Genomic DNA, 57671 nt, shown 5'->3' with positions numbered 1-57671 from the left:
GACCGGGGGCAGCCAGCACCATTCCCGCGTCGCCGTGGGCCAGTTCGAGCATCCACACCAGCGTGTCGAGGCAGGAGCCCGCGGAGTAGGCGAAGCGTCCGACACGGAGCGGCTCGCCGAAGCGTCGCGGAGTCGTGCAGCGGCGGATCAGGTCGAAGGCCGCGACACCCTGATGCGGTTTCACCTCGTGCGGGGCCGCGTCGAGTGCCATCGCGTGATCGCGCAGCTCGGCTGCGGTGTCGGCGGCGGCGCCGCGCAGCGCCGAGAGACGTTCGTCGAGTTCGGTCACCGTCCCCCTCCTCCTTCCGGCGGGCCCGGCCGTGCGAGCCACAGATCGGCGGTGAGCACCGACAGGTACAGGCAGCGCGCCGGATGATCGGTGATGTAGCCTTCCGCGCCGAACAGCCGGGTCGCCGCCCAGCCCGCCTCGGTCAGCCGCTCGTGCCGGTCCCAGGCCGCCTCGGCGGAAGGGCTGTCGGGCATGGCCGCGTCCGTCTCCATCTCGGTGACCAGATCGGCCAGCGCGCCGCCGACGAGCTGGTGCTCGATCAGCGGGACTCCGCCGAACCGGCGCGACGACAGGCGCCGCACGGCCGTGTCCAGCATTCGGGAGAGCACACCGACCCGCACCGCGGCCAGGAGGGCGGCGCGCCGGCCGGTCAGTCCGGGCCCGGGGCCCGCGCCGCTCCGGGGGAAGCGGACGAGGGCCAGCCCGTCGAGCGCCGCGAACGGATGGGGGCGGACGTCGGCGTCCGCGCCCACCGCGGACAGGGGCAGCACCGCGGCGTCGCCGGGGGCCTCGGAGGCCGGGTCGAGGCCTTCGAGCACCGCGGTCAGGCCGACGGCCAGGCCGCCTTCGCGTCCGAGGTCCCGGAACCGCTGCCGCTCGTCCCCGCCGATCGCGTTCACGAGGCCGCTCCCGGACGGAGCCCGGCCCGGAACAGCCGGCCGGAGTGCGGATCGTAGTCGGCGACGACGGTGTACCGGTCCGGCGACCAGTGTTCGGCGAGCGCCGCCCACGCACTGGTGCAGAGCCGGTCCGGCGCCCCCATGACCAGGTCGTGGCCGGTGAGCGGCTCCGGACCGAGCAGTTCCGCGAGTGTCCGGCCGACCACGATCCTCGTCCGCGGTTCCTGCCCCGGCTCGTGTCCGTCTCCGAGCAGCAGCGTCAGCGCCGCGCCGGGACCGGCCACCCGCTCGTCCAGGAGGTCGAGTTCCATGGCGGCCCCGGGGTCGTCTCCTTCGGCGTTGTCGGTGCGCAGCAGGACCGCGCTGTCCCTGTGCGGCCTCGTGTGGGCGTCGGGGTCGAAGTAGGGGAGGGTCGACTGGTCGAGCACGAACACGGCTCCTTCGCGCAGGCCGCCCGCGGTGTGCGTGCGGTCCAGGATGCGCAGCGCCGTGAACGGGGCGCCGACGCCCTGCCCCGACACCGAGAACACCTCCGGGTTCCCCGGGTAGTACTCGGCCAGATAGCAGCCCGCCACCTCGACGACGCTCATGTCGGGCAGGTGGTAGGCCAGGAGGACCCGGTCGGCCGCGGCCGGCGGCCGGTCGAGGGAGTCGAGCAGCTCCCGGGTCATGGCGGTGAAGCTGTTGCCGCCGCCGCGCGCGTACTGCCCGTGGTCGGGCTCCTCGCCGAAGGCGGCGAGGAACTGGGTCATGAACCTCAGCTCGACGCCGGTCAGTGAGGCCGGCCGGTCGGGGAAGCTCCGCACGGCCGGCCGGGCGAGCCGCAGTGTCCTGGCGCCGTCCGGCGGCCGCACGGCCGCGCGCGGTGGCGCGTGTGTCGTCAGCCGCATCGGTCAGGACGCCTTCTCTTCCCCGGTCAGGCACGTGTCGATGTACGCGTTGAGGCTGCCGACCGTCTCGAAAACCTCCGGGGTCAGCTCGTCGGGGTCGATCTGCAGCCCGATGGTGTCCTCCAGCTCCATCAGCAGCTCGATCACGCTGGTGGAGTCCAGGGCCAGATCGCTGAACAGCCGCGTGCTGGGGGCCAGCTCCGGCAGTTCCTTGTGCAGAACCTCGGCGAGCGCGTTCCGGAGCGCGTCGGCCGTCGTGGCGTTGTCGGTGTTCACCATGGTCACAGCTCCCTTACGGGGTTCGGATGGGCGGGAATCAGCCGTGGCGGTCGGTTCGGCCCAGCTCGGGGTGGGTCGACTGCCTGCCGAGGATGTCGTCGAGCGTGTCGCGGCGACGGACCAGGTACGTCCGGCCGCGGCGCAGCACGACCTCGGCCGGGTAGCCGTGGCTGAGGAAGTACACGGGGGAGGCGGAGGGGCCGTAGGCGCCGGAGCGCAGTACGCCGATGAGGTCCCCCGGGCGCAGCTCGGGCAGCGCCACGCTCTTGGCGACCGTGTCGTTGGGGGTGCACAGCGGACCGGCGATGTTCCAGGTGCCGTGTTCCTCGGCGGGCTCCGGCGACCGGGAGAGCAGTGCGATCGGGAAGTTGCGCTTGACGAAGGAGCCGATGCCGACCGCGGCCATGTGATGGTGCGTGCCGCCGTCCGCCACGGCGAAGTTCTCGCCCATGGACTGCTTCGTGTAGCGCACCCGCATCAGATAGGTGCCGCCCAGCGCCGTCAGATACCGGCCGGACTCCATGATCAGCCGGGTGCCCGGGTGCGCCGAGGCGAACCGGTCGAGCAGCGGATTGAGGTCCTTCGCCAGCTCGATCGCGTCGAGTTCCCGCTCGCCCTCGAAGTAGGCCGCCCCCAGGCCGCCGCCGATGTCCACCGCCGTCAGCGGGATCCCGGTGGCCTGCGCGATCCGGTCGGCGAGATCCAGGACGTACGCGGTGTTCTTGACGACCACCTCGGTGTCGAGGATGCGAGTGCCCAGGTAGACCTGGATACCGGCCACTTCGGCGTGCCCGAAGCCGGTCAGTGCTCTTCCGGCCGCGAGGACCTGGGCCTCGTCGATGCCGAACTGGCGGGGCTTGCCGCCCATGGTCAGCCGCGAACCGGCGATGGACAGCGCCGGATTGACCCGTAGCAGCACCCGCTGGCGCACGTCGCGGGCCCGCGCCGCCTCGTCGATCCGCTCCAGCTCCTCGAACGACTCGCAGACGACGGCGTAGATCCCCGCGTCGACACAGGCCTCGATCTCCTGCGCGCTCTTGCCCGGCCCGAGGAAGACGATGTCTTCCGGATCGGTCCCCGCGTCGAGGACCAGCCGCAGTTCCGCGAGGGAGGAGACCTCGGCGCGGGCGCCGGCCGCGTGCAGGACGTCGTAGACGCCCCTGTTGGGGTTCGACTTGAGCGAGTAGAAGATCTCCAGCGAAGGGTGCAGCGCCGAGCGGAGGGCGTGCAGGTTGTCGGCGAGCCAGTCGCCGTCGTACACGTACGTCGGGGTGCCGTACGTGTCGGCGATACCGTTCCAGTCGACTTCGTCACTCATGCTCCGGCCACCATTTCGTCGAGCAGGGTCTCGGCCTGTTGCCTTGTCCGCCGTACGTCGTCCTCGTCGTCGCCGACGCAGATCGCGTAGACGCGGCCGTAGGGCTTTCCCTCGGCCTGGAACATGGCGTTCAGGGTGGCGAAGTTGTTGATCAGCACGCCGCGCGCACCGCGGGCCGAGGACGGCGGGCCGTCCAGGAGCAGTTCGCCGAGCGCGGCTCGCACCTCCTCGAAGCCGTGCACGCGGGTGGGCCGGAGGTCGAAGGTCGTGGCCAGCGCGTGCCGGCCGTCGGTGATCAGACGTTCGGCGATCCGGTTTTGATACGTCGCCATGTTGAAACGGGCATTGATCTCCAGGCAGGGGTAGAGCGTGCCGTCCGCGGCGAGCAGCGCGTCGACCCCGACCAGCCCGAAGTAGCCGGCCACCGCCAGCTGCTTGCCGATCACCTCGGCCGCCGCCCGCAGTTCGTCGATCCGGTCCGGCCGCAGCGCGGGCGGGAACAGGTGTCCGCGGTGCACACCGTTCTCCGTGAGCGCGGTCTTCACGGTCTCGAACCGGACCTCGCCGTCGCGGCCGACGACGAACTGGTAGTTGAGGTCGGCCTGTTTGTCGATCCAGCGCTCGACGACGACGGACGCGCGCCGGTCCGCGCCGGCCCGGCGTTCGATCATCCGCAGCAGCCGCTCGCCGCGTTTGCGGTCCTCCACGACGACCATGCCGCGACCCGAAACGCCCAGTGACTCCTTGACCACCATGGTGGAGCCGGCCCGGACCAGATGGACGTCGAGCGCCGCCGCCAGTTCCTCCACCGTCCGGCAGACCGCTCCCGGGACGGCGGGCAGACCGGTGGCGTCCACCAGCTCCCGGCTGAAGATCTTCCCGTTCACCTCTTTGCAGACGGCGGCGCTCGGGCCGGCCAGGGGCAGCCCCGCGGCCTCGGCCAGCCGTTCCTCGTCCGGTGAGATGCCGAGCGGCATCAGGTAGGTGCGACCGTCGGCGAGCGCGCGCAGGGCCGCCAGCAGCCGGGGGGAGTCCAGCGCGTCTTCGGTGACCGACCGGGAGGGCACATTGCGGTCCACCGTCAGGCGGACACCGTCGGCCGCTCCCAGCGCGGTCAGATAGCCGGCGTATCCGGGGTCGACCGCGTCCTTGAGCACCACGACGTCGTGCTCGTCGGCGAGCAGGACGCCGACCTCCTCGATGCGGTTCACGGTGGCCGACGAGAAGGACAGCCCGGCACCGGGCAGGCCGGGCTCGTCACGGCCCCAGACCCGCTCGACCTCGAAGTTGTTCACATAGACGAATCGGGCGGTCGGGTCTCCGACCAGGGCGGATTTCAGCCGTGCCGTGAATCCGCCGGCTGCCGCGGTGCCTTGTGGTGCAGACATGTCACTCCTGTCCGGTCGAGGTTCTGGCCACCGCGGCGGCGAAGGTCCCGCCCTGGCCCGCCGACACCAGCAGCACATGCGTTCCCGGGCGCACCGCGCCCTCGGCCCGTGCCGTCGAGAGGTTCATGAACGGGTCCGCGCAGAAGCAGTGGCCGGTCTTCGAGACGTTCTCCAGGTAGATCCGGTCGAGCGGGAGCCCCAGTTTCCTGGCGGTGGTACTCCACGAGTAGCGGTTCACGTTGTGCGGCAGGACGAGGTCGATGTCGTCGAGTTCGAGATCCGCGCGGCGCACCGCGTCGAGCATCACCGCGGCCAGCTCCGGGGTGTACGCGCGCCGGTATCGGCGCTGTGCCTCCTCGGGCATCTTCATGGCCTGGTGGAATTCGCCGAGGGTGCGGTGGGCCGTGCTCAGCACCGCGTCCCCCGGCCCGTCGAGGCTGACCACGACACCGGCGGTCGCGTCCCCGAGGACCGAGGTCGCCGGCAGGTGCTGCGTCACCGAGGACAGCGCCTTCTCCCCGATGAGCACCAGAGCCGTGCTCCCGGCGGGCTCTGCCGTGAGCAGGCTCTCGGCCACCTTCAGCACCGACAGCCCGACCGCGCAGCCCTGATGGGACACGGCGAACGATGTGGCCCCCTCCACATCGAGCCTGGTGCGCAGCACATCCATCCAGCGCAGGCTCGGTGGGGCGACGTGCTGCACCGTATGGGCGTGGATCAGGAAGCGCACCCGGGAGCGGTCCGTCCCGGTGAGCGCCTCCTGGCCGATGGCCAGCAGCATGTCGAGCGTGGACAGGCCCGCGGCGACGACGATCCGGTCCAGCCCCAGGAACCGGGTCAGCAGCTTGACCTCGGAGCGCGAGATCTCCAGCGACTCGCGCAGCTCCGTGACGGCGGCGGTGTGCTCCGGTATGAAGGACACGGCCCTACGCAGATACAGCACGGCACCACTCCAGGACGGCCATCGCGCTGTAGAGCTTGTTCTCGGCCTGGTCGAAGGCGATGCTCGCGGGGCCGTCGAGCACCCCGGCGGTGACCTCCTCGCCGCGATGGGCCGGCAGGTCGTGCATGAACACTGCCTTGGGTGAGCCCTCCATCAGCCGCTCCGTCACCTGGAAGGGGGCGAAGACGGTACGCCAGTCCGGGTCCGGCTTGCTGGTGCCGGTGGTCTGCCAGCGCGTGGTGTAGGCGACGTCGAAGTCTGCGGGCAGGTCGTCGAGATCGTGCCGTTCCTCCACCGCGGAGCCGTATGCCGCCGCGTGCTGCCGGGCACGGCCGAGCACATCGCCGGTCAGGCCGTAGCCGGGCGGTGTGCGCAGCTCCAGCCGGACCCCGCGGTAGCGGCTCAGCCCCAGCGCGAGGGCGGCGGCGGAGTTGTTGCCCTCGCCGACGTAGACGACGGTCAGCCCGTCCACCGCCCCGAAGTGCCTGGTGAGGGTGGTCAGGTCGGTGAGCGCCTGGGTGGGGTGCTCGTCGGCGCTCATCGCGTTGATCACGGACATCCGCCGCTGCGCGGCCCAGGCGCGCAACTCCCGCGGACTGCCGGCCGTCCGCGCGACCAGGACGTCGAGCATCCGGGACATCACCTGGCCGGTGTCCTCTGTGGTCTCCCCGGTGTTGAGCTGCAGGTCACCGGGACCGAAGGTGACCAGACCCGCCCCGAGCCGCAGCGCGCCGGAGGAGAACGCCGTACGGGTGCGTGTCGAGGTCTTGCGGAAGTAGACGCCGACGACGTCGCGGGCCAGCGCCGTGCCGTTGACGCCTTCCCCCCTCGCCGCCCGGCTCGACAGCTCCGCGCCCCGCTCCACGATTCCCCGTAGCTGGGAGTCGGCGAGGTCGTCGAGGGAGATGAGGTGACCGCTGGTGCGTTTCGTCATGGGGCCGGCCTCCGTTCCGCCGGGTGGGCGCCGGGCGTCACCGTCGTTCGACCTCGGCGAGAAGGTCCGGCACTTCCTGCACCCGGCCGCTGTCCCGGCCGAGGTCCAGCTCGCCGAGGACCGGCTGTGCGACCGTGCCGTCGACGAAGTCCCGGTGCCCGGACTTCTGCACCGCCGGATGGGGGGCAGGTGCCGGCGTCGAGACGATGCTCGACGTCGTCGACGACATCGCGGGAGGCGACGATCGGCTCAGGACCGATGTCACGCAGCGAGACGTCGAGCACAGTCCGGCCGGGCGCGAAGGCGGCGCGCGCGAGAAGGTACGGCCCCCCGGCGGTCGTCGCCGGCACCACGAGGTCGGCGCGGTCCGCCGCCCCGGCCGGACGCTCCTGGGCGGTGCCCCGGTGACCGGGCACTTCGGTGTGCTCGGCCGGCTTCTTCGCGTGGCCCGCGACCGTGTCGTGGAGGGCGACCCCGGTGAAGGACCAGCCGAGCGTGCGGAAGAACTCCAGGACGTTGCGGGCCGGATCGCCGGTAAAGCCGGCGATCCACTTGATGCAGGCCCCACCTTCGGCCCCACCTTCGGCCGCGCCGTCGGTCGCGTCCGCGGGGCCGTCGGGAGATCCGTCCGGGGACAGGGCCGCGGGCAGGGCGATGATCCTCGCGTCGGGCTTGTCCGGGAAGCGCAGGAAGCGGCTGTCGGGGTCGACCGCCGCGCCACGGCGGTGGGCCGGGTGAGTCTCCCTCACCCGCGCGAGGATCTCCGGTCGGGAGGTCTCGATGACGGCACGGACGCTCTTTCCGCCTCTCACCTGGAAGGAGAACATACGATCAGTTCCTCGCCCTCGTCAGCTCGAACAGCAGGTCGTCGGAGTCGTTGAGGCATTCGGGGCCGAAGGTCTCGGCCACCCAGTCGTCGTTGTAGATCGTTTGGACGTAGCGATCACCGAAGTCGGGCGAGACAGCCACCACGCGGGAACCCGGGGGGAGTTCGGGGGCGCGTCGCAGAACCGCCTGCACCACCGAGCCGGTGGACCCGCCGGCGAAGAAGCCGTATCTGCGGGCGAGCCAGCGGCAGGTCCTGACGGTGTCGGTCTCGGCGACCAGCTCCATGTCGTCCACCAGCTCGCTGCGCAGGATCTCCGGGCGCCGGCTGGTGCCGATCCCGGGGATGAAGCGGCGCGCCGCCGCGCCGCCGAAGTTCACCGATCCGACCGCGTCCACCGCGATGATCCGGGTGCCCGGCGACTCGCGGCGGAAGTGGCGGATGCAGCCCATCAGCGTCCCGGAGGTGCCGGTGCCGACGAACAGGTAGTCCAGGTCCGGGATCATGGCGCTGATCGCTGCGGCGGTGCACCGGTCGTGCACGGCGGAGTTGGCCGGATTGACGTACTGGTTCAGCCAGACGAGGTCCGGGTCCCCGGCCAACTGCTCGTGGATGTAGGCGATGCGGGTGCCCAGGTAACCGCCGCCCTCGTCCGGGCGGTTCACGGTGACCACTTCCGCGCCGAGAGCACGCATGGTCTCCACGCTCAGCGCCGAGGTACTGGGATCGGTGACGCACAGGAAGCGGTACCCCTTGGCGGCGGAGACCACGGCCAGGGCGATGCCCAGACTGCCGGAGGAGGACTCGATGAGACGCGAGCCCCGGCTCAGGAAACCCCGGCGCTCGGCGTCCTCCACCATGCTCCGGGCGGTCTTCAGCTTGATCGACCCGGCGGGATTGAGGCCCTCTATCTTCAGATAGAGGTCGATATTCGCGGCCGCGCCGTCGAGATGAAGGAAGACATCGTCCTGAATCATCTCGTACGCGTTTTCATACATCAATTCTCGTCAACCCCGCATCGGAGAATTCAGGGACGATTGTCATGAGCCCAGCGTAGGAGCCGATGCGATCGGTGGACAGGCAAGTGCCCGGCAGTTTCCGGCAGGAAGGGAAGTTGCCGTCCTGATTCCTTGCCCGGTCGTGCGGCCTTGTGCCGTACTTGCTCCATGATGCAGAGCAATTCCACGCCCGCGGTCGGCAGTGAGCTGACTCTTGGTCAGGAAGCTCTCTGGCTGATCCAGAATCTCGACCCGGAATGCGTGGCCTATAACGTGACCGCGGCGCTCAGCCTGCACTTCCCGGTGGACGCCGAGCTCATGGAGTCGGCCGTCCGAGCCGCGGTCCTGGACCACACGCTGCTCGGCTCGCTGTTCGGCTGTGACGACTCCGGACGCGTCCGTCGCCGTCCGGCCGGAGCCACGGCCGCGCTGACGGAGCGGTACGAACCGGACCTCGACGAGGACGAACTGCGGGCGTTCGCACTGGGTCTGACCCGGCGCCCCTTCGACCTCGACCGGGAGCCGCCGATCAGGACCGCACTGCTGCGACGCCGGAACGCGCCGGACGTCCTGCTGATCACGGCCCACCACATCGTGGTGGACAACGTCTCGCAGTTGCTGCTGTGCCGGGAGATCCTCTCCCGGTACGCGGCGCTGCGCGAGGGACGGGCCTACGCCGCCCGGGACACCGGTGCGGCCTTCGACCGGTTCGCACGGCAGCAGTACGCGTATCTGGCCTCGCCGCGGGCCGACCGGGCGCGGCGGCACTGGCAGGAGGAACTGCGGGGCGTGTCACGGCACACCGCCGTGCCCGCCGACCTTCCCAGACCCGACGTCTACCGCGCCGAAGGCGCGGAGGTCGTCCTGGACCTGCCACCGGACCTGGTGGAAGGACTGGACGAGGCGGTCGCCACGCACAACGTGACCACCTTCGCCTACCTCCTGGCCGTCCTCGAACTGCTGTTGCACCGGTCCACCGGGCAGACGGACTTCCTGGTCGGCTACCCGGTGACGCAGCGCCGGGGCGCGGAGCTGCGGGGCGCCATCGGCTACTTCGTCAACACCTTGCCGCTGCGCGTGCGTGTCGACCCCGACGACGGCTTCGACGCCCTGCTGCGGGGGACCACGGCCGGGCTGTGGCGCGGCCTGCCGCACCGCGACTACCCGTTCGCACTGCTGCCCCGCCTGGTCGATCTGCCGCGCGACCCCGGCCGCCCCGGACTCATCACCGTCCTGTTCGTGTTCAACGAACTCGACAAGGACGACCCCATCGCCGCGGCGCTCGAACCCGGCCGCGAGGTGGAGCACGCCGGCCTGCGCACCGCCGAGTACTACCTGCCGCAGCAGCAGGGCCAGTTCGAGCTCACTTTCCAGGTGACCCGGCACGCCCGGACCCTGCGGGCGACGCTGAAGTACAACACCTCCCTGTTCACCGAGCGCGCGGCCCTTCGGCTGACCGAGCAGTACCGGAGTCTGCTGCGTTCCGCGGTGACCGGCACCCTTCCCGCCGCTCTACGCGAGCTGATCCCAAGAAGTGAGAGTGAATCGATGGACACTACACGAACCGACGCCGACCCGGCGGCCCGCCTCACGCGGATCCGCGACGTCGCCGCCGCGGTCTTCACCGCGGAACCCGGCGCCGTGGAGGCGGCCGAGGACTTCGCGCAGGACCTGGACACCGATTCCTTGCTCGCCGTCGATTTCCTCGTTGAACTGGAGCGGGTGTTCGGAATCTCGCTCGACGTGGACCAGATCCCCAGGCTGATGGCCGGCTTGGACAGCGCCTACGAGACGGTCGCCGAGAGCGCCGGCTGGTAGCCCACCCTTCACCCGCCTTCCCGAGGAGCGTGACCGTTCCGATGACAACGACCCATGCCGACTGGGTGCTGCCCACCGGGGTGCCCGGACTGCTGAGCTTCACCTCGAAGTTCGAGGCGGTCCTGGCCGACCTCCAGCGGGCGCTGACCGCGACGGACCCGTCGGCCTCCACCGGACCGGCCTGGTACGCGCCGGTCGTACCGCGTGCCGACATCGACCGCGCCCAGTACGCCGAGTCCTTTCCGCAACTGCTGGGATCCGTGCACGCGTTGCGGACCGGCGCGAGCCCCGACGCACCGCATCTCGCCGCCGCCCGGTCGGAGACCGACGTGGTGCTCGCCCCCGCCATCTGCTACAGCGTCTATCCGCAGATCGCCGACCGTACGATCGACGAGGCCCGCTTCTTCGACGCGGTCGGCCACTGCTACCGCCACGAGGCGACCAGCGAGTACGGCCGTTTCCGCTCCTTCCGGATGCGCGAGTTCGTGGTGGTCGCCGGGAAGGACGAGGCCTGGCAGTGGCGGGACGACTGGATCTCCCGTACGGAGGCGCTGTTCACCGGGCTCGGCCTGAAGTTCTCCGTCCGGCAGGCGAGCGATCCCTTCTTCGGCCCCGGAGACCGGTTCATGCGCAGCAGCCAGCTCCAGCAGGACCTCAAGTACGAGTTCCACACCGAGGTGTACGAGGGCGATCCGGGGACCGCCATCGCCTCGGCCAACAGCCACAAGGACCACCTCGGCGAGCGGTTCGCGATCGGCTTCGCGGGCCAGGGGCCGGCGCACAGCTCCTGCATGGCCTTCGGACTCGAACGGACCGTCTCCGCCCTCATCCACGCACACGGCGACAACCTCGACGACTGGCCCGACATCGCCTGAGCCCGACAGTCCGGGCCCGGTGGTTCAGCCGCGCGCTGGATCACCGGGCCCCGGCGTCGGGCGGCCCGTGCGCAGCAGCACCTCGGCGACGAAGGGGGCCAGCTGGTAGTGGTAGGGGTGAAGGGGAGCGGGCAGCAGGAGCGAGGTGTCCAGCAGGTCCGAGACGAGCGTGAGCGGATTCGCCGTGGAACCGTGCCCCGGCCGGTCGTACCGCGTGCTGATCTCGTCCAGCGCGAAACGGTGCGTGGGCAGCGCCGCGATGCGTTCGAGCAGCAGCCGGTGGTCGTTGCTGAGCAGGTCCACGCTCCACAGGATGCTGTCGGACACCGACCGCTGATGGCGCAGCAGCGCGTGGTCGTTGGACCAGAGCATCTCCGGCGTGGGTCCGTACGAGATCATCAACCGGATCGGTATGGCGCGCAGGCACTCCGCGGCGAATTCGATGTAGCGGGGCAGGCCGCCCAGCCGCCGGCACAGCTCGGCCACCAGCGGCAGGTCCTTCTCCAGCTCGGCGATGGCCGGGGACTCGCTGCCGACGTGTCTCAGGAAGAGTTCCACGGCGGGTGCGGCGGACAGCGGTTCCCCGGACGGGTGGTCCAGCGTCAGCGGCTGGATCTCCCTGTTGGCGCCCATCCGCTCGGTGAGCCGGCGGCGCGTGGTGATGAGGATGTGCACGGCGGGGAACCCGGCCTGGAGCTCCCGGACGGCCGCCATCACACCGGCCGGTACGTGCTCGGCGTTGTCCAGCACCAGCAGCATGTCGGTGTCGGGACCGGGTTCGCCGCGTCCGGCGCCCGGCTGCTCCGGCGAACGGCCCCGGGACATCTGCCGCCGGACCCGGTTCAGCACCACGGCGGTCTGCTCGCCGTGCCCGGCGCCCTCTGCCTCCAGGTCGCCGAGCTCCACCGCCTCCACACCGTCCCGGAACAGATGGCCGATCCGGGCGGCCACGTCCAGGGCCATCCGGGTCTTGCCGACCCCGCCCGGGCCCAGGAACGTGGTCAGCCGGTGCGTACGGACGGTGTGCGCGAGCTGCTGGTGCGCGGAACCGCTGCCGACCAGCGCCGAGGAGGGCACGTCGAGCCCGCCCCACCGGGCCGACTCCGGCCGCTCCGCGCCCTGCTGCTGCTCGTCGGCCACGCCGAGCGCGTTCACCAGGAGATCCACCGAGGAGCGGCGCGGGTTGCGCACCCGGCCCAGCTCCAGGTTCCTGATGGTGCGTACGCTCAGTCCCGAGTGTTCGGCCAGTTCCTCCTGCGTCCAGCCACGCTGGATGCGCAGCGCCGCGAGCCGCCGGGAGTTCCAGGTGGGCCGGTGCGCACCGAGCAGGGTGAATCCTTCGGTGTAGCCGATGGTCATCGATACCCCTGAGATTGAAGTTCGAACAGCTCGGCGTAGAGGCCGCCTTGCTCCATCAGCTCCCGATGGCTGCCCTGCTCCCTGATCCTCCCGCCGTCCAGGACGACGATCAGATCGGCCGTGCTCACCGTCGAGAAGCGGTGGGAGACCAGAAGCGTGACGGTGTTGCGGCTGCGGCCGGCTCGCCCCGCCGCCGCGAAGCGCTCGAACAGCGCGTTCTCGGTGTGCGCGTCCAGTGCGGCCGTCGGCTCGTCGAACACGGTGATCAGCGGATCGGTGCGCATCAGGCCGCGGGCCAGTGCGAGGCGCTGCCACTGGCCCCCGGACAGCTCCACCCCGTCGTCCCAGCGTGTGCCGAGCCGGGTGTCCAGTCCCCGCGGCAGGCGCTCCACGACGCCCGAGGCATCAGCCCGCTCCAGGGCCGCGCTCACCGCGGCCCGGTCCTCGATCCGCGGCAGGTCGCCGACGCCCACCGTCTCCACGACCGGGAACTCCAGTCGCGCGTGGTCCTGGAACGCCGCGGAACAGCGGGCCCGCCACTGCGCCATGTCGCAGCCGGCCAGGTCGACCCCATCCACCAGGATCGCACCGGAGTCCGGTCGGTAGAAGCCGCACAGCAGCTTGACCAGCGTGCTCTTGCCCGCACCGTTGTCCCCGACCAGGGCGACCACGGCGCCGGGCGGCAGCAGCAGGTTCACCCGGTCGAGTACGGCCCGACCGCCTTCCGCCTCCGGATAGCCGAAGCCGAGATCCCGCAGCTCGATGCCCCGGCTCAGCCTGTCGGGCAGGGCGGCGGAGGTGGTCCGGCCACGCCGCTCGTCGGCCACGTAGTCCTCCAGCCACACCAGGCGCCCGCCCACGCGCAGGACCGCCAGGAAGTAGGTGCCGTAGCGCACCGCCGTCCCCACGGTCATGGTGAGCTGGGCGGCCAGGCCCAGGACCAGGACGACATCGCCGGCCGTGGCCCGGCCGTGCACCGCGAGCACCATGACGAGCGTGACGGCGGCGATGTATCCGAGCGTGGTGATCAGCGCGTCTGCCGCCTGCAGGCCCGCTCCGCGCCAACTCGCGCGGTTGCGCGGCCCGATCACCGTGTCGGAGACCTGCCGATGGCGGGAGCCGAGCAGGTGCGTCAGACCGTAGACCCGCAGTTCACCCGCCGCGTCGGTGGAGGTTCCGAGCTCGAACAGGTGCTGGCGCAGCCGCTCCTGCTCGCTGGTCGCCTCCTGCGCCCGCACCGTCAGATCCCGGCTGACCTTGCCGAGCCAGAAGGACACCACCGCGAGCACGGGCAGGCACAGCAGCAGGGGGGCCACCCCGGCCAGCAGGACGGCGGTGACGATCAGTGTCGCACCGACCCGCAGCACACCCGCGGTCGCGTTGACCATGCCCGAGAGCTGGAACTGCTGCTCGCGGATCCGCTGCACCTGGTCCAGGTACTCGGGGCGTTCGTGGTGCGCCAGTCCCTCGGCGCCGCCGATCAGCCGCATCAGCCGCCGGCTGGCCGCCGCCGTGGCGCGTTCCTGGACGGTGAACAGGCAGTGCACGTAGTAGAAGACCGAAGCCAGGGCGACACCGACGGTGACCGCCAGCATCACCGCGGCGCCCAGGCCGAGTCCGGTGTCCCCGGAGACGGCGGCGTCCACGATCATCTTCGCGCCGAGACCGCCGACGGGCACCGAGACCTCGAAGACGATGCCGGTGAGGAACTGCATCGCCGCGTGCCAGGGGGCGGCCCCCACGCCGATCCGCATCAGCTCCCGATAGCCGCGCAGCGTCTTAAACATGTTTCGCCTCCGCGGCCGCCGTGCGTCCCACGGGCGCGTTCCGGCCCCGCCGCGGCGCCACGAAGCGCGCCGCCTGCAGGTCGAACATCGCCGCGTACCGTCCCCGCCGGGCCAGCAGTTCCTCGTGCGAGCCGTCTTCCACGACCGCACCTCCTTCGAGTACGACTATCCGTTCGGCGCGCCGGACGGTGGAGAAGCGGTGCGAGATCAGGATCGTGGTGAGTCCCGCGGTCAACTCCAGGAACCGGTCGTAGATCTCCGCCTCGGCCCGTACGTCGAGGGCCGCGGTCGGCTCGTCGAGGATCAGGACCCGGGCGCCTGCGTCCACCGCGAACAGCGCCCGCGCCAACGCCACCCGCTGCCACTGTCCGCCGGACAGATCGGTCCCCCCCGTGTACTGCGGTGAGAGCACCGTGTCCCAGCCGTGGGGGAGCCCCTCGATCATGGTCAGCGCGCCGGCCCGGTGCGCCGCCTCGCGCAGCCGGTCACGGTCGGCGGCCCAGCGCGGGGCGCCCATCGAGATGTTCTCGGCCGCGGTCAGTTCGTACCGCGCGAAGTCCTGGAACAGGACGCCGATCTTCTCGCGCCAGGCCGCCGGGTCGAGGTCCGCCAGTTCGTGACCGTCGACGCGGATGCTGCCGCCGGTCGGTCGGTGCAATCCGCAGATCAGCTTCACCAGCGAGCTCTTGCCCGCTCCGTTCTCCCCGACGACGGCGATCGAGCGGCCCGCGGCGATCCGCAGATCGACGCCGGTCAGGGCCTCCCGGCCGGTCCCTGGGTAGCGGAAACGGACCCCGCTGAAGTCGATGCTCCTGGTCGGGAAACCGACGGGCAGCTTGTCGATCCGCTGCTGCTGCGGCGGCGGCGGCACGGACAGCCGCGCGTCCAGGCCCAGGACGCGGGGGACGGCGGCGCCGGCGTAGGAGAGATAGGCGTTGTTGTCGTCGAAGGCCGTGTAGTTGTTGGCCAGGGCCAGCGCCTGTGCGTACACGGCCACGGCGCCGATCCCGATGTCGTGGTGCACGGCGGCCCAGGCGAGCATGCCGTACGACACCAGGTTGACCAGCGCGACCGCCCCGGTGGAGCACAGCACGACCCGGGCACGGGGCCTGCGCTCCCGCCACACCGGCTCGGTCGCCTCCCGCCAGGAGCGGTCGAACCGCTCGATCAGCCAGTCCAGCAGGCCCCAGATCCGCACTTCCTTGGCAGCGGGCCGGGAAAGCACCAGATCGCGCAGGTACTCCGCCCGCCGCAGCGCGGTGCTGCGCCCGCCGCCCACCTGCCCCACCCGGAAGTACTCGCGCTGCATGAAGTGCACGACCACCGGCCAGGCCACCAGCCACAGCAACCCGATCCACCAGTGGAAGACCAGCAGCAGGGCCGCTGCCGCCAGCGCGCGCAACCAGGCCGGCAGGACCACCGCGAGGGCGGTCACTGCGTGACTGGGCCGGTCGGTCTCCGCCATCCCCAGCCCGCGCACCACCCGCAGCGCGTCGAGCACTTCGGGGTCGGTCAGATGCGCTGTCCCCTCCGGGCGCCCCACTGCCGCCATGACCCGCTGCTGGAGGTCCCGATCGACCTCGCGGCCGAGGGTCTCGCCGAACGCGGTCAGCAGCGGCGCCAGGGTCTGCTGCACCAGCACCAGCGCGCCGGCCGTGGCCAGCAGGACGAAGGTGTGCCGGCCGGCGGGTGAGGACAGGCCCGCGTCGAGCGTGGCGTGGATCGAGCCGATGAGCAGACCGGTCACCACCGCGCCGGCCATCGGCAGCACCGCCGCGGTCAGCACGCCGAGCAGGCCCAGTACGGCCTTGCTCCGGTCGACCCGGGGGAGCAGCCGCAGAAGGGCGAGGATTCCGTGGACGGTGGGGGGGATCCTGGGCCTTCGGCTCAGGGGGAAGCGCACAGGGGACATGGGATGGGCACTCTTCCTGTCCGGTCCGGGTGATGCCGCGGTCAGTGGGACGCAGGGGTGCAGGGGGCGGGGCGCGGGCCACCCCAAGGTAGAAAAGCCAGGGTTCGACGACGGTATGGCGGAGGTATGGATCGGCTGTGCTCCGCACCGCCCACGCCCGAGGCGGCCGCCCTGACCGGGTCAGATCAGGACGGCCCCGTCGCCGGGCCGACAGCCGCGGCTGCGGCGGTGGTCCAGGTGGACGAAGACGCGGTGCAGCCAGCGGTCCGCACCGTCGTAGCGGGGTGAGAACGCGACCCGGCCGTGCACCACGACGCGGTTGTCGACGAAGATCATGTCGCCGGGGCGCAGGACGACGTCGGTGCGCACCGCCCACAACGCCTCCCGCAGCTGCGCCAGGGCCTTCTCGGCGTTCTCGTCGAGCCCGCTGGTGGCGTGGAAGTCGACGCAGATGTCGGGATCCTCGGGAGCGCCGTCGAGCACCGGCCTCGGGCCGGACGGACCGGTCGAACGGAAGGACGGCGGCGCCTCGGTGAGGAAGCGCGGTTCGTGCAGGACGGCACGGGTCTCCTCGTCGATCAACGCGAGCGCCCGCCGGATGGAGGCGACCTGGGTGCCGACCAGGTCCTCGTGCGCGGGCCGCAGGCACAGCAGTCCGACGTAGTCGGGGCGGTGCGGGTGGAAGGCGTTCTCGGTGTGGAACTCCAGGCGGACCGAGCCGCCGTTGCTCTGCGAGTCGGCCAGCGCCGGGACCGGGACGACGTTCTGCACCATCGCGCCCTGCTTCTCGTTCCGGTAGGCGACGACCGTCCCGAGCGCGCTGCCCAGCAGCATCGCCAGTGCCGCCGGGGTCGTGGCCACGCGTTCCACCGAGTCCCGCACGGTGGGGGTGGGCGGCAGGGGACCGGGGGAGAGCGGGAGGTTGCTGAAGGTCAGGGTCCCGTCGGGTCCGGCGTCGTGGCTGAAGTCCCGCATCGCCCCGCTCAGCCGCTCGGGCAGGCCGCAGCTCGCCCGGCGGGCGTGGATCCGCCAGCCGGGATCGTCCACCAGTGCCGGTTCGGCGCGGGTCAGCCGCCGGACCAGCGCGGCGAGGTCGGCCCGTTCCTCACCGGTGAGTTCGAGGAGCGCGGTTTCATTTCCGTGGTCGGCGTTCGCGCTCGCCATGGTTGAGGTCACGCTCGTCTCTCCTCTTCCGAATTCCGCGTTATCCCTGGGGCGATTGCATAAATCGCCGTTCTGGCGACCCTCGGCGAGTCTTTACGGCTGCTTGCCGCCGTATCCAGGCAGCGGACCGGCAATTGGCGGAGCGGAACTTGCCTGCCGGATGCCTGTACCGCGATCGCGCGGGAAATGAAGCTTTCCGGGAGGCTCGACACAAGAGACGGAGTAGTGCCGTGCACCCGACCTTGCGGAATGGAATACCGCTCAGCTGCCAGGCAGTGGAGCGCCTGCTGTGCGAGATCTGCAGTGAGCATTTCGGGCACGCGGTCTCGCCGTACGACGACTTGTTCGAGCTGGGCGGTGACTCGTTGTCGATCATCGAGATCGCGACCGCGGCGCGGGCGCTGGGGCTGCCGATCCGCAGTTCGGACGCCCTGCGGCATCCGGTGCCTGCCCGGCTCGCGGAGTACCTGACGCTGCCCCGTGCTCCGGCGCCGGGCCCGCGGCCGGCCGCCCTCGACCCGTACGCCGGTTCGGCGACGGCGGCGGATCCGGCCGGGACGGAAGTCCGGGCGATCCCCATCACCGGCGGCGACGCGGCGGAAGCGCTCCACGTGGTGCACTCGGAAAGCCATGTACGTGCCGAACGGGACGCGGTCGCGGCCTGGGTGGGCGCACGCGCGGCCGTCGGCCACCTGCTGCCGGACACGGGCGCCCCGACCGCTCCCGGTGGGACTCTCGCCGAACTGGCGGACCGTTGTCTGCCCGCCCTGCTCCGCCACCGGCCCGCGAACGGCTACCGGCTGGCAGGATTCGGCCATGGCGCGGTGGTCGCCCTCGAACTGGCCCGCAGCCTGCGCGAGCGCGGCTATCCCGTCGCCCTGCTGGCGCTGATCGCCCCACCGGCCGGACGCACCGCCGAAGAGCCGGCCGCGACCCTGGACGATCTCCTGGCCAGGAGGCTGGCGGCGCTGGCCGGACGGTTCGCGCTCACCGGCGGCGAGAGCCTCGAGGACATCCACCTCAGGCTCCGTGAAGCCGGCTGGTACGAGCACGTGGCACGGCCGCAGGACCTGCCGCGGCTCCAGCTCGCCTGGGCCCGCACCGCCCTCGCCGTCCAGGAATACGACTACCCGGCCTACGCGGGCCGGGCCGTCCTGGTCGCCGACACCTGCTCCGCCCATCCGGCCGAGCGGGCGTGGGACGACAACGCCGAGCGGCTCACGGTCCACCGGCTCGACCTCGGACTCGACTGCTCGCTGCCGGTCATCGGCGACCGGCAGGTGGCCGACCTGATGAGGAAGGTGCTGGACGCATGAACGCCGCCCCCAGGACGGCGGCCGCGGCCGCCCCCCGGACCACGACGACCGCCTCCCGACCGGTCGCCGACCGGTCGATCGCACGGCTGCGGCCCGCCGAGGACCCCGGACTGCGGCTCATCTGCTTCCCCCATGTCGGTGCGGGCGCGACCGCCTTCAGACCCTGGCTCGAGCACCTGCCGCCCGAGGTCGACCTCTGCGCGATCCGGCCCCCCGGCCGGGAGAGCCGGATACGCGAGGCCCTGCTCACCGACGGGCGCTCCCTGCTGGACGAGGTCGAACCGCACCTGGTACCCCTGCTCGACGTGCCGTTCGCCGTGGTCGGGCACTGCTCGGGGAGCATGCTGGCCCACGAGTTCACACGGCGGCTGCACGCCGCCGGCGGTCCCCTGCCGGTCGAGCTGGTGGTCTCCTCCTCCGAGGGGCCGCGCGAGCGCGTCGTCGAGGACCCGCCGCTGCACCGACTGCCCGGCCGTGAGCTGCTCACGAGGGTCGTCTCCTACGGCGGAATGGCGCAACAGGTCTTGGAGGACCCCGACCTGATGGCCATGTTCGAACGCATTCTGCGGGCGGACTACCAGGTCGTCGAGACCCTCGAACACTCCCCGGGGCCCGCGCTGGACCTGCCGGTCACCGTCATCGGCGGGCGCCGCGACGGATTCGTGAGCGCCCGGGCGATGTCGGCGTGGAGCGCCGAGACCACCAAGGAGTTCGCCCTGCACCTGCTGGACGCGGACCACTACATCCTCAACGAGGCGGGAGCACTGATGGGACGGATCGCACGACGGCTGCTGGTACGAGGGGGCGGCGGGTGAGCACCGGAGACTTCCGGCTGCCGAGCGCATGGCGGTGCGCGGCCGCCGACGGGCCGGTCCCGCGCACGGCCGAGGTGGGATACGCGGACCTCGTGCCCGCGCTGGACGCCCTGGCAGCCGCCGCTCGCGTCGACACGCTCGCCGTCGTGGTCGCCGCGCACGCCAAGGTGCTGAACTCCCTGGTCGAGGAGGCGGTCTTCCGTACCGACGTCCTGCCGTCCGGTGACAGCGCGGGTGCGCGCTCCCTGGAGATACGACCGGGCGGCGCGCGCACCTGGCGCGAGCTGGTCGAACAGACCGGAACCGCCTTGCACGCGCTGCAGCCGGTGCCGACGACGGCGCCCGCCGCGGACGACGACCGCTCGCCGCGGGCCGACCGCGTCCTCCTGGCCGCCGACGGCGCCGCGCTCGACACGGTCCCCGGCGACGCCTCCGGCACGGTCCCCGGCAGCGGGCGGTACGGACTGCGGGTCGGCGTGCGCGAGAGCACGCTGATCCTGCGCGCCGCGGGCCACCTCGACGCCGCCGGCCTCGACCGGCTGGCGGTGATGTACCGGCGCGCCCTCGAAGCGATGGCGGCGGCGCCCGAGGCGGACGCGGCGACCGCCGTGCTGCCGGACGGCGAGCGTGACGCCGTGCTGCGGCGATGGGCCGTGGGACGCACCGTCGCCTGGGAGCCCGCCGGGGTGCTCGAACTCTTCAGGCAGCAGGCCGCGCGGACACCCGACGCGCCGGCCGTTCGCGCGAGCGGCCGCACCCTCAGCTACCGCGAACTGGACGAGTGCTCCACCCGGCTCGCGCACCACCTGCTCGCCCGCGGCGCCCGCCCCGAAGCACTCGTCGGAGTCAGCCTGCGCCGCGGCCCGGATCTGCTGCCGGCCCTGCTGGCGGTCTGGAAGACCGGCGCGGCGTATCTGCCGCTCGATGTGGACCTGCCCGTACACCGGCTGCGCCACATGGTCGCCGCCGCGGGCTGCGCCCTCATGGTCACCCGCTCCGAACACCTCGACGCACTCGGTCCGTTCGACCAGGGCGAGTGCGTCCTGCTGGACCGGGAGCGCGCGGCGATCGACGCGGTCGAACCGACCCCCGTCGACGTCCCCGTCGGTCCGGCGCACCTGGCCTATGTCATCTACACCTCCGGATCCACCGGCGAACCCAAGGGCGTCATGGTGCACCACGGAGGCCTGGCGAACTACGTGCTCTGGACCGCCCTGGAGTACGCCGCCCGCGGCACCGGCGGTTCGCCGCACTTCAGCTCGATCGGCTTCGACCTCGGTGTCCCGAGTCTGTTCACCCCGCTGGTGGTCGGCCAGCGCGTGGACCTGCTGCCCGACCCGCTCGACACCGCCGACCTCGGCGTGCACCTGCTCGCAGGCGCGCCGTACAGCTTCATCAAGATGACCCCGGGCCACCTGCACCTGCTGAGCACGGACCTCGAGCCGGAGGAGACGCACGGCCTCGCCGGACTGGTCATCGCCGCCGGAGACGCGTTTCCGGCGGAACTGGCCAGGCGGTGGGGCGAACTGGTCGGCCCCGGCGGCACACCGGTCGCCACGGAGTACGGTCCGACGGAGATCACCGTCGGCAACTCCGGCCAGATGGTCACACAGCTGCCGGCCGACGGGCTCGTCCCGCTCGGCCTGCCCATCCCCAACACCACGATGTACGTCCTCGACGACTGCCTCGAACCGGTCCCCGAGGGCGTCCCCGGCGAGGTGTACGTGGGCGGCGCGGGCGTGGCCCGCGGGTATTTCGGCGCCCCCGCCCTCACCGCGGCACGCTTCATGCCCGACCCCTACGGAGAGCCGGGCGGCCGCCTGTACCGCACGGGTGACCGCGGCCGGTGGCGGCAGGGCCGGTTGGAGTTCCTGGGCCGCACCGACCACCAGGTGAAGATCCGCGGCCATCGTGTCGAGCCGGGTGAGGTCCGGGCCGCGCTGCTGCGCCGCCCGGACGTCGGCGAGGCCGTGGTGACCGCGTGGGTGACGCGGTCCGGCTCGCAGCGGCTGGCCGCGTTCGTCGTCCCCGCCGCCGGGTGCGGCCTCGACCCCTCCCGGATCCGCTCCGAACTGGCCGGTGACCTGCCCGAGTACATGGTCCCCGCGCAGATCCTCGGCGTCGAGGAGATCCCGCTGACCGCCAACGGCAAGGTCGACACCCGGTCGCTGCAGACCCGGCTGTGACGTTCCCACCCACGAGACCGAAGACGACAGAAAGCGGGACCCGGTGAGTGATACGGCCGCGGACAAGACGTACCGAGTAGTCGTCAATCACGAGGAGCAGTACTCGATCTGGGACGCCCACCGCCGGCCGCCGGCGGGCTGGCGGCCCAGCGGGTTCACCGGCGACAGGCAGCAGTGCCTGGACCACATCACGGAGATCTGGACGGACATGCGCCCGCTCAGCATCCGCGGTGAACAGCCTCCCGCGTCGACCGGGACGAGGTAGCCGATGACCCCCCTGCTGCCCGACCTCTTCCTCGACCGGGCCCGCGCGCATCCCGAGGCGCCCGCGGTCGTGCACGGCACCGACGAGGTCTCCTACCGGGAGCTGGCACGCTCGGCCCGCCGTATCGGCGGCGCGCTCACCGGACTCGGCGTCCGGAACGAGTCGGTGGTCGCCGTGATGATGCCGCCGGGCCCCGACCTGGTCGCGACCCTGCTCGGCATCTGGCTGGCCGGCGGCTGCTACCTGCCGCTCGACCCCTTCGCCCCGCCCGCCCGGCTGCGGCAGACGGTGGAGGCCGCCGGCGCCCTCCTGGCCGTGGTGGACGAGCCGTGGCCCGCGCGAGGAGCGGAACTCCCACCGCCGACCGCCGTCCACCAGGTCGATCGGCTCATGGCGGCGGGGGACCCGGACACCCCGGTGCGTGCCTGCGACGCGCGTCAGGCCGCCTACATGATTTTCACCTCCGGCTCCACGGGAGCCCCCAAGGGCGTCGTCATCGAACACGCGGGCATCGCCAACCGGGTGCTGTGGGGGGTGCGGGCCCTGGGCCTGACCCCGGACGACAGGGTGCTGCAGAAGACCCCCCTCACCTTCGACGCGGCCGGCTGGGAGATCTTCGGCCCGCTGGTCTGCGGGGCGCCGGTCGTCTTCGGCCGGCCCGACGCGGGACGCGACCCGGCGGAGCTTCTCGCCTCGGTCCGCGAGCAGGAGGCCACCGTGGTACAGGTCGTCCCCACGATGCTGCGGCTGCTGGCCGCGGCACCCGACCTGGCCTCCTGCAAGACCCTGCGCACGATCTGCTCCGCGGGGGAGCCGCTCAACGCCGAACTGTGCCGCCGGGTGCTCGACCGGGTCGACGTGGAGATCTGGAACACCTACGGCCCCACCGAGTGCTCCATCGACGTGCTGGCGCACCGCTTCGACCCCGCCCAGCTCACCGGCCCCGTGCCGATCGGCCGGCCCGTCGACAACACCCGGGTGACACTGCTGCCCGCCGACGGGCCGACCGGCGACGACGCGCCGTTCGAGCTGTTCCTGTCCGGTCCGGGAGTCGCCCGTGGATACCACGGGGACGCGGCACGCACCGCGGAACGCTTCCTGCCCGACACCGACGGCCCGCCCGGCACCCGGATGTTCCGCACCGGCGACCTCGTACACCGCCGTCCGGACGGGGCTCTGGAGTTCCTCGGCCGGGTCGACGACCAGGTGAAGATCAACGGTGTACGCGTCGAACCCGGCGAGGTCGAGGCGGCGCTCGAGGCCCATCCCGAGGTCGTCGAGGCGGTCGTACGGGCGGTCGACGGGCCCGACGGCCCCGACGGTCCCCGGCGGCTCGCCGCCTGGGTGGTCACCGGACGGCCCGGTGCGGCCGAGCGGCTGACGGGCTATCTGCGCGACCGGCTGCCGCCCGCCCTCGTTCCCGTCGTCGTCGAGATCGACACCCTGCCCAGGACCGCCAGCGGCAAGACCGACCGCACACGGCTGCCGCAACCCGACTGGTCCGGCGTGCCCGGCGGCGCCCGCACGCCGCGGACCGCCGAGGAACGCATCGTGCTCGCGGCCTGGCGGCACCTGCTGGACACCGACGAGATCGGTCCTGACGACGACTTCTTCCGGCTCGGCGGCCACTCACTGCAGCTCACCCGGCTGACCGCCCTGCTCGGCCGGGCCTCGGGGCTCGCCGTCACCCTGCGCGACCTGCACTCCGCGCCGACCGTGCGGCAGCAGGCCGCCCTCCTGGGCAGGGCCTCGAAGGCGCAGCCGATCGCACCGCTGCCGCCCGGGGCACGACTCCCGCTGTCCCACGCGCAGGAGCGGTTCTGGGTGCTCGACCGGATCGATCCGGGCAGCCGCGAATACCTGCTGCCGATCCTCGTCTGGCTCCCCTCCGACATCCCTGCGCCCGTGGTGGAGAACGCGCTGGCGCAGCTGGTGCGACGGCACGAGGTGCTGCGCACCCGCTACGAGATGGACGCCCAGGGTCTGGCTGCGGTGGTCGAACCCCCCGGCGCCGTCTCCGTCGCGCTGCGGACGGTCGACACCACGCCCGAACGGACGGCCGGCGCACTCGCCGAAGACCTGGGCAGGGGCTTCGACCTGGCGTCCGCGCCGATGTTCCGGGCCGCCCTGATCAGGGACGGCGGCCCGGAGCAGCTGCTGCTCCTGGTGTGCCACCACATCATCGGTGACGGCTGGTCGTCCCGGCTGCTCGAACAGGAGTTGCGCGAAAGGGTCATGGCGATCCGGGAGGGCCGCGCACCGGCCGTCCCCGAGGCGGCGCTGCGCTACGTCGACGCCGTCGCCTGGATGAGGGCGCAACTGACCGAGGAACAACTGGCCGAGCAGATGGCCTACTGGCGCGAACAACTGGCCGACCTGCCCGTCCTGGAACTCCCCGCGTGCCGCGAACGCGCTGCCCACCGCAGCATCGACGGCGCCGCCGTCCTGGTGGAGCTGCCCGCCCAGTCGGTCGCGCCGCTGCTCGCCCTGGGCCGCCGCTGCGGGGCGACGCCGTTCGTGGTGCTGCTGACGCTCTGGACGGTCACGCTCGCGCGGGCCGCGGACCAGTGGGACTTCGGGGTCGGCTCCCCGCACGCGGGACGCACCCGCCCCGAACTGCACGACCTGGTCGGACTCTTCCTCAACACCGTCGTCCTGCGGTCCGCGCTCACACCGGAGCTGGCCTTCACCGAAGCGGTGTCCGTCGTGGAACGCACCTGCCGCGAGGCGTTCGCGCGGCACGCCGTGCCCTTCGAGGCCGTCGCCGACGCCGTCGCCCCGGCACGCGGGCTCTCCCGCACGGCGCTGTTCCAGAACCTGTTCGCGCTGACCGGGGACGAGACCGTCGGGCAGGTCCCGCGGGACCGCGATCTCGAACTGCTCGGCCAGGCGTGGAGCGTCTCACGCACCGACCTGGCGCTCACCTTGTGGCCCCACGCCGACGGACGCTACGGCGGAGTGCTGGAGTACGCCTCCGCGCTCTACGGGGAAGAGGTCGCCGCGGGCCTCGCCGGGTCCCTGCGCGCCCTGGCCGAACGCTTCGCGGCCGACCCGGGGACCGCGATCGGCGCGCCGGATCCGCTCGCCGACGTGCGGCAGGGCGTGCCCGGAGCCGTGTCCCCGGAGCCGGACGACGAGGCGGCGCCGCGGCCGGACGACGACACGGCCGCGCACCTCGACAGTGCCCTCGGCCACGTCCGCGACCTTCTCGCCCAGCCGGACGTGGGCCCGGATGACGACTTCATGGCTCGCGGCGGCACCTCGCTGCTCGCCGCACGCCTGCTGTGGAACATCCAGACGGCCTTCGGCGTGGAGGTCTCCATGCGGGTGTTCTTCGACCTGCCGACGGCGAGGGCACTCGCCCGGGAGATCGGCGAACAGCTCCGGCCGAGGCCGGTCGGCCCGGCCCCGCACGATGAATCGACGGAGAGGAACGCCTGATGCCGGCCGCCAGGACACAGCAACCGCGGACGATCGAGTGGGCGGACCGGGCCGGGCCGCTGCCCCTGTCCTCCGGACAGCGGCAGATGTGGCTGCTGCACCAACTGGCCCCGGCCAGCCGCGCCTACCTGATGACCTGGACGCTGCGGGTCACCGGTCCGCTGCATGCGGAAGGGCTGCGTCGGTCCTGGGAGCGGCTGGCCGACCGACACGAGATCTTGCGGACGCGCTATCAGCGGTTCGGCGACACACCCCGTCAGATCATCGACCCACCGGGCCCCTTCGCCCTGCGCTTCGTCGACCTGGCGGAGGAGCCGGCCGCGCGGCGCGAGGAGCGCGCCGGGCAGATCGCCGACTGGGAGCGGAGCCGGCCGTTCGACCTGACCGCGCAGCAACCGCTGCGCGTCACGCTGATCAGAATCGATGCGGAACTGCACCTCATGGTGGTCAACATCCACCACATCGCCTGCGACGAGGACTCCTACCGGATCATCGCCGCCGAACTGGAGGCGCTCTACGCGGCGGAGACGTCGGGAACGCCGTCGGCCCTCGGCGAACCGCAGGTCCAGTACGCCGACTTCGCCGCATGGGAGGCATCCCGCGACGCCGCGCTCGGCCGCCACCTCGACCACTGGCGCAAGGCCCTCAGCGGTGTGCGGGACCTTCCCCTGCCGCTGGACCGGCCCCGTCCGGTGCGCCCCGACCGCAGGGGCGGCCTCGTCGAGATGGCGATCGCCCCCGGGACCGCCGCGGATGTCCTCGGCTTGGCGTCGGCGCACCGCGCGACCCCCTTCATGGTGCTGCTGGCGGCCTATCACGTCATGCTCGCCCGGCTCACCGGCGTCGAGGACGTGACGGTGGGAATCCCCGTCTCGACCCGGACCCCCGACTTCGACGGACTGCTGGGCTACACCGTGAACACCGTCGCCGTCCGTTCGCAGCGCACCGTGGGCCTGACCTTCACCGATGTGGTCGCCCGGGTCAGGGAAGGCGTGTTGGACGCGTTCGACCACCGTTTCGCCCCTTTCGAGCGCGTGGTCGACATGGTCAATCCGGCCCGCGGGCTCGACGGGAACCCCCTGTTCCAGGCGGCCTTCGACATGGAGGACGCAGCCGGGGGCGGCGGCTTCCGGCTCCCGGGCCTGCTGGTCGAGCGGCTCGAGGGGGAGGCCGCACCGGACGCCAAATTCGACCTGACGCTGCACACGGCCGTCGACGCGGACGGGCGGCTCCACGCGCGGCTGGAATACGCCGCTGCGGTGCTCGACGAGAAGACGGTCCGGGTGTGGGCGCAGGAATGGGAGGCGTTGCTGGCCACTTTGGTGAGCCGCCCCGACGAGCCGATCCCGCCAGGCCCGGCCCGGCCCGAGGGCCCCACCCCGGACGGCGCGCCGGCGCGGGTCGCACCGGCCGCACCGACGCCGGCGCTGGTGGAGACGATGCACCGCCTCTGGACCGAGATCCTGGAGGTGGAACACCTCGGCCTCCAGGACAACTTCTTCGACGTCGGAGGCGATTCACTGCGGGCCGTCGCCCTGGCCGGCCGACTGCGCGCGAAGGGCCTGGACGTGTCGGCCACCGACGTCTTCGCGTACCAGACCGTCGAGGAACTGGCCGCCTGGTGCGTGGAGCAGTCGCCGGACGCGTCCGGCGGCGCCGTGCTGCCCGCCGCGGTGGCTCCCTTCGCGCTGCTGAGCCCGCAGGACCGCGCCCTCCTGCCGCCGGACGTGACGGACGCCTATCCGCTGACCGCGACCCAGCTCGGCATGATCGTCGAGTTGCGGGCGCGGCCCGACGTCAACACCTACCAGGACACCACGTCCTACCTGATCCACGACGAACGCCCCCTCGACGCCGCAGCTCTGCAACGCGCGGCCCAACTGGTCGTGGACCGGCACGAGGTCCTGCGCACCAGCTTCGACCTCAACCGCTGTTCCGAACCGCTCCAACTGGTGCACCGCGCCGCGCGCATCGACGTCGGCGTGACCGAGCACGGAGTCCTCGGCGCCGGCGGGTGGCGCCCGCTGCTGGAGGCGTACGCGGCCGACGAGCGCAGCTCCCCGATGGCCATCGCGAGCGCGCCGCTGATCCGCGTCCACGCCCACACCGCCCAGGACTCCCGGGAGTGGTGGATCACCATCACCGAGTGCCACCCGATTCTCGAAGGCTTCAGCTTCCACACGATGCTGATGGAGATCCTCGACGGCTACCGCGTGATGCGTGACGGCGGCACCCCCGCCGAGCCCGAGGCGGTGCCCTTCCGCTACGCGGACCACGTCGCCGCCGAGGCGGCGGCGCGCAGGTCCCAGGAGGACCGGGAGTTCTGGCGCGCCCGGATCGAGGGCCGCATCGGCGCCGCACTGCCCACCGCCTGGCAGGGCGACCGGTCACTCGCCCGCGAGCGCTACCAGCACGCGCTGGACTTTCGGGACATCGAGGACGACCTGCGCAGGCTCGCCTCGGCGACCGGCACGTCGATGAAGGCGGTGCTGCTGGCCGCGCACCTGAAGGTGATGAGCATGGTCGTGGCGACCGAGGACTACTACACGGGCCTGGTGTGCGACGCGCGGCCCGAGGTACCGGGCGCCGACCGCGTGCTCGGCATGTACCTGAACACCCTCCCGTTCGTCATGCCCACCGGGGCGCGGACCTGGGGCGACCTGGTCCGGTCCGTCTACGAGGGCCTGACGGAGATCTGGCCGCACCGCGTCTTCCCGATGCAGACCATCCAGCAGGAGCTCGGGCCGGGAGGCCGACTGCTCGACGTGTTCTTCAACTATCTCGACTTCCGCCAGGTCGACACCTCGCTCGTGGACGAGGACGCGACGTACAACGACAACGACAACGAATTCGCCCTGCACGTCTTCACGATCTCGGGAGTCCTCAAGCTCAATACGACCAGTCACCGGCTCAGCCGGGAGGCCGCGGTGCGCCTCACCGCGCTCTACCGGACCGTGCTGGAAAGCATGGCGCTCGGCCCGGACGGCGACGCCCGCGCCGACTGCCTCCCGGCGGCGGAGCGGGCAGCGCTGATCCGCCTGGACCGCCGCGCGGAGCCGGCCCCCACACCGGTCTCCGTCACCGGAGCCTTCGCCCTGGCCGTGGCGCGGCACCCCGGCGAGATCGCGGTACGCCGCGGCGACGCCGGGGTGACCTACCGGCAGCTCGACGCGCGCACCGGGGAGATCGCGCAGGAGCTGCGGGAACGAGGCGTCGGGCCCGGTGCCCTGGTCGCGTTGGCGTCCGGGGACGCCCTCGACTCGGTCGCCGCGCTGCTCGCCGTCGTACGGACCGGCGCCGCCTTCACCTTCGGGCCGGATCGCGGGGACCCCGTCCCTCCCGCCGGAGCCATTACAGCTGGAGAGGGCGTACGGGCCGCGGGCGCCGTCGACCTCGTCGAACGGCCGGAACCGCTGCCCGTGGACACGGCGTGCGTTCTTCCCGGCGACCCGCGGACCGTGGTGTCGCACGATGAGCTGGCCCGTGCGCTCGCCGATCTGCGCGGTGAGCTGGAGGCGCGCGGCGCCGGCCCGGCCGCGGGATCGGTCTGGCTGTGCCCCGGGCCGTCGGTCACCGCCGCGACCCTGCTCGACGTGCTGACGGCCCTGACCGGCGGCGGTACCGTCGCCATGACCTCCGCGCCGGTGCCCGAGGCCCTCCCCGAGATGGGTCGGCTGATCGCCACCGGGCAGGTGACGCACCTCAGGACGACGCCGCTGGTGGCACAGCGGGTCCTCGGCCGGTCCCCGCGGCCGCTGACGGTCCTCCTCGGCGGCGACGTCGAGGCCGGTCCCGCCCTGTCGGCCGAGCTGCGGGCCCGTGCCCGGACGATCGAGACCGTCATGGCTGACGGCTTGATCGGACCGGTGGCGTACGACGGTGTACCGCCGCGCGGCATGGTGCTGGAAGTGGTGGACCGCCAGGACCGCCCCGTACCGGTCGGTGTGGTCGGCCGGGCACGCGTCGGCGGCACACCTGACACCGGGGCGCCCGGCGGCGGACGGACGCGGGCGACCGGCCTCACGGCCCGGATCGGCCGCTCCGGCAGACTGGAGCCCATGGCACCGGCCGGCCTCCACCTCACCCAGGAACTGCTGGGACTCCACCCTTCGGTGCTGGACTGCCGGGTGGTCGAGCGACTCGGCCGCCTGACGGGGTATGTGCGGCCCGCACCGGGGGAGGACTTCTCGGCCGACCGGATCCGCCGTGCCCTGGCCGGCCGCAGGCTGCCGCGCCCTCTCATTCCCGACGTACTGATCACCGTGAACGAGTGGCCGCTGACCGGTGCCGGGACGGTCGACCTCGACCGCCTGCCGGAGCCGCCCGCCGCGGACGAGGCGACAGCCGAGCAGCCCGCCGCCCCCTGGGACGAGGGGTTCGAGGAACTGCTGGGCAGAGTGCTGCCCGACTCGGCGCACGGCGGCGGGCTCGATCCGGATGCGCCGCTGGCCGACGCGGGCCTCAACTCGATGGCCACGGTGGGCCTCATGGTGGCCATCGAGGAGCTCTACGACCTGGTCATCCCGGACGACTTCCAGATCGTCGACATGTTCCGCACCCCCCGGATGCTGTGGGAGCAGGTCCAGGAATTCCGCGCCGAGCAGGCGTGACGACGCCGGGGGCCGGTACCGACGTCGGCGCCGGTACCGGCCCCCGGCGCCGACCGCTTCGCGGGTCTCGACTGGCACTCCACAGCCGAGGGCGCCGTCCTGCTCAGCGGCGCCGGCGCCTGGTTCGACTGCTCCGCCGAGCGGGAGATCGGTGCGGGGGACCACCGGATCGTGCTGCTGCGCGTGCACGCCGTGGGCAGCGATCCGCTCGTCCCGCCGCTGGTGTTCCACGGCAGCAGATACCGCACCCTCGCCGGGCAGTGACGCGGAGCGGTACGCGCACCGGGCAGCGGTCGCACGCGACGACGGCTCACGGCGAACGGCACGCACATGCAAATCCGTCATATCGAGACGCACGCACGCAGAACAGTCGGCTGTCGAGCGGCAGGCACACCCAACGGAAGGCGCACCGATGTCGCAGTACGCACACGCCGCGGAACGGCCGCGGCAGGCGAGGATCGCGGGGGTCGGCGGCTACCGGCCCCGACGCGTCGTCGGCAACGAGGAGATCTGCCGCCGCCTCGACTCCACCGACCAGTGGATCCGGCGCAGGACCGGGATCGAGAGCAGGCGCTTCGCCGAACCGGACGAGACGCTGGAGGTGATGGCGTCGGCCGCTGTCGACAAGGCGCTGGCCGGGGCCGGGGTCGAGCCGTCGCGGATCGGTGTGGTCATCGCGGCCACCATGACCTACCTCTATCAGGCGCCACCGCTGGCCGCCCGGATCGGCGCCCTCCTCGACGGCTTCCACGGCGCCGCGTTCGACGTGTCGGGGGCCTGCGCCGGATTCTGCCAGGCGCTGGAGGTGGCCAGGACCCTGGTCTCCACCGGCAGCGTCGAGTACGTGGCGGTGGTCGGCGCCGAGCGGATGTCCGACATCGTCGACCCGGCCGACCGCTCCACCGCCTTCCTGTTCGGTGACGGCGCCGGAGCCGTGGTGGTCGGACCGTCGCAGGAGGCCGGTATCTTCCCGCCGAACTGGGGCAGCGAGCCCGCCGAAGCGGACGCCATCGCCCAGCCCGACGCCTGGCTCTGCGGTCCGGAGCGGCCCGAAGCCGCGGACCGCTTTCTCCGCATGGAGGGGCAGGAGGTGTTCAAATGGGTCACCTCCTCCGTTCCCCGCGGCGCCGCCGGCGCGCTGGAACGGGCCGGACTGACGGTGCGGGACCTCGCGGCGTTCGTGCCGCACCAGGCCAATCTGCGGATCATCGACTCCCTGGCCGCCTCTCTCGCCCTGCCCGACCACGTCCGCGTGGCGCGTGACGTCGTCGAATCCGGCAACACCTCGGCCGCGTCCATACCACTGGCGATGGAGTCGGTATTGGCCCAGGGGGACGTCTCGGGCCGCCCGGCGCTGCTGCTCGGCTTCGGCTCCGGGCTGGGACACTGCGCTCAGGCGGTGGTCCTCCCCTGATCGAGCCGATACGCGGTGCCTTCCCGCGCGTAGAGATGGATGAGCCGGGGCAGTGCGTACACCGCGTGGTCCACGGTGACCTCACCGGCCGGTGAGGTCACCGCCCCGGCGCCGATCAAGGCTTCCAGCTCCCGCAGGGCCGCCGCTTCGTCACGGCCGAGTGCGACGGCCGCCCGGGCGAGGGTGAACGGCCGGCCCGGCGCGAGCCGTCCGAGGCGCAGCAGCGCCGCGCGGCCCGACGGGGACAGATCCCGCCAGCCGTGGGCCAGGCGGGGCCGTACGGCGATGTCACCGGCGGCGAGTTCGTCGAGCACGGCCTCCTCGTCGGCCAGCCGGGAGGCGTACTCCCGCAGCGGCAGATGGCGCAGTACGGCCAGCTTCAGCCCGCTGGCCCGTACCGCGAGCGGCAGCATCCCGCCCGCCGTGACGATCTCCCGCGCGGCGTCGAGGTCGCCGTGCAGACGGCGGCGGCCGATGATCCTGCCGAGCAGTTCCAGCGCCTCGGACATGGTGTACGGCGGCAGCTCCACCCGGCGGACCGGTGCCAGGCCGGCGAGCTGGGCGCGTGAGGTCAGCAACGTTGCGCTCTCGCCCTCGACGGGCAGCAGCACACGGGCGACCGTCTCGTCCGGTACGTCGTCGAGGATCAGCAGGACCTTGCGGCCGGCGAGCCAGGCGTGCCAGCGCGCGAGGGTCCGCGCCGGGTCGTCGCCCGGCTGGTCGGACAGGCGCACCAGCCGGGCGAGTTCGGCCAGGGTGGCCTGCCACGACCGAGGCGCCCCGCCCGCCGTGCGCGGTGCCACCAGTATCCGGCCGTCGGGGAACCGCCCCCGGAGCAGATGGGCGACACGCACCGCCAGGGCCGTCTTGCCGATCCCTGTCGGGCCGACGAGGAGGGCCACCCGCCCCCCGGGGCCGAGCGTCTCGGTCAGCTCGCTGACCTGTCTGCTGCGGCCGGTGAAGTCCGCCGCGTCAGCGGGCAGTACCGTGCGCGCGGGCCCGGCGGAGGGGCGGCCGGGCCCGCCGGCGAGCAGGGCGTGGTACTGCGCTTCGAGGGCCGGACTGGGAGTCAGCCCCAGTTCCCGGGCGAGCAGTTGGCGGTACCGGTCGTAGCCCGCGAGTCCCTCGGCTTGGCGCCCGAGCAGATAGAAGGCCTTCATCCGGGCGGCCTGCAGGCGCTCGCGCAGCGGGTGCCGCTCGACCAGCTCGCCGATCGTGGCCGCGACGGTGGAGGCGCCGCCTCGTTCCAGCTCGGCTTCCGACCAGTCCTCGTAGCCGCTGAGGAAGTGCTCCTCCAGCCGTTCCGCCTGTGCCCGCAGAAGGGGAACGTCGTGCAGGTCGGCGAAGGCTCTTCCCCGCCATAAGTCCAGTGCCTGGCGCAGCAGCGCCGCGGCCGCGTCGAGTTCCCCGGCCGCCGCCGCCTCCCGGCCCTGCCGGGTCAGGTCCTCGAAGATCAGCGCGTCCAGCTCGGTGCGCTCCACCCGCAGCAGGTAGCCGCCGTGTTCGTGCATGAGCCGGACGGGGCCGGTCCCCATGTCGCCCACGGCGTCGTCGCCCTCCTCGCCGCCGCCCTTCCGGCCGCCGGTGGCCGGAGCGCCGGGTGCGTCCGCCGTAAGGACCCTGCGCAGGGCAGAGACGTAGACGTGGAGATTCTTCCGGGCCGTCCGCGGCGGTTCTCCGTGCCACACCGTCTCGGTCAGCACGTCGAGCGAGACCGGACGGTTGGGCTGCGAGAGCAGTACCGCGAGCACCAGCCGCTGTTTGAGCGGGCCCAAGCGCAGGGGCTTTCCGCCGGCCTCGGCCTGCACGGGCCCCAGGACGCGGAATCGCAGGGCACTTCGCTGTCGCTCATCCATGGACGCCTCCCACTCGGCCCCGACGTCGTTCGCGCCAATCCTGCACGTCCGCGGCGGACCGGGCATGGGGGAGACACACCTATGTTCCGGCCCGCCACACCCACCATCCCGTACCGGGTGACCCGTCCCGGGTCCCACCGCACGCCCGCCCGGTCGAACGGCCGGCGCCGTGCGCTCCGCCGCCCACCGTCACGGGCCGCCTCGCCGTCGGTGCGGCGCTCCGGAGACAGGCCGCCGATTTCTGCCGGACAGTTGCAGGTCTCCTACCTGGAGTGCCGGGGCGGGCGCTGCGATCCTTCACGGATGTCTGACAACGAACCGGCATCACTGGTGGAACAGCAGCCGCCGCCCGAGCGGACCGGACCGCTGACCCATGTGCAGCGCCTGTGGTTGCCCGAGGAACCCGACCGCCAGGTCGGTTCGCACGAGGACAACCAGTTCCGGGAGCTTCGTCTCGCCACCGCCATGGGGCTCGACGACGTACGTCGTGCGGTGCGTGGTGTCCTCGGCCGTCATGAGGTCCTGCGCAGCCGCATCGTCGGCCGGGGCGACACGGCGTACCAGGCGGTCGACGCGGTCGATCCGGGCTGGGAGAAAGTGCTGGTGGCCTCGGCGCTCGACGGGTGGGACGACGCGGTGGCGGCGGCGCGGCGCACGACCTTCCGTCTCTCCTCGCAGTGGCCGCTCATCCTGCTGACGGGCATCGAGGAGGGGAGGGTCTCCCGGATCGCCGTCGTCGTCGACCACTGGGCCGCCGACGGTCTGGGCGTCGTCGTGCTCTTGGACGACCTGACCGCGGCGCTCCAGGCACAGGCGGAGGACGGCTGCTGGACTCCCGCGGGAGCGGTCGAGCAGCCGGTCGACCTCGCCCTGTGGGAGTCGGCCACGCCCGCCGGCGCGCTGCAGTCGGAGCGGGCCCTGGCCTATTGGAGGCAGCAGTACGAGCGTCTGGCGCGCGGTCTGTGCGGCCACGGCGCGGTGCCGCCGACCGCGTCTTCCTCTGATGCGGCTCCGCGGCTCTTTCCCGGTTGCACACTGACCTCCGTGCGGGTCGCCGAGGCCGCCGCCGTGGTCGCCGACCGGATGCGCGTGCAGCCCGCGGTGGTCTACCTCGCCGCCTTCAGCGACGCCATCGGCGCCGCTGAGGGGGTCGACCTCGTGGGCACCTTGATGCTCTCGGCGAACCGCCTCACCTCGGCCGCGATGCGCTCGGTCCGCAACGCGGTCATGAGCGCGCCGGTCGTCCTGGACGTGACGCGGCCCGGGCACTTCGCCGAGACCGTGGAGAGAGCCGCAGTCCAGCAGGTGCGGGCCTTCCGCCACGCCAACGCGGACCACCGGCTGACCGGGGGGATCGCGGAAGAGGTCCTCGGGGACCTGCGCGACAGCGCCGTCACCAGCGCGATCTTCAACTTCATGCCCGAGTCGGCGTTGCGGGGTGACCGGCCGCCGGCGATCGTCCGGGACGCCGCTTGCGACGTCGTGGAGCCGATGCCGCCCCGGACGACCGCCGCCCGGCGCATGTTCATGGCCAGCACGCGGCAGGACCGGGTGACGATGACGCTTCGGTGGCGGGAGGACACCAGCTGGCAGCGGTACGGCGCGCCGATGATGCGCTACATCGCGGACCTCATCGTGAACGAGGCCGCGCGGGAACCGGCGCCTGCCGTCTTCGGCCACGCGCAGGGACCGAGGTGATCGCGCCGTGAGACGCCGGGCTACGGGTCGCGGTGGCGAAGGCGCGTTCGCCGACCGTGCGACGAACGCGGTCACCGGCTCGGTGGTGATACCCGGACGCCCGTCGCGGGGGCCGGTGCGGACCGCTGCGCGCTCTGGGTCCTGCGCGGGACCCCTGCGGTCCTGCCCGAGCCGGTGGTGGCGGCAGATCGTGACCCGCATACGTGTCCGGCCGAGTTGCGCGGGGGGCTCCTCGGCCGGCACACGGTGCTCAGGGAAGGAGGCGGCGACCGCGGCGAACGCTGTCACCGCCGAGCCTACGCGGACCCGGCCGACGCGCCCCCGGCCGGGCGTCCGTCCGCGTCCGGCGCCGCCCCGGCGCGCTCGGCGTCGCCGTCCGCAGCGGCCTGTGCGGCCTGTGCGGCCGTCCGCGCGGTCGTCCCGGTGGTCTGCGCGGCCGTCTCCTGGAACGCCGCCTCGATCGCGGCCGCCTCCATGGCATGGGCGAACGCCTCGGCCTGCGCGGGCGAGACGTAGTGCGTGTCGATGCGGATCTCGAAGCGCAGCCCGCCCTCCGGGGTGTCGTCGACGTGGACGAACAGCCGCTCCGTCTGGACCTCCTCCCGCGCGAACCAGCGGAAGACGGTCTCCCGGCGGGCCGCCCGCAGCTCCTGCGCCAGCTCCCGAGGATCCACCTCCCGATCGGTGCCCGCCGGCAGGACGTAGGTGCTGCGGTCATTGAAGTAGGTCCTGATGCTCGCGTCCTCGCCGCGCTCGATCGAGATCCGCTCGACCAGGTCGTCCAGGCCCTCGGGATCGAAGTAGGCGTGCCTGTACGCGGTCATGCTGCCCCGCCCGGCCCGCTCGACGGCCTCCACGGCGCTCACTCCCGCGACGTCGACCGCGCACACGCCCGCCTGCGCGACCATGCAGACCACATCGGCGAAGACCGCCCGGAAGCGGTTGTTGACCACCGGCCGCACCACCACCGGGCTGATGCCCGTGGCCCGGTACAGCCCGACCGCGAACAGGCCCAGCAGGATCCCCGGTACCGTGGTGCCCGTCCGCGCGGCGATCGTCGGCAACGCCGCCGTCAGCGCCGGCGAGTGGAACTGCGCGGCCCAGTGCCGTGGCTCGCGCGGGTCGGTGGGGCCGGGCAGCTGCTGCGCGGGCATCGTCCGCAGGACGCCCTCGAAGTGCCGCAGCGCCCGCTCGTTCTGCCGCCGCCCCGCGGCGGACCGCTGCCAGCGCGCCTGCTCCAGCTGCTGCATCCCGCTGACCGGCGCGGTCTCCCGGGCCCGTAACTGGTCCATCATGATCGCGCCGCCGAGGCCGTCGGTGACCAGGTGGTGCATGACGGTGACCTGTTGGACGGGACGGCCGTGCCGGCGTACGGCCGCCATCCGCACCGGCCACTGCCCGGCGAAGTCGAACGGCTCGCTGCGGTAGCGCTCCTCGACCGCGGCGGCGACCTCCTGCGGGTCGGTGTCCGGAGCGGCGTCGTACACCTCCAGCGTGACGCGCCCGGTGGAGAAGAGCTGCTGGAGCGCCCGGCCTCCCGGGGCGAAGCGCAGCCGGGTGCGCAGCGAGGGGAAGCGCTCCATCATGTAGCGCAGTTCGGCGGCGAGGTCGTCCAGCGTCGTGCCGGGCTCCACCGCGACCCGGCCGCCGATCGGCAGCTGGTTGCGCTGCCGGCCCATCGCCTGCCAGATCTCCCACATTCCCCAGGACATCTCCTCCAGGCCTTCGCCCTCGCCGGCGAATTCCACCGCCACGCGTTCGACGGGGGCGGGCGCGGCGGGGGTCGCCAGCCCGGTGCCCTTGTCCCCGGCGCCCATCCCGGCGGCGTCCGCCGCCTCCTCCTCGATCCCCATCTCACACCCTCGCCCTCTGCGCCCGGTGGCGCGACCACATCAGGAACTTCCGTACCTTGCCCGTCGGCCCCACGACCGGGTCCGCTTCCACGACCACGAGCCCGCCGTGCGGCGTGGCCGCCGCGGCACCCGTCAGGGCGCCCCGCACCGCGGCCGTACGGTCGGGGTCCGCGGCAGTGTGCGGCGCGAGCAGCACGTCCGTCACGATCCGTCCTCCGCCCTCCGCCGACACCCGGTACAGCCGTGCACGTCGGGGCAGGCGGCGAGGACGCGCTCCTCGGACACGGCCGTGTACGGGGCCCTCCCCGACGCCCGGGGCGGCGGCCGTCCACCGCCTCGTCGACAGGGAGGTCATACCCATCCTCGTCGCGGTACACCGGATCGCCGGTGAGGCAGCCGACCCTCGTGCCGCGCCCGGTCCTGGAAAGCGGGCCCGTGACCGAACCGGTCGACGAGACTCGCGTGCACAAGACGCCCGTCGCGGCCACCTCGGCCCACGAACGGGTCGACGACCGCCACCACGCCCGCGGCCTGCCGGAACCGGACGGCTGAGAAGACCTGCCGCGACGAACGTCCTCCACCTCGACGGGCCCTTGCAGACGGCCCGTTCGTCTTCGCCGTCGGGCCGGGCAAGACGGTCGGCATCCGGGCGGCCGAAGTCGTCAACACCCTCCCGGGGCACCGGGCAGGGATGCCCGCGGGGCACCACCTGCACCTGCGACGACGCCCAGCGACCCACGGCCGAGCCCGGCCCCAGCGGCGCCTGGCCCTACGACAAGGCCGGATGCGCGGGGGTGGACCGCCGGTGGACGGGGAACGACTCCCTCGGTCGACGAAGGAGTGGGGATGACCGATACGGAGAGGGCGGGCCGGGACAGGTGGCCGTTCCGCCGGCGCGGACGGGGCGCGCGCTCGGGGACGGAGAGCCCGGCCGCACGGACTCAGCCCTCCTCGGCCCCCGCGCCCGGGCCGTCACCGGCACCGGACGGGGTGGCCGACGAGGGTGAGCTGGAAGGCCTGGGCTCGTACCGGATCACCCATCACGAGGGCGAGGACGGCATCCCCGTGATGAAGGTGAAGCTCTCCCTGACGCCGTCCGGGACGACGCGCATGAAGCTGGGGCATCTCGCGACCGAACACGGCCCGCACCATCCGGAGGTCGTACGGCTCTCGTTCGAGCTGGCCGAGCAACTCCGCCAGGAAGGAGAGTTCGACGAGGCCGAGGAGGTCTTCCGCTGGGTCGTGGCGGAGCGCAGGGCGGACCTGGGGCCCGCCCACTCGGACACCCTCGCGGCAGAGACCGCTCTCGCCTCCCTGTTACGGGATCGCGGACGGCCGGAGGACGCGGAGCGGCTGCGCCGTTCCGTCTTCGCCCAGCGCGAGGCGACATCGGGCCCGGACCACCCGGACACGCTCACTGCCCTCGGGGATCTGGCCCTCGTCGTGCTGGCCCTGGGGCGGCACGAGGAGGCGGAGCGACTGGCGCGCACCGCGCTCGAACGCCGGACACGGGTGCTGGGGCCCGAGCACGAGGACACGCTCGGCAGCCGGAACACCCTGGCCGGGGTGTTGCGAGCCCGGGGCGCGCTGGAGGAGGCCGGGGCGCTCTACCTCTCGGTGCTGCGCGACGCCGAGCGGCTGCTGGGCCGGAAGTCGGAGCTGACCCTGACGGCCCGGATCAACCACGCCGCCGTCCAGTACCACCTGGGGCATGTCGCCCAGGCCGCGCGGTCGATGCACGACGCGGTGCGGCAGTCGGTGAAGATCAAGGGCGCCGGCCACCCGGACACGCTCTCCGCACACGCCACCCTGGGCGCCATGCTCCAGGCGCTCGGCAAGGTCGAGGAGGCCGCGACGGAGCTGCGGGCGGCCGTCGTGGGCATGGAGCTGTTGCACGGCCCCGACCATCCGAAGGTCCTGGAGTACCGCACCAGCCTGGCCGCCACCTTCTTCAACGCGGGCCGGCACGCCCGGGCCGAGGAGGAGTGCCGCCTCGTCGTCGCCGGCTACGAACGGCTCCACGGCACGGCCGACCCTCGCACGGCGCAGGCCCGGGAGAACCTGCGCATGGTCCGCGCCGCTCGCGGTTAGGAGACGAGGCCGGCGCAGGCGGGCGCTCACGGACCGAGGTGGATGTGCGCTCCCCACAGCGACGGGAGCAGCGGATACTCCGTGTGCGCCTGCCGGACGGCCGCGTGCAGCGCGTGCGCGGCGCCGCGCGGGAGCCCGCCGTAGAAGGACTGGGCGATGCGCGGGGCGATCTCGTCCGCCACGGGCCACAGCGTGCCCACGACATGGCGGTATCCGGCGAGTTGGAAGGCGCTGGTGATGTGGATCGCCTCGTCCGCGAGCTCGGGGCGGGTTCCGGAGGTGGAGCAACTGGAGAGGTACGCCAGGCCGGCTCCCGACGGCCGCAGGGCGGAGATGTCGGCGACGGTCAGCGCCCTTTCGACGTGATCGTGGGTGAGGATGCGCGAGGCGGAGGGGTCGTGCGGGTCGGTGACGGCGTGGCAGACGAGATGGACGTACGGGCTGGAGCGCAGGGCCTCCAGGACCCGGTCGCGGGTGGCCTCGGCGCCGGTCAGCAGGGGTGCCCGAGTGGTTCCGGGCAGCAGCGTCCGCACGGCTTCCGCTTCGTGCGGGGCGTTCGGCAGGGGCGCTGCCCCCGGCGTGTCGCGGATGGCCACGACCAGGGGCGGACGCGCGCCTGACGGGGCGGGTTCGGGACGTCGGCGCGCGTGGTGCAGGGCGCCGACGGTCGGGGTGTAGGAGGAGACGGCGAGGTCGAGCGCGCAGCGCGGCCGGTCCCGATCGGCCCGGGCGCCGTGGTAGCCGGCGGCGTGCAGCGGCAGGAAGGCCAGCGTGCCCTGCGGGCACCACCAGACCCGCCGGGGCGACCCCCCGGGGGCGGGCGGCTCGGTGTGGCCGAGGCGCTGGAGCACGGGTCCGGTGATGGTGTCCCACAGCCATTCCAGTACGCCGAAGAGGGTCTCCTGCGCGGACCAGATCTCCTCCAGGGAGGCTCCGGGCCGGGAGGCGGCGCGGATGGCGTCGAGGAAGACGGCCACCTGCTCGGCCACGGTGCCGGAGCGCACCTTCAGCGGCAGGACGTCGATCGTGCCGTCGGCCACGATGACGGCGTCGCAGCGGATGCTGATGTTGAGGAGCACGACGGGTCCGTCGCCCGCCTGGCGGAGGATCTCCTCGGCCGGGGGCGGGCGCAGGAAGCCGTCGAACCCCGGCAGTGCCCGGATCCGGCCCAGCAGGCGCTGCCATGCGGCGGCGTGGGCGCGACGCTGTTCGGCGGCCCGTTCGGTGGTGGCCGTCGGTACGGAGGGGCCGGCCGGCCCGCCGGCCTCCTCCTCGCGCAGCCGCAGGAACTCGTCGGCCAGGGCGGGTGCCTGTCGGCGCAGCCGGTCGAGGTCGAGGTCGCGGGTGCGCAGCAGCCGGCCGAGGAGCACCCCCCTGCCGTGTTCGAGGACTTCCAGGGCTTCCTGGGGCCGTCCGGCCTGAAGGGCGTAGGCGGCGGCCTCCGCCGCGATGCCGGGCAGGCGGGCCAGAGCGTATTGCTGGTCGCTGCGGGTGAGGCTGCGCGTCGCCAGCTCGGGCAGCAGCGACGTGGCCGTGCGCAGGGCGCGCCACGCCGTCTCCCAGTCCTCCAGTACGCCGGACACCTGGCCCCAGGTGACGTGGGCGGCGAGCCGTTCGCGCACCGGGGCGGAGGTGACCGTGGTGATGTCGCGGGCGACGGTGAGGGCCTCGGTGAGCAGATCACGGTCCCCGGTCCGCAGATGCAGGCGGTACAGGCCCTCGGCGAGGGCCGTGCCGGGCTCGCTCCGGCCGGGGTCGTCGCGGGGGCGGTCCCGCACGACGGTACGGAGGAGGGCGACGGCCTCCTCGAGGTCGGTGAGGTCGTGGCTGATCTCGTAGCGGCTGCGCAGGGACTGGGCGAGGTTGTGTCCGGTCACCTCCCGCTGGGCGGGGAGCAGGCTCATGGCGTGGCGTTGCAGGCCGATCGCCTCGTCCAGGTCGGCCGGTGTGCCGCCGGCGTGGTCGAAGCGGGCGAGGAGGGCGCGGGCGAAGTGGCTCATCGCGGCCGCCCGCACCTGGGGACCGGCGGCGTCGAGGGCCTGCCGGAAGGCGCCGAGCGCCGGGCCGAGCGCCTCCGGACGGGCGGTGTGGAAGAACCGGGCGAGGTGGGTGTCGCCGAGCAGCACGAGGACGACCGGACGGTTCGCGTCCCCCTCGGGCAGTACCAGCAGGGCCTGGTGGCACAGTTCGGCGCACCGGTCGAGATCCGTGATGTCGCCGTGGACGCCGAAGCGCTGGTTCATGCCCGCGGCGAGACTCGCCTGGTGGAGGGCCCGGTGTGCCGCGTCCAGGTCGGCCCCGGTGGCCAGTGCGTCGCGGTGCACGGCGACCGCCTCTTCGAGGTCGGCGAGGTCTCCGCGCGCCGAGTGCCGGGTCCGCAGGGCGGCGGAGAGTTTGGTGCGCAGGCCGCAGTCGTTGTGGTGCCCGATACCGGGCGTGTCCACGGCCGCTCGGAGCAGGGCGACGGCCTGGTCCAGGAAGGCGGCCTCCCCGGTCAGGTCGTACCGGGTGCCGTACGCCGATCCGAGTACGCCGGTCAGCACGGCGCGTTCGGCGCTGTCGGCGGGTCGGCCGGCGACGGCGCGCCGGAGTACGGCGATCGCCTGGTCGGCGAAGTGGGGCCGGCCGGTCCTGGCGGCCCGGTCGAGGAGCGCGTCGGCGGCATGCAGTGCGGCCTCGCCGTGGTCGGTGGTGCCGGGGTCGGTGTTCGCGACGGCGCGCAGGCGCAGGGCGATCACCGTGTCGAGGTCCTCCAGCCGGCCGGTGGTGTCGTAGCGGTCCTGTACTGCCTGTGCGAGGGCGTCGAGAAGGGCCCGCCGCTGCTGCGGGCGGTCGGCGGGCAGCAGGGTGAGGGCCCGGGAGTGGGCCTCGATGGACTCGTCGCGGTGGCCGGGGTCCCGGGTCGCCTCGTGGAGCGCGCCGAGCGCGGAGCCGAAGTTGACCAGCCGGATCGCGAGGTCCTCCTGCTCGGCCTCGGGCGTGAGCCGTACGGCCTGGCGGTACAGCGCCACGCACTCCTCCAGGTCACCCAGGTCACCGGTCAGGAGGTTGCGGTCGAGGAGCGTCTCGGCGAGACCGGCCAGCTGGGCGGCGGCCTCCAGCCGGGCGCCCGGTCCGCCGGACAGTGCCCGCTGCTGCCACTCGACGGACTCGTCGAGGTGAGCGGGGTCGCCGGTCTCTCCGTACAGCCGGCGCAGGGCGCGTCCGAGCCCGTAGGCGTAGGCGGGCCGGTAGGGGTGGTCGGCGGGAGCCTCGGCGAGGGCCTGGCGGTACAGGACGACGGCGTCCTGCAGCGGGCCGGAGGCGCCGGTCTCCTCGTACGTCAGTGCCTCGGTGTAGGCGAGGTTCCGGAAGTGGACGTGCCGGTCGGGGGTGTGCGGGCCGAGGGCGGCCACGGTCGTGTGGAACGCGAGCCGGGCCCGTGCGAGGGCGGCGGGGTCACGGGAGCGGATGTAGTCGTCGAGTTCCCGCAGTCCGCCCTCGTGCAGAGCCCGGACGCGGTCGTTGCGGCGGTGTTCCCCCATCGCTGCCATGGGGCCACGGTAGGGCGCTTCGGCCCGAGCCGGTGCCTCAACGGTTCATACGGCGGGCGGTACTTCGGGGTGCTCGTAGGTGTCCGGCGGCGGCAGCCCCTGGCGCCAGGACGCGCAGAGGGCCGAGGCCCGGGCGCGCTCCTCGGCGAGGCCGGCCGGCAGCGGAAGGTGCAGAGCCCGCAGCAGGTCGAATCGGTGCAGGTCGAACGCGGTGTGTACGGCGTCTCCGTAGGCGACGGCCGCCTGAACGGCTCCGTGGTAGGCGAGGTGGGCGACGGCCAGCGGGATCAGGGCGAGGGCGAGCCACCACCCGCTGGAACACAGCAGTACAGCGGCGGTGAGCGCGGTGGCGCCCCCGGTGACGGCGAGCCGCACGGCACCGTCGAGGGAGTCGCGGGAGTCGTCGACGAAGGCGCGCGACCGGTCGCCGAGGACCAGGTAGAGCCGGGGCCAGGCCACCGCCGCGTCCCAGCCGTGGTCGCGGCCGGCGGTGTCGAAGGCGGCGGTCAGGACGTTGCCCAGGGCGGTGGGGCGGACGAGGTGGTCGGGCAGCGGGTACCGGCGGCGCAGTCGCGCGGCGGCCGCACCGGCCCGCTGCACGGCGGCCGCCGTCACCTCCGTCGGCGTCGCGTCGCCCATGGCCGGGGGCAGGACCGTACGGCGCTCGAGCCGGGCCTTACGGCGGCGCTGCCGGGCGCGGCACAGCCCCGCGCCGAGGGCGTCGGGCCAGCCGCCCTGGAGCAGCCGCACCATGGCCAGTTGCAGGGGCTGGAAGACGACGGCGACGACGGTGATGCCGGCGGCGATGAGCACGATCTCGCCGGCGCCGAGTCCGGCAGCGGTGCGCCAGGCGCGGCGCATGGAGAGGGCGCCTCCGGGGGCGCCCGCCCAGACCAGCCACAGGATGCTCAACGCCCCCGCGTAGGTGGGGAGGTAGGAGACGAGGAAGAACCGTCCGGAGCTGCCCGAGGCGAGGCCCGCGGGTGCCGTGGCGACGGTGGCGAGGCCGGCCTGGCTCATCCGCGGCTCACCGCAGTTCCATCGGCCCGTGGCCGTCCGTCTCGCACGTCGGCCGGTACCGCTCGTCGTAGAAGGCGGTCCAGACCGTCCGCTCGCAGGACGGGCAGCGGAAGGTCAACAGCGTGTACTGGGTGGATTCGACCGGCTGGCGGCCACGGTCCTCCTCGCCCGCGCCCCGCACGACCCCGAGCGCGCGCACGGTGCTCAGGTGGGCCCGGGTGGTGACCCCGACGACCGTGCCGCCCACGACGAGGACCACGGGGTCCGGCGTCGGCCGGGTCGCGAGCAGCAGGCCGAGCGCGTCGGCGGTGTCGTCCAGGGTGGCGCCGTCCGGCACCTCGAGCCGCGCCGCGCCCTCCGGCGCGGTGCCCGGTCCCACCAGCATCGCGTACTTCATTCCAGCTCCCCAACAGCTTCCGCTCGACTCCTCGGTGGGCTGCCAGTCTGCCTGTTCGACGCGGTCGTTCAGACGGTTTCCTGGAGAAGCACGGAGTCGGCGGGCCATGGCGGCGGCCTCGCCTCGGCCGGAGAGCCGCCGCGGTACCGGGCATCGTGCACGACCGGACACCGACGTCGTCGTCCGGGCCGAGCTCACCGCCGAAGCGGAGACCGCCGCCGAACGGGAGGCCGCTGTACGCGAGGCGCGGTGGATCGCCGCCCGCGCCGACGAGGTGCTGGACAGCCGGCGCCCCGATCTGGCTGAGGAGATCACCCGCCTGACCGGCGGGGTCGACCTGGTCCTGGAATCGGTGGGCCGGGCCACGTTCGAGGCCAGCCTGTCGGTCACCAAGCCCTTCACCGGACGCGTCGTCGTGTTCGGCGCTGCTTCCGGTGACGCCGCTGTGTCCACGCACGACCTGGTCTTCACCCACCAGGTCCAGATCAAGGGCCTGCACATCGGCGCGCTGGCGGTCGCGGCCCCGTCCCTCCACCAGTCCTTGCTCGTCGAGATCGAGGCGCTCATCGCCCACGGCGTCTACCCGCCCGGCACCCCCCACGTGCATCCCCTGGCCGAAGGGCCGGCAGTACTGCAACGACTGGAAGCGGGGCGGACCCGGGGCAAACTGGCCCTCGATCCCTGGCGCTAGTGCTGTGACCGCACAGGTTCACCGGGTTGTTCACACCGCAGGTTCGGGCAGGCGGGGTGCTGTGAAACCCTCCTCGGCCAGAGGTGGGCAGGGCACACTTGACTGCTGTGACGACACCCGACATCGAGGGCCTGGATCAGCTTGAGCGTGCCGTTGTGGACGAGGACGTCTCCTTGGCCACCGCCCTTCGACGGTTTCTGCTCATAGCTGGCTATGCCCACCAGGAGGAACTCCGTGCTTGGGCGTTGAAGCAGTTGGAAGGGTATGAGGCCGGCGAGGAAGTGCCCAGGTTTCGAGAGGTCGCAGCAACACTCGAGATGACTCTGGAGCCCAGCGCCCCTGGCCGGCCAGGAGGAGAAGACACGCGGCAGGTCAGCCCGTATCAGCTTCCTCAGTCGGTACGTGACCGCGGCATCGGGGAGCACGCGCCGATCCGATACGGGGTCAGGGAGATGGAAGCTCTGATCGCCATGGGGTGGAACCTGGAGCTCCGACCGCCGGGTTCAGCCGAATACCTGGCGGAGCGGCGCACGGTCTGCCTCAGCCTCTGCCCCTCCTGGCCGGTCAGTGGGTGCACACCGACAGGTTCAGCCACCGCGCCTCCAGCGGTCGAACGGACGTCACCGCGCATCCAACCGCCGCAACCACCGACCTGGCGAACCTACGCGGTCAGAGCGCTGACTGTCCTCGCCGACCGGCGCGCGGCGCCGGCGGGGGATCGGCCCCTCGCCCCTCAAGGGTGCCCGTGGGGAATGAACCGCCCCCTCCCCGTGCGCACCCCCCAGATTTCTGGGATGGAGTACCTGCTGCGCCCTCGTCAGTATCAGGACAGGCCGGCGACGTCAGCCGACGCCGGTGACGAAACCAACCGGAAACCCCGTCCCAGGAGGTACTGGTGCCGCTCCGAAGAAAACTCATGATCATGCTCACCGCATGCCTCGCGGTGGTTGGCATCGCCATGGCGAGCGCCTCGCCCGCGCAGGCGGCCAACATCTACTTCAAGCCCGGCTTCCGCTTCAACCCCGACGACCACTACCAATCGGACCGCGGCTACCTGATCATGCAGGGGGACGGCAACTTCGTCCTCTACTGCACCTCGCCTGCGGGCAAGTACCTGTGGGACACCGCGACCGACGGCAACCCCGGTGCCTACGCCGTCTTCCAGGGCGACGGTAACCTCGTCGTGTACACCAAGGAGAACATCCCGATCTGGGACTCCGCCACCTGGGGCCAGGGTGCGACGTTCGCGCGGATCAGCAACGACGGCAACTTCGCCATCTACCGCGACATCACCCACCCGCTCTGGTCCACCGGCACCGCGAACCGCTGCTGAGCAGCGGGCCGGGGCACGGCCCAACGCAATGCAACGCAACGCACGTCAGCGGCGCGGAGACGGAGCCGCGCCACCGCCGACGCTCCGCGCCGCGAGTGCCCAGCGCCCGGTTCCCGAGATCATCGGGCCGGGCGCTGCGCCCGCTCGGCCAGGAGAACCAAGCTCGGACACGTCACTTCGGCTCGTCGAGGTGACGCCGCTGCTCTACAGCCTGGCTCCGGGATCGTCCGCGGCCACGATCTCAACGGCCGGTGTCCACACTCGTCGAGTTGGGCCAGTTCGTGCTCGTGGTCGACGGTGAGGGAGCCGTAGTGATCCACCACCGCCCGAGACGCGGGCCGGGGAGATGCGCGCCAGGACCTCGGCGTCCACTTCTCGGCCGGCCGGCCGGCCGGCCGGCCGGCTCCGCGCCGCGGCCGGGAGCGAGCAGTGGGAGCAGGCGATCGCGCTGTCACACCGCGTCTGGTGGCCGCCGTGTCGCAGATGGTGAACGTCCCCGTCAGGGCGATGTCCCGCCACGTCGAGGCCGTCGCGGTGCTCGCCTCCGCCACGGGCGGGGCGGCGGAGGCCGACGGGGCCGCTCCGAACGTCGCAGCCAGCCCGGCGGCGCACGCGGTCGGCAGGCCCACGGTTCCACGCCCGGGCGGGTCACCTGGTTCACCGGCTCGCCCGGGTCCGCCGCCGTTCCCGGTTCCTCCGCTCGCGGCAACCGGAGCCATGGCTCCCACCTGCGCGAACAACGCCCGGCGACGACACCGGGCGCTAGCCTGGGGCCATGAAGCGCAATGGGGGAGACTTACGCGCGGATCGTGTCACGGACGCGGCGTTACGGGCGGCGCGGTCCGCGCGGACCGTGGAGGAGTTCTTCGAGAAGGTCAAACGGGCCACGCGTCCGGCGCTGCGGTTCGACATCTGCGCCGGTGTGACCGTGGACCCGCAGACCCTGATGAACACCGGCGGCGACTACCGCGATGCACTGCCGCCGTCCATGATGCCGCGCATGCTCGACATCGAGTACCGGGAGGGCGACGCCAACGACCTGTCCCAGCTGGCGACCAGGGCGACGCCCGTGGGCCTGCTGAGCCGCGAGACGGGTGGCTGTCTCGAACGCAGCCCGCGCTACCGGGACATCATGCGGCCACTGGGGTTCCGGGACGAACTGCGGGTGCTGCTGCGTGACCGGCACGGAGCATGGGGCGCGCTGATCATGGGGCGCGCGCAGGACGCGCCCGCATTCGCCCCGTCCGACCTGGCCGTGGCGGCCTCGCTCGCTCAGCCCCTCGGCTCCGTACTGCGTCAGCTGCACCTGACCCGGCTCGCCGAGGCCGGCGCTTCGGCGGCGGCACCGGGTCTGGTGCTGCTGGACGAGGAGTACCGGGTGGTGCACCGCACCCCCACCGTGAACACGTGGTTCGAGGGCCTGGCCGGCGAACCGGCCGACGCCGCGCCCCCGTCCGCGGATGATCGGCTGCCTCCTGCCGTCTACGCCGTGGCGGCCGCGGTCCGGACGCCGGACGCGCCGGGGACCTGTACCTCCTGGCTGCACAGCCGCGCCTACGGCTGCGTGCGGTTGCACGCCTGGCGTCTCGGCCGCTCCGACACGACGGGGGCCCACACCGCCGTGGTCGTCGAGAAGGCGGGCTTCGGCGAGCACTTCGGGCTGATCGCCGCGGCCTACGGGCTGACACCGCGCGAGAGGGACGTCACCGGGCTGGTTCTGCGCGGGCACTCCACCGCCGACATCGCACGCCGCGCCGGGCTGTCCCCGCACACGGTTCAGGATCACCTCAAGTCGGTGTTCGACAAGACCGGCCTGCACAGCCGGCGCGAGCTGGTGGCCGGCGTCTTCGCCCGCCACTACCTGTGACGTCCTACTGCGCCTTGTGAGCGGCAGCCCGCGCGTTCTTCAGCCAGATGCCCACCTGGTAGCCCTGGTAGGCGGCGTCGGTCGGGGCGAGGAGGTGGCCCGCCTCGGCCGCCCACCCGCGCGCCGCCGAAGGCCGGCCACACTGCACGCAGACAGGGCCTACGACTTCGACCACTTGCGCAACTGGCTACGGCGACGACAGACAGTGCCTCGCATTGCCCGCCGCGGCATCGAGTCGTCGGCTCGTTCGGGGCGGCATCGCCGGGTGGTCGAGCGCACGATGTCGTGCCTGAACGGCTGCCGTCGACTGCGTCGTCGCTACGCGCGGAAGGCTGAACACTTCCTCGCCTCCGTTGGATTGGCCAGTTCCCTCATCTGCTGCCGCCGGTGTGCACAAGGCGGACATCCGTCCGGACGCAAGGACCGAGACAGGTTCATCTCCGGCAAGGGCAACAAGAGCAAGCAGAACGCCGTCAAGAGAGCCGCCCACATGCCGTAACGGACGGTACATTGGTTCACGGCAGTGTGCCGGTTGTACTCCTTTGTGGTGGGTCGGTGCCGACCGGGGAGCGCCGCGCACCGGACGGGGTGCTGCCGGCAGGCTTCACGTGTCCGGTGGACGTCGTACCGGTGGTCCCGTGACGCATGCTGTGACCCGACGAATCTGGGGAGGACCGCATCATGAGCGGCACACTGGCCGACGAGATCCGCAGCCGTCTGGGCGATCTCAGCCCGGCCGAACGCAAAGTGGCCCGGGTGCTGCTGGCCGGCTATCCCGCCGCCGTGTTCGAAACGGTCGCCACCATCGCCGAGCGCGCGGCGGTCTCCACCCCCACGGTCCTGCGCTGTGCCTCCCGCCTCGGTTACCGGGGATTTCCCGACCTGCAGGCGGCGCTCCGCGCCGAGCTCGACGCCCGCAACGCGTCCCCCATCACGCTGTACGAGTCGGCCGGACCGGCGCGGACCGAGGGGCCGGACGCGGCCGCGGACGGCGCGCCGTGGCCCGTGCCGCGCCTGACGTTGCTGCAGCAGGCCCTGGCGCAGACCTTCCACGAGATCTCCCCGCACGAGTTCGAGACGGCGGTCACGTTCCTCGCCGACCCCCGCCGCCGGGTGCACCTGGCCGGTGGCCGTTTCACGCACCTGCTGGCGCGGTATCTGGGCCTGCACCTGATGCAGGTGCGCGACCAGGTCTCCTTTCTCCCGGACCGGGACGTCGAGAGGACGTCGTTCCTCAGCCAGCTGACACGCCGTGACGTGACGGTCGTCTTCGACTACCGGCGCTACGAGGAGGATCTGACCGTCATCGCCGAGCTGGCCCGGGAACGGGGCGGGAAGGTCGTCGTCCTCACCGATCCCTGGCTCTCGCCCGCGTCGGCGCACGCCGACGTCGTGCTCATCAGCCAGGTCGCTTCCGGCTCCGCCTACGACAGCCTCACCCCGACGCTGGCCCTCATCGAGACGCTGGTCTCCGCGGTCCTCGACCGGCTCGGCCCCGACGCGCACCGGCGCATGAAGGACGGCGAGGACATCGCCCGGCGCACCGGCCTGCTGTGAGGCGGTGCGGACGGAGACGGTCCGCGGGCACCGGCCCGAGCAGGACCGCAGGTGCGGGGCGCCGCTCCGGTCCGTCCGCCCCCGTCCCGCGCCCCGGTCGTTCCCCGGGCTCTGCGGGGCCGGTGTCCGGCGCCGGCCGGCAGGCGCCGTGCTCCCGCGGACGCGGTGTCTGCCGGTCGCCCTCCGCCCTCGTCGCGGTCAGCGGGGCGCGATCGTGACGTTCAGGCCGACGAGGGTGTGGGCTGTGCCGCCGTCGCCGCTCCAGGCGGTGAACCGGTCGGACTTGGTGAAGGTGACGCCGAACCCGGGGGCGTCCTCGAAGGTGGTGGCGGTCGCGGTGTCCTGGGTGCGGGTTCCGGCGAGCGCCCGGGCCGTGGTGCGGAAGGAGTAGGGGGTGCCGTCGGGGTTGGCGGCGGAGTGGAAGACGTCCGTGTTCGCGGGCACGGGGGCGGTGGCGGTGGGCGTCAGGCGCTTCTTGCCTGCGGCGGGGAGCACCTGCCAGGTGTGCGCGTCGTAGCGGTCGTGGTCGGTGAGGTGGCTGTAGCGGGCGGCGCGCAGGGTCCATCCCGCGGCGGAGGTGGCGGTGCGGGCGTGGCGCAGGTCCAGGATCGCGACACCGTTGGGGCCCACGACGGTGAGCTGTTCGTGGTTGCTGCCGGGGTGGTCGACGACGAGGGCGGTGTTCTCCTCCAGGGCGTAGACGCGGTCGTGCCCGGTGTCGGCGGCCAGGCGGTAGGCGCGGCCCTCGCGCCCGTAGGCTCCGGTGTGGGTGTCGATGAGGGCCGAGCGCAGGAAGCCGAATCCGCCGCGGGGGAGGTAGCCGAGGCGGGCCGGGTCCTCGAAGTAGCCGGGGGCGCTGCCGTCGCGCAGTGCTTCGTACGATTCGCCGCCGCTGACCATGTCCGGTCCGGAGGCGATCTGGGCGCCGGCGGAGGATCCGGCGACGACGGCGCCGTGGGCCAGTTTCGCGCGGACGGCGGCCAGGACCTTGGAGTCCTTCTGCCGCGGGCCGCGCAGCAGTGTCCTGACGTAGCGGTACTGGTCCCCGCCGCCGAAGAAGAAGCCGGTCATGGAGTTGACCTGGGCGACAACGGCGTCGGAGTCGGCGTTGGCCACGTGGTCGAGGTCGATGGGGATCCACTGGGCGTCGGCCGCGCCGTGCTTTTCGAACAGGGCGGCGTAGTAGGCGCCGTTGCAGGCGGAGTTGCTGCACCGGTCGGGGTCGGCCGCGTCGGGGTCCTGACTGGCGGGCACGGAGGCGGCGGTGATGACGCCGATGCGGGCGCCGGATCCACCCGCACGGTCGATGATCTCGCCGTAGACCTGGCTGTTGTCGTCCTTGAGGCCGCCGCCGACGAGGACCAGGGACCCCTCGCGGGGCGTGGTCCCGCCGCCGGCGGCGTGCGCGGCGGGGGCCGCGGCGAGGAGGGCGAGGGCGAGGCTGCCGGCGAGAGCCGCACGGCGGGCGGGCCGGTGAGATGTGCGCATGGTCTCTCCATGGGTCGGACGGGACGGGCCGGCCGGGGCCGCCTGGCGGCGACCCCGGCGGATCCGGCGGTGGCAGGGGAAGGCGAGGGGGAGCAGGGGCGGTACCGGTGTGGGGCGCCCGGTCAGGGCGAGGCGGTGCGGCCGAGCGCCGCCACGAGCGCGGCCAGCACGGCGACGCGCTGCGCGACGCTGGTGATGTCGAGCCACTCCTCGGGGGTGTGGTCGGCTCCTCCGACCGGGCCCAGCCCGTCCAGGGTCGGCACGCCCGTCCCGGCGATCAGGTTGGCGTCGCCGACCCCGCCGGTGGTGGTCGCCCCCAGCGTCACCCCGACCTCCCGGGCGGCCTGCCGCGCCAGGCCGAGCATGCGGAGCGAGGCGTCGCTCACCTCCATCGGCGGGCACAGGTCGAGCTGTTCGACGGTGATGCTGGTGCCGGCGACGACGGGGGAGTCGGCGGCTTCCTGGATCGTCCGCCTGACGCGGTCCACGTCGGCGGTGGTGGCGGCCCGCACCTCGACGCGCAGTTCGGCGTCGGCGCAGACGATGTTGGCGCGGCTGCCGGCCCGCACCGTTCCCACGTTGACGGTGACGTCGTCCCACCGGCCGTTGAGGGCTTGCAGGCCGACGATCAGGTGGGCGGCCGCCAGCGCGGCGTTGGCCCCGCGTTCGGGTTCGATGCCGGCGTGGGCCGCCCGGCCGGTGACGGTGATGCGGAAGTCGGCGACGCCCTTGCGGCCGATGACCAGGTCGCCGTTCTCGCGGGCACACTCCAGGCCGAGACCGTAGTGCACGCCGCGGGCCGTGCGTTCGACGAGGCCGCGGCTGGCCGGGGAGCCGATCTCCTCGTCCGGGGTGGCGAGGAACACCAGTTCGTCGTAGGCCGTCAGGCCGTGCGCGTCGAGGACGTCCAGCGCCGTCAGGCCCGCCAGCAGGCCTCCCTTGTCGTCGCTCACGCCGGGCCCGTGGGCGAGGGACCCGCGCAGCTCGAACGGCCGCGCGGCGGCGGTTCCCCGTTCGAAGACGGTGTCCATGTGGCCGGCGAGGAGGATCCTGCGGCCGCCCTCGTGCGCGGGCAGTGCGCCCTTCTTGCGGGCGACGAGCGCGTCCGCGGTCCGTGCGGTCCCGTCCGCGGGGAAGCGGACGCGCTCGACGGTGAAGCCGGTTTGCCGCAGGCGCTGTTGCACCCAGTCGGCGACCCGGTCGACGCCGTCGGCGTCGTAGGAGCCGGAGTCGATGGAGACGAGTTCCCGCAGGTCCTGCAGGTACCGGGAGTGGCGCGAGCGTGCCAGGCCGAGCAGGTCCGCGGCGAGTTCCCGCCGTCGGGCCGGCGCGCTCACAGGACCTTGGACAGGAAGGCGCGGGTGCGTTCCTGCTCCGGGTCGACGAGGACCCGGCGGGGGTCGCCGGCCTCGACGACGACGCCCTCGTCCATGAAGACGGCCGTGTCGCCTACCTCGCGGGCGAAGCCGATCTCGTGGGTGACGACGACCATGGTCATCCCGTCCGCGGCGAGCCGGCGCATCACGTCCAGGACGTCGCCGACCAGCTCCGGGTCCAGGGCGGAGGTCGGCTCGTCGAAGAGCATCAGCTTCGGTCTCATCGCCAGCGCACGGGCGATGGCGACGCGCTGCTGCTGGCCCCCGGACAGCTCGGCCGGGTAGTGGTGTCCCCGGTCCGCCAGGCCGACCTGCTCCAGCAGCAGCTGCGCCCGCTCGCGGGCCTCGCGCCTGTTCACGGCGGCGACGCGCACGGGCGCCTCCATGACGTTGTCGAGCGCGCTCATGTGCGGGAACAGGTTGAAGCGCTGGAAGACCATGCCGATGTCGCGGCGGCGCAGGGCAACCTCCCGCTCGCGCAGTTCGTGCAGCCTGGTGCCGTGCCGGCGGTAGCCCACGAGGTCGCCGTCGACGGTGAGCCTGCCGCCGTCGACCTTCTCCAGATGGTTGATGCAGCGCAGGAAGGTCGACTTGCCGGAGCCGGAGGGTCCCAGCAGGCAGCACACCTGCCCGCGCTCGACGGTGAGGTCGATGCCCTTGAGCACCTCGAGCCTGCCGAAGCGCTTGCGCACGCCCTCGGCCCGCACCATGGCCGTGGTCATCGACCGTCCTCCTTGCCCTTCTTGCCGAGCAGCCCCGCGGCGCCGCCGAGCATCCGCCGCAGGGGGGAGAGGTGTCCGCCGCGGGCGCTGCCGCGCCCGTAGCGGCGCTCCAGCCACGCCTGGGGGACGCTGAGCACGCTCACCAGCGCCAGATACCAGATGCTGGCCACCACCAGCATGGGGATGACCTGGTAGTTCTGCGCGTACACGTCCTGGATGTTCGACATCAGGTCGTGGGCGGCGATGACCGACACCAGGGCGGTCATCTTGAGCATGTTGATGGCCTCGTTGCCCATCGGGGGGATGATGACGCGCATCGCCTGCGGCAGGACGATCCGGCGCATGGTCAGCGCCGGGCGCATACCCAGGGAGTGCGCGGCTTCGGTCTGGCCGGTGTCGACGGACTGGATGCCGGCCCGGACGATCTCGGAGGCGTAGGCGGCCTCGTTCAGCCCGAGGGCGAGCAGCGCGGCGACCGCCGGGGTGAGCAGGCTGTTGGTCTCGGCCTGGAAGAAGGTGATGTCGGTGAAGGGGCCGCCGATCTTGACGTACTTGTAGAGGGCGGCGGCGTATCCCCAGAAGATGATCTGCACGAGCAGGGGGGTGCCGCGGAAGACCCAGACGAACGCGGACGCCATGCCGTACAGCACCGGGCTGGACGACAGCCGCATGACGGCGATCAGTGTGCCCAGGCCCAGGCCCAGGCCCATGGCCGCGGCGGTCAGCCAGAGCGTGGTGCCCAGCCCGTCGAAGATGAGGTCGGCGAACAGGTAGTCGCCGACGATGTCCCAGCGCAGGTTGTCGTTCTTGGCGAGCGAGCCGATCAGCCCGGCCAGCGCCGCCAGGCAGGCCACGGCGGCGATCCAGCGTCCGTAGTTGCGCACCGGGACCACGTCCGGCTCCCGAGCGTGCGGACCGTGGGCCGGCGGTGCGCCGGTCGCGTCCTTGGTGGCGGTCATCACTAGTCCACCGCCGCGTTCTTGGTGGCTTCCTTCACGGCGATCGAAGCCACGCCGTACGTGTCGTAGATCTTGCCCACGGTGCCGTCGTCGATCAGCGCCTGCAGTGCCTTCTGGATCGCGTCGGTCAGTTCGGGCAGCTCCTTGCTGACGGCGATGCCGTTGGGCGAGGCGTTGTAGCCGCCGGGGGCCTGGGGGTCCTCGACGAGGTCGAAGGCCTTGCCGCCGTCGGCGGTCTTCGCCACCCAGCCCGCGGCGGGCTTGGTCAGCACCTGCGCGACGACCTTGCCGGAACGCAGGGCGAGCTGCGCGTCGGAGTCCTTGGGGAAGGTCTGGATGTCGATCTTCCCCTTGCCCGCGGCGGAGCAGTCCGCCTGTCGGGCCTTCAGCAGGTCCAGCTGGTTGGTCGCGGCCTGCACGGCGACCTTCCGCCCGCACAGACCGTCCAGGTCGGCGATCTTGGACGGGTTGCCGTCGGCGACCAGGATCCCCGAGCCGGACTGGGAGTAGTCGACGAAGTCGACGACCTTCTGGCGCTCCTTGTTGTCGGTGATGGCCGACATGGCGGCGTCGAACTTGCCGGCCTGCAGGGCCGGGACGATCCCGTCGAACTTCTGTGGGGTGAAGGAGAACGTCACACCGAGCTTCGCGCCCAGTGCCTGCCCCAGGTCGTGGTCGAGGCCGGTCAGTTCGCTCCCGCCCTCCTTCACGAACATCTCGAAGGGCGGGTAGGGCACGTCGGTGGCCACCCGGACTTTTCCGGCTTTCTTGATCTGCTCCGGCAGCATGTCGTGCAGGGCCTGGTCCTGGGTGATCCTCACCCCGGCGACCGAGACCGTCCCGCTCGCCGCGGGGGCGGAGTCGTCGCCCTCCTGGCAGGCGGAGAGCGTCGTGAGGGCCAGGGCCGTCGTGGCGGCAGTCGCCACACGCCGGGCGAGACGAGCGTTCATCGTGGTGGAACCTCTCGGGATCTCTGCCGACGGACCTGTCCTGCCGTCGGCAACACAGCAGGGAAGTTACAGACAGAACGAATGAATGGCTAGATGTATCGGACGTTACTTTGCTGTGACGCCACCTCGCCGGATGGGGAGAACGCGCTCGGAAAGGGTTTTCCTGCGTCTTCTCCACGAGGATCCCGCCGGATCGCGGGCAGGACGTCGTACATCTTCCGTATCAGGCGGCCGACTTGTATCTTCCGCTACCAACCCGGAGAAGCTGCGGCTTCCGGCCGTCGCGGGCAGGCGCCGCCCGCCCACGACCGGCACCGATCCCACCACCCTGGAGCCCTCATGACGTCACGTCAGGCACGCAAGTCCGCCTACGCCGCCGTAGCGCTGTGCGCCCTGGCCCTGCCGCTCGGCGTCCACCAGCCCGCCCACGCGGCCGCGGACAGGATCAGACTCGGCAGCACCACCGACGTGAGCCGCACCTCGTGGAACGGCCCCGCGTTCACGATGAACGGCGCCGGCGCCGTGGTGGCGTCCTCGATGACCCGCGCCGTCGACGACATCCGCGGCGGCACCGGAAGCCTCGACGTCGTCGTCCTCGCCGGCTCGGCACCCACCTCGGGCAGCAGGACACCCGAGTGCGACACCGTCATGCCCCTCCCGGGCGTCAACTCCTGTACGACATGGACGCTCACCACCACCGCCGACGGCAACAACAGCCAGGTCAACACCGACATCCGCAACGCCGAGTTCGTCTACTTCGCCGGCGGCGACCAGTGCCGGTACGCCGCCTGGAAGGGCACCGCACTCGAGGCGTCCGTGGAGTCGGTCGTCGCCAAGGGCGGCGGATCCGGCGGCGGCAGCGCCGGCCACCACATCAACAGTCCCCTCGTCTACGACGCCTGCAACGGCAGCGTCACCAGCCCCGAAGCGCTCGCCAACCCCTACGACCGGGCCGTCGGCTTCACCACCGGCATGTTCCAGTGGGCCCACTACGGCGGCGTCGTCAACGACTCCCACTTCGTCACCCGCGACCGCATGGGCCGCACCATGGCCTTCGTCGCCAGGGCCGTCAAGGACGGTCTGACCACCGACGGAGCGGCCTGGGGCGTCGGCGTCGAAGAGGGCGGCGGCTCCCTGTTCATCGACCGCAACGGCCTGGGGACCCAGTACGGCAAGGACGCCTACGTCGTCCTGGGCGACCACCAGCCCGAACAGGCTGTCGACCGCAAACCGCTGACCTACTCCAACTTCAAGATCTGGCGACTGACACCGGGCACCACCTTCGACTTCGGCAACCGGCCCACCTGCGGCTACTACCTGCGCAGCGTCACCGCCGGCGTGCCCGACGCCAACCTCTACAACGGCACCCCCGTCACCGACTGCGGCCAGGGCGGCGGCAGCGCCCTCACCGAGAGCGAACCGAACGACACCCGCGACACCGCGGACGACGCCACCACCCTGCCCTCACCCGCCACGATCACCGGCGACATGAAGTCCGCCGTCGACCGCGACTACTTCAAGGTCCTTCTCGCCTCCGGCCAGACCGCCTCCCTCACCTGCTCGGTACCCGCCGCCTACGACGCCGACCTGTACTGGCTCGACTCCACCGGCAGCACCCTCGAACGCTCCGTCAACAACGGCACCGGAACAGACGAGGCCCTCACCTTCACCCGCACCGCCTCCGGCACGGGCACCTACCACGTCGACATCGAGACCTACAGCGGATCAGGCACCTCCCCCTACACCTGCACGCTGACCAAGAGCTGACGCACGACCCGCGCCACCGGCGCGGGCACCGGCCACGGACGACCGCCCCCCCACGGCCCCCACCGCCCCGCCCCGGCAGCGGTCCTTACCGCTCGCCTTCGACGGCGCCGTACTCGTGGGCCTGGACTCCCTCGCAGAGGGGGAACTGCTGCTCTTGCAGGACGCCCCGGTCGTCGGACGACGGGAGCGGCCGAGCTGCCCACGCTCGCCGTGCGCCCGCCGGCTTTCGTCGCAGGAATCGGTGCGGTCGCGGTGCGGCGGGGGACGTGCTGTCCTGAGAATGTACGCAGGAGAGCTCAGCTATGCGTCATCACCGGACTTCCGCCCTCGCCTCCGCCCGGTCGCCCGCGCCGATCGGAGCGGGCGGAGGACTGCTGCCGGCGCGGGAGCTCGCGGTCGCATGGTCGCTGATCCTCCTCGTCGTCGTGCCGGCGTGGGTGCTGACCGTTGGGCAGGCGCGGGACATGGGGGTCGAGCCGGGCACGATGGGGCTGGCGCTGCCGCTGTTCTTGTTGCTCTGGGTGACGATGACGGCGGCCATGATGCTGCCGTCCATGGCGCCGGTGGCCCTCACCTGGGTGCGGGGGATCGGGCGGCGGTCGTCCGGGTGGAGCCGGGCGGTGCGCACGCTGGAGTTCGTGGGCGGCTATCTGCTGGTGTGGACGGCCTTCGGAATGCTCGCTTACGCGGCTCTGGCCCTCACCGGGGACCTCGTGGACGATCATCCGGCCGCGGGACGCTGGATCGGCGCAGTAGCCTTCCTGCTGGCAGGCCTCTACCAGCTCGGTCCTCTCAAGAACGTCTGTCTGCGGCACTGCCGCGACCCCATGAGCCAGCTGGTGCGCTACGCCGGGTTCCGGCGGCCGGCCCGCGATCTACGGGTAGGCGTCCACCACGGCGGCTACTGCGTCGGCTGCTGCGCAGGACTGATGGTCGTCCTCGTGCCGCTCGGAGTGATGAACGTGGCGGCGATGGCCGGGCTGGCGACGCTGATCTTCGTGGAAAAGCTGTGGTCACGCGGGCCCCGGCTCGCCAAAGTGGTCGGCATCGTCTTCCTGGTGCTCGC

Annotated in this window: 44 protein-coding genes and 1 pseudogene (2 of these 45 cut by a window edge); 19 read left to right on the top strand and 26 right to left on the bottom strand. The window is 72.5% G+C overall.

The genetic code is table 11. The features are described 5' to 3' along the window. The 10 genes from ACF09K_RS31555 to sbnA form a co-directional block, all read right to left on the bottom strand. Positions 1-289: the 5' portion of an acyl-CoA dehydrogenase family protein gene (locus tag ACF09K_RS31555; RefSeq protein ID WP_392248743.1), read on the bottom strand. Its footprint begins 866 nt before the window's first position; only the first 289 of its 1155 coding nucleotides appear in the window; its start codon is at positions 287-289; the stop codon falls past the left edge of the window. After that, positions 286-909 carry an acyl-CoA dehydrogenase family protein gene (locus tag ACF09K_RS31550; RefSeq protein ID WP_392248742.1) on the bottom strand — a complete coding sequence of 208 codons (624 nt, stop codon included), beginning with the start codon at positions 907-909 and terminating at the stop codon, positions 286-288. Before ACF09K_RS31550 ends, ACF09K_RS31555 begins: the two co-directional genes overlap by 4 nt. Continuing rightward, entirely contained in the window at positions 906-1799 is an 894-nt protein-coding gene (locus ACF09K_RS31545; protein WP_392248741.1) for a hypothetical protein, read from the bottom strand. Before ACF09K_RS31545 ends, ACF09K_RS31550 begins: the two co-directional genes overlap by 4 nt. Positions 1800-1802: 3 nt before the next feature. After that, positions 1803-2078 (bottom strand): acyl carrier protein, encoded by a 276-nt coding sequence (locus ACF09K_RS31540; protein WP_392248740.1) that lies wholly within the window; start codon positions 2076-2078, stop codon positions 1803-1805. 37 nt (positions 2079-2115) lie between these two features. Continuing rightward, positions 2116-3396: a type III PLP-dependent enzyme gene (locus tag ACF09K_RS31535; protein ID WP_392248739.1), complete on the bottom strand. Its 1281-nt coding sequence runs from the start codon at positions 3394-3396 to the stop codon at positions 2116-2118. Continuing rightward, positions 3393-4784: an ATP-grasp domain-containing protein gene (locus ACF09K_RS31530; RefSeq protein ID WP_392248738.1), complete on the bottom strand. Its 1392-nt coding sequence runs from the start codon at positions 4782-4784 to the stop codon at positions 3393-3395. Before ACF09K_RS31530 ends, ACF09K_RS31535 begins: the two co-directional genes overlap by 4 nt. 1 nt (position 4785) lies before the next feature. Next, positions 4786-5727 carry a 3-oxoacyl-[acyl-carrier-protein] synthase III C-terminal domain-containing protein gene (locus ACF09K_RS31525; RefSeq protein WP_392248737.1) on the bottom strand — a complete coding sequence of 314 codons (942 nt, stop codon included), beginning with the start codon at positions 5725-5727 and terminating at the stop codon, positions 4786-4788. Then, a complete protein-coding gene (locus tag ACF09K_RS31520; protein ID WP_392248736.1) occupies positions 5711-6661 on the bottom strand; it encodes an ornithine carbamoyltransferase in 951 nt (316 codons plus the stop codon). The genes ACF09K_RS31525 and ACF09K_RS31520 overlap by 17 nt, the downstream gene beginning before the upstream one ends. Positions 6662-6698: 37 nt before the next feature. Next, entirely contained in the window at positions 6699-6890 is a 192-nt protein-coding gene (locus tag ACF09K_RS31515) for a hypothetical protein (RefSeq protein WP_392248735.1), read from the bottom strand. 602 nt (positions 6891-7492) lie between these two features. Continuing rightward, positions 7493-8464, bottom strand: coding sequence for a 2,3-diaminopropionate biosynthesis protein SbnA (gene sbnA, locus ACF09K_RS31510; protein ID WP_392248734.1), 972 nt, complete (start codon positions 8462-8464; stop codon positions 7493-7495). A 189-nt stretch (positions 8465-8653) separates the two neighbouring features. On the opposite strand from sbnA, the gene ACF09K_RS31505 reads away from it, so the two are divergent. Continuing rightward, entirely contained in the window at positions 8654-10303 is a 1650-nt protein-coding gene (locus ACF09K_RS31505) for a condensation domain-containing protein (protein ID WP_392248733.1), read from the top strand. A gap of 41 nt (positions 10304-10344) precedes the next feature. Continuing rightward, complete coding sequence (locus ACF09K_RS31500; RefSeq protein ID WP_392248732.1) at positions 10345-11178, top strand: aminoacyl--tRNA ligase-related protein; 834 nt, start codon at positions 10345-10347, stop codon at positions 11176-11178. A gap of 24 nt (positions 11179-11202) precedes the next feature. On the opposite strand, the gene ACF09K_RS31495 is transcribed toward ACF09K_RS31500, so the two are convergent. The 4 genes from ACF09K_RS31495 to ACF09K_RS31480 all read right to left on the bottom strand — a co-directional run bounded on the left by ACF09K_RS31495 (position 11203) and on the right by ACF09K_RS31480 (position 17412). Further along, complete coding sequence (locus ACF09K_RS31495; RefSeq protein ID WP_392248731.1) at positions 11203-12537, bottom strand: helix-turn-helix domain-containing protein; 1335 nt, start codon at positions 12535-12537, stop codon at positions 11203-11205. Beyond that, a complete protein-coding gene (locus ACF09K_RS31490) occupies positions 12534-14324 on the bottom strand; it encodes an ABC transporter ATP-binding protein (RefSeq protein ID WP_392248730.1) in 1791 nt (596 codons plus the stop codon). Before ACF09K_RS31490 ends, ACF09K_RS31495 begins: the two co-directional genes overlap by 4 nt. Next, complete coding sequence (locus ACF09K_RS31485; protein WP_392248729.1) at positions 14317-16236, bottom strand: ABC transporter ATP-binding protein; 1920 nt, start codon at positions 16234-16236, stop codon at positions 14317-14319. Before ACF09K_RS31485 ends, ACF09K_RS31490 begins: the two co-directional genes overlap by 8 nt. A gap of 180 nt (positions 16237-16416) precedes the next feature. After that, positions 16417-17412: a TauD/TfdA family dioxygenase gene (locus tag ACF09K_RS31480; protein WP_392248728.1), complete on the bottom strand. Its 996-nt coding sequence runs from the start codon at positions 17410-17412 to the stop codon at positions 16417-16419. A 230-nt stretch (positions 17413-17642) separates the two neighbouring features. On the opposite strand from ACF09K_RS31480, the gene ACF09K_RS31475 reads away from it, so the two are divergent. From ACF09K_RS31475 to ACF09K_RS31440, 8 genes and pseudogenes are all read left to right on the top strand, one after another. Beyond that, positions 17643-18716, top strand: coding sequence for a thioesterase domain-containing protein (locus ACF09K_RS31475; protein ID WP_392248727.1), 1074 nt, complete (start codon positions 17643-17645; stop codon positions 18714-18716). Further along, positions 18713-19531, top strand: a complete 819-nt coding sequence (locus ACF09K_RS31470; protein WP_392248726.1) for a thioesterase II family protein — start codon at positions 18713-18715, stop codon at positions 19529-19531. Before ACF09K_RS31475 ends, ACF09K_RS31470 begins: the two co-directional genes overlap by 4 nt. Then, the gene (locus tag ACF09K_RS31465) at positions 19528-21717 is read left to right on the top strand and encodes an amino acid adenylation domain-containing protein (protein ID WP_392248725.1); all 2190 of its coding nucleotides are present in this window, start codon (positions 19528-19530) and stop codon (positions 21715-21717) included. The genes ACF09K_RS31470 and ACF09K_RS31465 overlap by 4 nt, the downstream gene beginning before the upstream one ends. 43 nt (positions 21718-21760) lie before the next feature. Continuing rightward, the gene (locus ACF09K_RS31460) at positions 21761-21982 is read left to right on the top strand and encodes an MbtH family protein (protein WP_392248724.1); all 222 of its coding nucleotides are present in this window, start codon (positions 21761-21763) and stop codon (positions 21980-21982) included. A gap of 3 nt (positions 21983-21985) precedes the next feature. Beyond that, positions 21986-25423: an amino acid adenylation domain-containing protein gene (locus ACF09K_RS31455; RefSeq protein ID WP_392248723.1), complete on the top strand. Its 3438-nt coding sequence runs from the start codon at positions 21986-21988 to the stop codon at positions 25421-25423. Further along, positions 25423-30033, top strand: a complete 4611-nt coding sequence (locus ACF09K_RS31450; protein WP_392248722.1) for a condensation domain-containing protein — start codon at positions 25423-25425, stop codon at positions 30031-30033. Before ACF09K_RS31455 ends, ACF09K_RS31450 begins: the two co-directional genes overlap by 1 nt. A 54-nt stretch (positions 30034-30087) precedes the next feature. Then, positions 30088-30297 (top strand): annotated as a pseudogene (locus tag ACF09K_RS31445) (flavin reductase); the annotation flags it as partial. Positions 30298-30445: 148 nt separating this feature from the next. Then, positions 30446-31447, top strand: coding sequence for a beta-ketoacyl-ACP synthase 3 (locus ACF09K_RS31440; RefSeq protein ID WP_392248721.1), 1002 nt, complete (start codon positions 30446-30448; stop codon positions 31445-31447). Here the strand turns inward: ACF09K_RS31440 and ACF09K_RS31435 are convergent. Further along, on the bottom strand, positions 31426-33303 hold the full coding sequence (locus ACF09K_RS31435; protein WP_392248720.1) for a BTAD domain-containing putative transcriptional regulator: 1878 nt from the start codon (positions 33301-33303) through the stop codon (positions 31426-31428). The two genes, ACF09K_RS31440 and ACF09K_RS31435, sit on opposite strands and share 22 nt — an antisense overlap. Before the next feature lie 303 nt (positions 33304-33606). Here ACF09K_RS31435 and ACF09K_RS31430 point away from each other — a divergent pair, with 303 nt between their 5' ends. Then, on the top strand, positions 33607-35001 hold the full coding sequence (locus ACF09K_RS31430; protein ID WP_392248719.1) for a condensation domain-containing protein: 1395 nt from the start codon (positions 33607-33609) through the stop codon (positions 34999-35001). A 296-nt stretch (positions 35002-35297) separates the two neighbouring features. On the opposite strand, the gene ACF09K_RS31425 is transcribed toward ACF09K_RS31430, so the two are convergent. Beyond that, on the bottom strand, positions 35298-36854 hold the full coding sequence (locus ACF09K_RS31425) for a condensation domain-containing protein (protein WP_392248718.1): 1557 nt from the start codon (positions 36852-36854) through the stop codon (positions 35298-35300). Position 36855: 1 nt separating this feature from the next. Beyond that, positions 36856-37059, bottom strand: coding sequence for a hypothetical protein (locus ACF09K_RS31420; protein ID WP_392248717.1), 204 nt, complete (start codon positions 37057-37059; stop codon positions 36856-36858). 785 nt (positions 37060-37844) lie between these two features. Here ACF09K_RS31420 and ACF09K_RS31415 point away from each other — a divergent pair. After that, positions 37845-38945: a tetratricopeptide repeat protein gene (locus ACF09K_RS31415; RefSeq protein WP_392248716.1), complete on the top strand. Its 1101-nt coding sequence runs from the start codon at positions 37845-37847 to the stop codon at positions 38943-38945. 26 nt (positions 38946-38971) lie between these two features. Here ACF09K_RS31415 and ACF09K_RS31410 read toward each other — a convergent pair whose 3' ends face one another. From ACF09K_RS31410 to ACF09K_RS31400, 3 genes are read right to left on the bottom strand one after another with little or no spacing between them, the layout of a single operon-like run. After that, the gene (locus ACF09K_RS31410) at positions 38972-42478 is read right to left on the bottom strand and encodes a CHAT domain-containing protein (RefSeq protein ID WP_392248715.1); all 3507 of its coding nucleotides are present in this window, start codon (positions 42476-42478) and stop codon (positions 38972-38974) included. A gap of 45 nt (positions 42479-42523) precedes the next feature. Continuing rightward, positions 42524-43498, bottom strand: coding sequence for a hypothetical protein (locus ACF09K_RS31405; RefSeq protein WP_392248714.1), 975 nt, complete (start codon positions 43496-43498; stop codon positions 42524-42526). Positions 43499-43505: 7 nt separating this feature from the next. Next, a complete protein-coding gene (locus ACF09K_RS31400; RefSeq protein WP_392248713.1) occupies positions 43506-43895 on the bottom strand; it encodes a hypothetical protein in 390 nt (129 codons plus the stop codon). 106 nt (positions 43896-44001) lie between these two features. Between ACF09K_RS31400 and ACF09K_RS31395 the strand changes: the two genes are divergently transcribed. The 4 genes from ACF09K_RS31395 to ACF09K_RS31380 all read left to right on the top strand — a co-directional run bounded on the left by ACF09K_RS31395 (position 44002) and on the right by ACF09K_RS31380 (position 47786). Next, complete coding sequence (locus tag ACF09K_RS31395) at positions 44002-44586, top strand: zinc-binding dehydrogenase (protein WP_392248712.1); 585 nt, start codon at positions 44002-44004, stop codon at positions 44584-44586. A gap of 83 nt (positions 44587-44669) precedes the next feature. After that, positions 44670-45506, top strand: coding sequence for a hypothetical protein (locus ACF09K_RS31390; protein ID WP_392248711.1), 837 nt, complete (start codon positions 44670-44672; stop codon positions 45504-45506). Between the two features lie 2 nt (positions 45507-45508). Further along, entirely contained in the window at positions 45509-45919 is a 411-nt protein-coding gene (locus tag ACF09K_RS31385) for a hypothetical protein (RefSeq protein ID WP_392248710.1), read from the top strand. 775 nt (positions 45920-46694) lie between these two features. After that, positions 46695-47786, top strand: a complete 1092-nt coding sequence (locus ACF09K_RS31380; RefSeq protein WP_392248709.1) for a response regulator transcription factor — start codon at positions 46695-46697, stop codon at positions 47784-47786. A 4-nt stretch (positions 47787-47790) separates the two neighbouring features. Here the strand turns inward: ACF09K_RS31380 and ACF09K_RS31375 are convergent, their stop codons facing one another. After that, positions 47791-47934: a helicase associated domain-containing protein gene (locus ACF09K_RS31375; protein WP_392248708.1), complete on the bottom strand. Its 144-nt coding sequence runs from the start codon at positions 47932-47934 to the stop codon at positions 47791-47793. 533 nt (positions 47935-48467) lie between these two features. Here ACF09K_RS31375 and ACF09K_RS31370 point away from each other — a divergent pair. Further along, entirely contained in the window at positions 48468-49343 is an 876-nt protein-coding gene (locus ACF09K_RS31370; RefSeq protein ID WP_392248707.1) for a MurR/RpiR family transcriptional regulator, read from the top strand. Between the two features lie 198 nt (positions 49344-49541). Here the strand turns inward: ACF09K_RS31370 and ACF09K_RS31365 are convergent, their stop codons facing one another. From ACF09K_RS31365 to ACF09K_RS31345, 5 genes are all read right to left on the bottom strand, one after another. After that, a complete protein-coding gene (locus ACF09K_RS31365; protein ID WP_392248706.1) occupies positions 49542-50831 on the bottom strand; it encodes a cyanophycinase in 1290 nt (429 codons plus the stop codon). A 122-nt stretch (positions 50832-50953) separates the two neighbouring features. After that, entirely contained in the window at positions 50954-52168 is a 1215-nt protein-coding gene (locus ACF09K_RS31360; RefSeq protein ID WP_392248705.1) for a M20 family metallopeptidase, read from the bottom strand. Continuing rightward, positions 52165-52929 (bottom strand): amino acid ABC transporter ATP-binding protein, encoded by a 765-nt coding sequence (locus ACF09K_RS31355; protein WP_392248704.1) that lies wholly within the window; start codon positions 52927-52929, stop codon positions 52165-52167. Before ACF09K_RS31355 ends, ACF09K_RS31360 begins: the two co-directional genes overlap by 4 nt. Beyond that, on the bottom strand, positions 52926-53888 hold the full coding sequence (locus ACF09K_RS31350; protein WP_392248703.1) for an amino acid ABC transporter permease: 963 nt from the start codon (positions 53886-53888) through the stop codon (positions 52926-52928). The genes ACF09K_RS31355 and ACF09K_RS31350 overlap by 4 nt, the downstream gene beginning before the upstream one ends. 2 nt (positions 53889-53890) lie before the next feature. Beyond that, positions 53891-54838 (bottom strand): ABC transporter substrate-binding protein, encoded by a 948-nt coding sequence (locus tag ACF09K_RS31345; protein WP_392248702.1) that lies wholly within the window; start codon positions 54836-54838, stop codon positions 53891-53893. A gap of 339 nt (positions 54839-55177) precedes the next feature. Between ACF09K_RS31345 and ACF09K_RS31340 the strand changes: the two genes are divergently transcribed. Further along, on the top strand, positions 55178-56605 hold the full coding sequence (locus tag ACF09K_RS31340) for a hypothetical protein (RefSeq protein ID WP_392248701.1): 1428 nt from the start codon (positions 55178-55180) through the stop codon (positions 56603-56605). Positions 56606-56907: 302 nt separating this feature from the next. Then, a protein-coding gene (locus tag ACF09K_RS31335; protein ID WP_392248700.1) for a DUF2182 domain-containing protein crosses the window boundary here: on the top strand, positions 56908-57671 show its 5' portion. It continues 85 nt past the right edge of the window; the window shows 764 of its 849 coding nt (coding positions 1-764); the start codon lies at positions 56908-56910; its stop codon lies off the right edge, out of view.

Source organism: Streptomyces sp. NPDC014882 (assembly GCF_043081325.1).
Taxonomy (GTDB): domain Bacteria; phylum Actinomycetota; class Actinomycetes; order Streptomycetales; family Streptomycetaceae; genus Streptomyces.
The sequence above is the reverse complement of the archived record's forward strand: the minus strand, read 5'-3'. Positions and strand labels throughout refer to the sequence as shown.

Excerpts from the sequence above, each read along its gene's own strand:
- ACF09K_RS31545 (WP_392248741.1), bottom strand. The coding sequence starts at position 1,799 with ATGCGGCTGACGACACACGCGCCACCGCGCGCGGCCGTGCGGCCGCCG.
- ACF09K_RS31540 (WP_392248740.1), bottom strand. The coding sequence starts at position 2,078 with ATGGTGAACACCGACAACGCCACGACGGCCGACGCGCTCCGGAACGCG.
- ACF09K_RS31535 (WP_392248739.1), bottom strand. The coding sequence starts at position 3,396 with ATGAGTGACGAAGTCGACTGGAACGGTATCGCCGACACGTACGGCACC.
- ACF09K_RS31530 (WP_392248738.1), bottom strand. The coding sequence starts at position 4,784 with ATGTCTGCACCACAAGGCACCGCGGCAGCCGGCGGATTCACGGCACGG.
- ACF09K_RS31520 (WP_392248736.1), bottom strand. The coding sequence starts at position 6,661 with ATGACGAAACGCACCAGCGGTCACCTCATCTCCCTCGACGACCTCGCC.
- ACF09K_RS31515 (WP_392248735.1), bottom strand. The coding sequence starts at position 6,890 with ATGTCGTCGACGACGTCGAGCATCGTCTCGACGCCGGCACCTGCCCCC.
- sbnA (WP_392248734.1), bottom strand. The coding sequence starts at position 8,464 with ATGATTCAGGACGATGTCTTCCTTCATCTCGACGGCGCGGCCGCGAAT.
- ACF09K_RS31505 (WP_392248733.1), top strand. The coding sequence starts at position 8,654 with ATGATGCAGAGCAATTCCACGCCCGCGGTCGGCAGTGAGCTGACTCTT.
- ACF09K_RS31500 (WP_392248732.1), top strand. The coding sequence starts at position 10,345 with ATGACAACGACCCATGCCGACTGGGTGCTGCCCACCGGGGTGCCCGGA.
- ACF09K_RS31495 (WP_392248731.1), bottom strand. The coding sequence starts at position 12,537 with ATGACCATCGGCTACACCGAAGGATTCACCCTGCTCGGTGCGCACCGG.
- ACF09K_RS31490 (WP_392248730.1), bottom strand. The coding sequence starts at position 14,324 with ATGTTTAAGACGCTGCGCGGCTATCGGGAGCTGATGCGGATCGGCGTG.
- ACF09K_RS31485 (WP_392248729.1), bottom strand. The coding sequence starts at position 16,236 with ATGTCCCCTGTGCGCTTCCCCCTGAGCCGAAGGCCCAGGATCCCCCCC.
- ACF09K_RS31470 (WP_392248726.1), top strand. The coding sequence starts at position 18,713 with ATGAACGCCGCCCCCAGGACGGCGGCCGCGGCCGCCCCCCGGACCACG.
- ACF09K_RS31455 (WP_392248723.1), top strand. The coding sequence starts at position 21,986 with ATGACCCCCCTGCTGCCCGACCTCTTCCTCGACCGGGCCCGCGCGCAT.
- ACF09K_RS31450 (WP_392248722.1), top strand. The coding sequence starts at position 25,423 with ATGCCGGCCGCCAGGACACAGCAACCGCGGACGATCGAGTGGGCGGAC.
- ACF09K_RS31440 (WP_392248721.1), top strand. The coding sequence starts at position 30,446 with ATGTCGCAGTACGCACACGCCGCGGAACGGCCGCGGCAGGCGAGGATC.
- ACF09K_RS31435 (WP_392248720.1), bottom strand. The coding sequence starts at position 33,303 with ATGGATGAGCGACAGCGAAGTGCCCTGCGATTCCGCGTCCTGGGGCCC.
- ACF09K_RS31430 (WP_392248719.1), top strand. The coding sequence starts at position 33,607 with ATGTCTGACAACGAACCGGCATCACTGGTGGAACAGCAGCCGCCGCCC.
- ACF09K_RS31425 (WP_392248718.1), bottom strand. The coding sequence starts at position 36,854 with ATGGGGATCGAGGAGGAGGCGGCGGACGCCGCCGGGATGGGCGCCGGG.
- ACF09K_RS31410 (WP_392248715.1), bottom strand. The coding sequence starts at position 42,478 with ATGGCAGCGATGGGGGAACACCGCCGCAACGACCGCGTCCGGGCTCTG.
- ACF09K_RS31405 (WP_392248714.1), bottom strand. The coding sequence starts at position 43,498 with ATGAGCCAGGCCGGCCTCGCCACCGTCGCCACGGCACCCGCGGGCCTC.
- ACF09K_RS31400 (WP_392248713.1), bottom strand. The coding sequence starts at position 43,895 with ATGAAGTACGCGATGCTGGTGGGACCGGGCACCGCGCCGGAGGGCGCG.
- ACF09K_RS31395 (WP_392248712.1), top strand. The coding sequence starts at position 44,002 with ATGGCGGCGGCCTCGCCTCGGCCGGAGAGCCGCCGCGGTACCGGGCAT.
- ACF09K_RS31385 (WP_392248710.1), top strand. The coding sequence starts at position 45,509 with ATGCTCACCGCATGCCTCGCGGTGGTTGGCATCGCCATGGCGAGCGCC.
- ACF09K_RS31380 (WP_392248709.1), top strand. The coding sequence starts at position 46,695 with ATGAAGCGCAATGGGGGAGACTTACGCGCGGATCGTGTCACGGACGCG.
- ACF09K_RS31370 (WP_392248707.1), top strand. The coding sequence starts at position 48,468 with ATGAGCGGCACACTGGCCGACGAGATCCGCAGCCGTCTGGGCGATCTC.
- ACF09K_RS31365 (WP_392248706.1), bottom strand. The coding sequence starts at position 50,831 with ATGCGCACATCTCACCGGCCCGCCCGCCGTGCGGCTCTCGCCGGCAGC.
- ACF09K_RS31355 (WP_392248704.1), bottom strand. The coding sequence starts at position 52,929 with ATGACCACGGCCATGGTGCGGGCCGAGGGCGTGCGCAAGCGCTTCGGC.
- ACF09K_RS31350 (WP_392248703.1), bottom strand. The coding sequence starts at position 53,888 with ATGACCGCCACCAAGGACGCGACCGGCGCACCGCCGGCCCACGGTCCG.
- ACF09K_RS31345 (WP_392248702.1), bottom strand. The coding sequence starts at position 54,838 with ATGAACGCTCGTCTCGCCCGGCGTGTGGCGACTGCCGCCACGACGGCC.
- ACF09K_RS31340 (WP_392248701.1), top strand. The coding sequence starts at position 55,178 with ATGACGTCACGTCAGGCACGCAAGTCCGCCTACGCCGCCGTAGCGCTG.